This is a genomic window from Buttiauxella gaviniae ATCC 51604, assembly GCF_001654835.1.
In the GTDB taxonomy this organism is placed as follows: Bacteria; Pseudomonadota; Gammaproteobacteria; order Enterobacterales; family Enterobacteriaceae; genus Buttiauxella; species Buttiauxella gaviniae.
Window position 1 is genome coordinate 1 of sequence record NZ_LXEP01000005.1, and the last position, 57,671, is coordinate 57,671.

General features: G+C 47.2%; 54 protein-coding genes and 1 other annotated feature (1 of these 55 running past the window's edge). Of the genes, 12 read left to right on the forward strand and 42 right to left on the reverse strand.

The window, feature by feature from the left end; translation table 11 throughout:
- Positions 1-185: hypothetical protein (locus M977_RS25680; protein ID WP_209438596.1), on the forward strand; the 185-nt coding region annotated here is incomplete at its 5' end.
- A 28-nt stretch (positions 186-213) separates the two neighbouring features.
- On the opposite strand, the gene dacD is transcribed toward M977_RS25680, so the two are convergent.
- Positions 214-1,380 (reverse strand): serine-type D-Ala-D-Ala carboxypeptidase DacD, encoded by a 1,167-nt coding sequence (dacD, locus tag M977_RS03350; RefSeq protein WP_064512154.1) that lies wholly within the window; start codon positions 1,378-1,380, stop codon positions 214-216.
- Positions 1,381-1,644: 264 nt separating this feature from the next.
- Between dacD and sbcB the strand changes: the two genes are divergently transcribed.
- On the forward strand, positions 1,645-3,072 hold the full coding sequence (gene sbcB, locus M977_RS03355) for an exodeoxyribonuclease I (protein WP_064512156.1): 1,428 nt from the start codon (positions 1,645-1,647) through the stop codon (positions 3,070-3,072).
- Between the two features lie 46 nt (positions 3,073-3,118).
- Here the strand turns inward: sbcB and M977_RS03360 are convergent, their stop codons facing one another.
- The 5 genes from M977_RS03360 to M977_RS03375 all read right to left on the reverse strand — a co-directional run bounded on the left by M977_RS03360 (position 3,119) and on the right by M977_RS03375 (position 7,908).
- Positions 3,119-4,483, reverse strand: coding sequence for an APC family permease (locus M977_RS03360; protein WP_064512283.1), 1,365 nt, complete (start codon positions 4,481-4,483; stop codon positions 3,119-3,121).
- Complete coding sequence (yoeI, locus tag M977_RS26070; RefSeq protein WP_115631794.1) at positions 4,473-4,535, reverse strand: membrane protein YoeI; 63 nt, start codon at positions 4,533-4,535, stop codon at positions 4,473-4,475. The genes M977_RS03360 and yoeI overlap by 11 nt, the downstream gene beginning before the upstream one ends.
- 154 nt (positions 4,536-4,689) lie before the next feature.
- A complete protein-coding gene (gene gabT / locus M977_RS03365; protein ID WP_064512158.1) occupies positions 4,690-5,988 on the reverse strand; it encodes a 4-aminobutyrate--2-oxoglutarate transaminase in 1,299 nt (432 codons plus the stop codon).
- A gap of 139 nt (positions 5,989-6,127) precedes the next feature.
- On the reverse strand, positions 6,128-7,042 hold the full coding sequence (locus M977_RS03370; protein ID WP_064512160.1) for a LysR substrate-binding domain-containing protein: 915 nt from the start codon (positions 7,040-7,042) through the stop codon (positions 6,128-6,130).
- 38 nt (positions 7,043-7,080) lie between these two features.
- Positions 7,081-7,908, reverse strand: a complete 828-nt coding sequence (locus tag M977_RS03375; protein ID WP_064512162.1) for an SDR family oxidoreductase — start codon at positions 7,906-7,908, stop codon at positions 7,081-7,083.
- A gap of 197 nt (positions 7,909-8,105) precedes the next feature.
- Between M977_RS03375 and hisL the strand changes: the two genes are divergently transcribed.
- From hisL to hisIE, 9 genes are all read left to right on the forward strand, one after another.
- The gene (gene hisL / locus M977_RS25165) at positions 8,106-8,156 is read left to right on the forward strand and encodes a his operon leader peptide (protein WP_208326149.1); all 51 of its coding nucleotides are present in this window, start codon (positions 8,106-8,108) and stop codon (positions 8,154-8,156) included.
- Positions 8,132-8,254, forward strand: a sequence feature (His leader region). It overlaps the preceding gene by 25 nt.
- 36 nt (positions 8,255-8,290) lie before the next feature.
- Positions 8,291-9,190, forward strand: a complete 900-nt coding sequence (gene hisG, locus M977_RS03380; RefSeq protein ID WP_064512164.1) for an ATP phosphoribosyltransferase — start codon at positions 8,291-8,293, stop codon at positions 9,188-9,190.
- Positions 9,191-9,194: 4 nt separating this feature from the next.
- Positions 9,195-10,502: a histidinol dehydrogenase gene (hisD, locus tag M977_RS03385; RefSeq protein ID WP_064512166.1), complete on the forward strand. Its 1,308-nt coding sequence runs from the start codon at positions 9,195-9,197 to the stop codon at positions 10,500-10,502.
- Positions 10,499-11,581 carry a histidinol-phosphate transaminase gene (hisC, locus tag M977_RS03390; RefSeq protein WP_064512168.1) on the forward strand — a complete coding sequence of 361 codons (1,083 nt, stop codon included), beginning with the start codon at positions 10,499-10,501 and terminating at the stop codon, positions 11,579-11,581. Before hisD ends, hisC begins: the two co-directional genes overlap by 4 nt.
- A complete protein-coding gene (gene hisB, locus M977_RS03395) occupies positions 11,578-12,645 on the forward strand; it encodes a bifunctional histidinol-phosphatase/imidazoleglycerol-phosphate dehydratase HisB (protein WP_064512171.1) in 1,068 nt (355 codons plus the stop codon). Before hisC ends, hisB begins: the two co-directional genes overlap by 4 nt.
- Entirely contained in the window at positions 12,645-13,235 is a 591-nt protein-coding gene (gene hisH / locus M977_RS03400; RefSeq protein ID WP_064512173.1) for an imidazole glycerol phosphate synthase subunit HisH, read from the forward strand. The genes hisB and hisH overlap by 1 nt, the downstream gene beginning before the upstream one ends.
- Before the next feature lie 5 nt (positions 13,236-13,240).
- Entirely contained in the window at positions 13,241-13,978 is a 738-nt protein-coding gene (gene hisA, locus M977_RS03405) for a 1-(5-phosphoribosyl)-5-[(5-phosphoribosylamino)methylideneamino]imidazole-4-carboxamide isomerase (protein WP_064512175.1), read from the forward strand.
- Complete coding sequence (gene hisF, locus M977_RS03410; RefSeq protein ID WP_064512176.1) at positions 13,960-14,736, forward strand: imidazole glycerol phosphate synthase subunit HisF; 777 nt, start codon at positions 13,960-13,962, stop codon at positions 14,734-14,736. Before hisA ends, hisF begins: the two co-directional genes overlap by 19 nt.
- The gene (gene hisIE, locus M977_RS03415; protein ID WP_064512178.1) at positions 14,730-15,341 is read left to right on the forward strand and encodes a bifunctional phosphoribosyl-AMP cyclohydrolase/phosphoribosyl-ATP diphosphatase HisIE; all 612 of its coding nucleotides are present in this window, start codon (positions 14,730-14,732) and stop codon (positions 15,339-15,341) included. The genes hisF and hisIE overlap by 7 nt, the downstream gene beginning before the upstream one ends.
- Before the next feature lie 57 nt (positions 15,342-15,398).
- Here the strand turns inward: hisIE and wzzB are convergent, their stop codons facing one another.
- From wzzB to M977_RS03585, 34 genes are all read right to left on the reverse strand, one after another.
- Complete coding sequence (gene wzzB / locus M977_RS03420) at positions 15,399-16,394, reverse strand: LPS O-antigen chain length determinant protein WzzB (RefSeq protein WP_064512180.1); 996 nt, start codon at positions 16,392-16,394, stop codon at positions 15,399-15,401.
- A gap of 244 nt (positions 16,395-16,638) precedes the next feature.
- A complete protein-coding gene (gene gndA, locus M977_RS03425) occupies positions 16,639-18,048 on the reverse strand; it encodes an NADP-dependent phosphogluconate dehydrogenase (RefSeq protein WP_064512182.1) in 1,410 nt (469 codons plus the stop codon).
- A 75-nt stretch (positions 18,049-18,123) separates the two neighbouring features.
- A complete protein-coding gene (locus M977_RS03430) occupies positions 18,124-19,293 on the reverse strand; it encodes a hypothetical protein (protein WP_064512184.1) in 1,170 nt (389 codons plus the stop codon).
- Positions 19,265-20,491 (reverse strand): glycosyltransferase, encoded by a 1,227-nt coding sequence (locus M977_RS03435; RefSeq protein ID WP_064512186.1) that lies wholly within the window; start codon positions 20,489-20,491, stop codon positions 19,265-19,267. The genes M977_RS03430 and M977_RS03435 overlap by 29 nt, the downstream gene beginning before the upstream one ends.
- Entirely contained in the window at positions 20,488-22,014 is a 1,527-nt protein-coding gene (locus tag M977_RS03440) for a lipopolysaccharide biosynthesis protein (RefSeq protein ID WP_064512188.1), read from the reverse strand. Before M977_RS03440 ends, M977_RS03435 begins: the two co-directional genes overlap by 4 nt.
- Before the next feature lies 1 nt (position 22,015).
- The gene (locus tag M977_RS03445; RefSeq protein ID WP_245163480.1) at positions 22,016-22,930 is read right to left on the reverse strand and encodes a glycosyltransferase; all 915 of its coding nucleotides are present in this window, start codon (positions 22,928-22,930) and stop codon (positions 22,016-22,018) included.
- On the reverse strand, positions 22,927-23,733 hold the full coding sequence (locus M977_RS03450) for a glycosyltransferase (RefSeq protein ID WP_064512190.1): 807 nt from the start codon (positions 23,731-23,733) through the stop codon (positions 22,927-22,929). Before M977_RS03450 ends, M977_RS03445 begins: the two co-directional genes overlap by 4 nt.
- Positions 23,734-23,744: 11 nt before the next feature.
- Positions 23,745-24,314 (reverse strand): acyltransferase, encoded by a 570-nt coding sequence (locus M977_RS03455; protein WP_064512192.1) that lies wholly within the window; start codon positions 24,312-24,314, stop codon positions 23,745-23,747.
- Entirely contained in the window at positions 24,311-25,423 is a 1,113-nt protein-coding gene (vioA, locus tag M977_RS03460) for a dTDP-4-amino-4,6-dideoxy-D-glucose aminotransferase VioA (protein ID WP_064512193.1), read from the reverse strand. The genes M977_RS03455 and vioA overlap by 4 nt, the downstream gene beginning before the upstream one ends.
- 1 nt (position 25,424) lies before the next feature.
- Positions 25,425-25,967: a dTDP-4-dehydrorhamnose 3,5-epimerase gene (gene rfbC / locus M977_RS03465; RefSeq protein ID WP_064512195.1), complete on the reverse strand. Its 543-nt coding sequence runs from the start codon at positions 25,965-25,967 to the stop codon at positions 25,425-25,427.
- A gap of 1 nt (position 25,968) precedes the next feature.
- Positions 25,969-26,847, reverse strand: a complete 879-nt coding sequence (rfbA, locus tag M977_RS03470) for a glucose-1-phosphate thymidylyltransferase RfbA (protein ID WP_064512197.1) — start codon at positions 26,845-26,847, stop codon at positions 25,969-25,971.
- Positions 26,848-26,901: 54 nt separating this feature from the next.
- Positions 26,902-27,801 carry a dTDP-4-dehydrorhamnose reductase gene (gene rfbD, locus M977_RS03475; protein ID WP_064512198.1) on the reverse strand — a complete coding sequence of 300 codons (900 nt, stop codon included), beginning with the start codon at positions 27,799-27,801 and terminating at the stop codon, positions 26,902-26,904.
- Entirely contained in the window at positions 27,798-28,883 is a 1,086-nt protein-coding gene (gene rfbB / locus M977_RS03480; protein ID WP_064512200.1) for a dTDP-glucose 4,6-dehydratase, read from the reverse strand. The genes rfbD and rfbB overlap by 4 nt, the downstream gene beginning before the upstream one ends.
- Before the next feature lie 432 nt (positions 28,884-29,315).
- On the reverse strand, positions 29,316-30,212 hold the full coding sequence (galF, locus tag M977_RS03485; protein WP_064512202.1) for a UTP--glucose-1-phosphate uridylyltransferase GalF: 897 nt from the start codon (positions 30,210-30,212) through the stop codon (positions 29,316-29,318).
- A 176-nt stretch (positions 30,213-30,388) separates the two neighbouring features.
- Complete coding sequence (gene wcaM, locus M977_RS03490; RefSeq protein ID WP_064512204.1) at positions 30,389-31,816, reverse strand: colanic acid biosynthesis protein WcaM; 1,428 nt, start codon at positions 31,814-31,816, stop codon at positions 30,389-30,391.
- Between the two features lie 29 nt (positions 31,817-31,845).
- Positions 31,846-33,066, reverse strand: a complete 1,221-nt coding sequence (wcaL, locus tag M977_RS03495) for a colanic acid biosynthesis glycosyltransferase WcaL (protein ID WP_064512205.1) — start codon at positions 33,064-33,066, stop codon at positions 31,846-31,848.
- Positions 33,063-34,343 (reverse strand): colanic acid biosynthesis pyruvyl transferase WcaK, encoded by a 1,281-nt coding sequence (gene wcaK, locus M977_RS03500; protein ID WP_064512207.1) that lies wholly within the window; start codon positions 34,341-34,343, stop codon positions 33,063-33,065. The genes wcaL and wcaK overlap by 4 nt, the downstream gene beginning before the upstream one ends.
- Before the next feature lie 27 nt (positions 34,344-34,370).
- Positions 34,371-35,849: an MOP flippase family protein gene (locus M977_RS03505; RefSeq protein WP_064512209.1), complete on the reverse strand. Its 1,479-nt coding sequence runs from the start codon at positions 35,847-35,849 to the stop codon at positions 34,371-34,373.
- 11 nt (positions 35,850-35,860) lie between these two features.
- Positions 35,861-37,255: an undecaprenyl-phosphate glucose phosphotransferase gene (gene wcaJ / locus M977_RS03510; RefSeq protein WP_064512211.1), complete on the reverse strand. Its 1,395-nt coding sequence runs from the start codon at positions 37,253-37,255 to the stop codon at positions 35,861-35,863.
- Positions 37,256-37,322: 67 nt separating this feature from the next.
- Complete coding sequence (gene cpsG / locus M977_RS03515) at positions 37,323-38,693, reverse strand: colanic acid biosynthesis phosphomannomutase CpsG (protein WP_064512214.1); 1,371 nt, start codon at positions 38,691-38,693, stop codon at positions 37,323-37,325.
- A gap of 185 nt (positions 38,694-38,878) precedes the next feature.
- Positions 38,879-40,324, reverse strand: a complete 1,446-nt coding sequence (gene cpsB, locus M977_RS03520) for a mannose-1-phosphate guanyltransferase (RefSeq protein WP_064512216.1) — start codon at positions 40,322-40,324, stop codon at positions 38,879-38,881.
- Between the two features lie 2 nt (positions 40,325-40,326).
- A complete protein-coding gene (gene wcaI / locus M977_RS03525; protein ID WP_064512218.1) occupies positions 40,327-41,547 on the reverse strand; it encodes a colanic acid biosynthesis fucosyltransferase WcaI in 1,221 nt (406 codons plus the stop codon).
- Positions 41,544-42,023: a GDP-mannose mannosyl hydrolase gene (locus tag M977_RS03530; protein WP_064512219.1), complete on the reverse strand. Its 480-nt coding sequence runs from the start codon at positions 42,021-42,023 to the stop codon at positions 41,544-41,546. Before M977_RS03530 ends, wcaI begins: the two co-directional genes overlap by 4 nt.
- A 2-nt stretch (positions 42,024-42,025) precedes the next feature.
- The gene (gene fcl / locus M977_RS03535; protein ID WP_064512221.1) at positions 42,026-42,991 is read right to left on the reverse strand and encodes a GDP-L-fucose synthase; all 966 of its coding nucleotides are present in this window, start codon (positions 42,989-42,991) and stop codon (positions 42,026-42,028) included.
- A gap of 2 nt (positions 42,992-42,993) precedes the next feature.
- On the reverse strand, positions 42,994-44,115 hold the full coding sequence (gene gmd, locus M977_RS03540) for a GDP-mannose 4,6-dehydratase (protein ID WP_064512223.1): 1,122 nt from the start codon (positions 44,113-44,115) through the stop codon (positions 42,994-42,996).
- A gap of 53 nt (positions 44,116-44,168) precedes the next feature.
- Positions 44,169-44,708, reverse strand: a complete 540-nt coding sequence (wcaF, locus tag M977_RS03545; RefSeq protein ID WP_064512226.1) for a colanic acid biosynthesis acetyltransferase WcaF — start codon at positions 44,706-44,708, stop codon at positions 44,169-44,171.
- A gap of 53 nt (positions 44,709-44,761) precedes the next feature.
- Positions 44,762-45,514 (reverse strand): colanic acid biosynthesis glycosyltransferase WcaE, encoded by a 753-nt coding sequence (gene wcaE, locus M977_RS03550; protein ID WP_064512228.1) that lies wholly within the window; start codon positions 45,512-45,514, stop codon positions 44,762-44,764.
- A gap of 11 nt (positions 45,515-45,525) precedes the next feature.
- On the reverse strand, positions 45,526-46,746 hold the full coding sequence (wcaD, locus tag M977_RS03555; protein ID WP_064512230.1) for a colanic acid polymerase WcaD: 1,221 nt from the start codon (positions 46,744-46,746) through the stop codon (positions 45,526-45,528).
- Positions 46,721-47,938 (reverse strand): colanic acid biosynthesis glycosyltransferase WcaC, encoded by a 1,218-nt coding sequence (gene wcaC / locus M977_RS03560; RefSeq protein WP_064512232.1) that lies wholly within the window; start codon positions 47,936-47,938, stop codon positions 46,721-46,723. Before wcaC ends, wcaD begins: the two co-directional genes overlap by 26 nt.
- Complete coding sequence (wcaB, locus tag M977_RS03565; protein ID WP_074391976.1) at positions 47,935-48,420, reverse strand: colanic acid biosynthesis acetyltransferase WcaB; 486 nt, start codon at positions 48,418-48,420, stop codon at positions 47,935-47,937. Before wcaB ends, wcaC begins: the two co-directional genes overlap by 4 nt.
- 2 nt (positions 48,421-48,422) lie before the next feature.
- Positions 48,423-49,259 carry a colanic acid biosynthesis glycosyltransferase WcaA gene (wcaA, locus tag M977_RS03570; RefSeq protein WP_064512236.1) on the reverse strand — a complete coding sequence of 279 codons (837 nt, stop codon included), beginning with the start codon at positions 49,257-49,259 and terminating at the stop codon, positions 48,423-48,425.
- A 115-nt stretch (positions 49,260-49,374) separates the two neighbouring features.
- Positions 49,375-51,543 carry a tyrosine-protein kinase Wzc gene (gene wzc / locus M977_RS03575; RefSeq protein WP_064512239.1) on the reverse strand — a complete coding sequence of 723 codons (2,169 nt, stop codon included), beginning with the start codon at positions 51,541-51,543 and terminating at the stop codon, positions 49,375-49,377.
- 2 nt (positions 51,544-51,545) lie between these two features.
- Positions 51,546-51,989 (reverse strand): low molecular weight protein-tyrosine-phosphatase Wzb, encoded by a 444-nt coding sequence (gene wzb / locus M977_RS03580; protein WP_064512241.1) that lies wholly within the window; start codon positions 51,987-51,989, stop codon positions 51,546-51,548.
- A gap of 6 nt (positions 51,990-51,995) precedes the next feature.
- Positions 51,996-53,129 (reverse strand): polysaccharide export protein, encoded by a 1,134-nt coding sequence (locus tag M977_RS03585; protein WP_064512242.1) that lies wholly within the window; start codon positions 53,127-53,129, stop codon positions 51,996-51,998.
- Between the two features lie 734 nt (positions 53,130-53,863).
- Here M977_RS03585 and M977_RS03590 point away from each other — a divergent pair.
- Positions 53,864-55,444: a TerC family protein gene (locus M977_RS03590; protein WP_064512244.1), complete on the forward strand. Its 1,581-nt coding sequence runs from the start codon at positions 53,864-53,866 to the stop codon at positions 55,442-55,444.
- Positions 55,445-55,542: 98 nt separating this feature from the next.
- Here the strand turns inward: M977_RS03590 and asmA are convergent, their stop codons facing one another.
- Together asmA and dcd are read right to left on the reverse strand one after the other, a co-directional pair.
- Complete coding sequence (asmA, locus tag M977_RS03595) at positions 55,543-57,387, reverse strand: outer membrane assembly protein AsmA (protein WP_064512246.1); 1,845 nt, start codon at positions 57,385-57,387, stop codon at positions 55,543-55,545.
- 22 nt (positions 57,388-57,409) lie between these two features.
- Positions 57,410-57,671 carry the end of a dCTP deaminase gene (gene dcd / locus M977_RS03600; RefSeq protein WP_064512248.1) on the reverse strand. Its footprint extends 320 nt past the window's final position, so only the last 262 of its 582 coding nucleotides appear in the window; its start codon lies off the right edge, out of view; the stop codon is at positions 57,410-57,412.

Consider the following 57,671-nt stretch of genomic DNA (forward strand, 5'->3'; position numbering starts at 1 on the left):
AAATTCCATATGACCTCCTGACCCGATTAAAAGCACTGTATATAAATACACCACTCTATTGCTGGGAAGCAATCCTTTGGCAGGGTGATGTGGTTACTTTGCGAGCAAGATCGCTTTTGCCAATAGATCGTAGTACAGACGAGAAGCACAGGTTAGAACTAAAGGCGAAAAAAAGGCCGACATAAAGTCAGCCTGTTGAAAATTTTTAAGCAACTACAGCTTGTGGCTCAGATAATCACTAAATCGCGACCATGCACTGCCCTTTTTAACATCGGTTAGCGTCACCAGCGGCCAGTGTGCAATCAGCTTGTCGCGGTCAAACAGTTCAATTTCACCAACATGTTGGTTAGCGGCGACAGGCGCTTCCATCTCCGGGTTATCAAGGACATATTTGGCTTTAATATTTGGAACTTCCGATTTTGGCAGTGCCAGATAGACATCCTGATTGGTGCCGACTTCAACTTTCTTTTGGTCGCCATACCAGACAGTTTCGGTGCCAATTTTTTTGCCTTTATGCAGCACCTGCACAGTATCAAAATTATCCTGACCCCAATGCAGCAGTTTGCGCGCCTGGTCTTCGCGGCCTTTCGGGCTTTCAGCCCCCATCACCACCGCAATTAAGCGGCGCTCGCCATCAACACTTGAAGCGATAAGGTTAAAGCCTGCACTGGCAGTATGGCCGGTTTTCAAACCATCCACATTCAGCCCTTTATCCCACAATAGACCATTGCGGTTCTGCTGCGTGATACCATTCCACGTGAGGCTGCGCTCGCTATACATATGATAAAAATCAGGCTCGCCGTGGATAATGGCGCGAGAAAGTACCGCTAAATCGTATGCCGAACTATGCTGGCCTGGCGCATCAAGACCGTGAACAGTTTCAAAATGGGTATCTCGCAGTCGCAGTTGCTGCACGTATTTATTCATCATCGCCACAAATTGTGGCTGCCCGCCAGCGACGTAATCGGCTAACGCGACACAAGCGTCGTTCCCTGAATCAATAATCAGCCCGCGGCTTAAATCATGTACCGTTAGTCGGTCACCGGCTTTCAAAAACATCAGCGACGAACCGTCAAAAACCGGATTCCCTTTCGCCCAGGCATCTTTACCGACGGTGACCATATCGTTTGCCGAGATACGCCCGCTATCAATGGCGCGATCCACTACATAGCCGGTCATCAGTTTGGTCAGACTCGCCGGGTTGCGTCGCACATGTTCATTTTGCGCAGCCAGAATTTGCCCGGTGGTGTAATCCATCAATACCCATGAACCCGCCTGGATTTGTGGCGGAGGTGGCGCATTAACAAAGATATCGTCGGCAAAAGCGGTGTGAGCAGATAATGACAGCAGTGAACAGACAGCAAAAAGACGGATCTTCAACGATATACCCTCGGTAACAATAAATTCAGCCGCTTCTTTTACTGGAGTTTGCGATAATTTTCGCAATTAAATTGCAAAAAGTTATGAATAATCAAATTTGCTCGCCGGATTGGATACTTCTCCCGGTGGTGCAGGCGGCGGGTTAATGGTTTACCATGGCGTTATGCAGCACCAGCAAATAATGATGAATACATGGAGAGAGTTTTAGTGGGATTTCAGTTTAATAACAGTATGTTAAACATCACTCAAGGGCGGGGATAAACCGTGGAAAATTCAACGAATCAACCGACCTTCCTCTTTCATGATTATGAAACTTTCGGCAAAAGCCCATCCCTTGACCGCCCGGCGCAATTTGCGGCTATTCGTACCGATGAACAATTCAATGTCATCGGTGAGCCAGAAGTCTTTTACTGCAAGCCTGCGGATGACTACCTCCCACAGCCAGAAGCTGTGATGATTACCGGCATAACGCCGCAACAAGCCCTGGCGCGCGGTGTTAATGAAGCCGATTTTGCAAAGCGCATTCACAGCATCTTCACTGTGCCGAAAACCTGCGTGATCGGTTACAACAACGTGCGATTCGATGATGAAGTTACGCGTAATATTTTTTACCGTAATTTCTACGATCCTTATGGCTGGAGCTGGCAGAACGATAATTCTCGTTGGGATTTACTCGATGTGATGCGCGCCTGTTACGCGCTGCGCCCGGAAGGAATTATCTGGCCTGAAAACGAAGAGGGGCTGCCGAGTTTTCGCCTCGAGCACCTGACCAAAGCCAATGGCATTGAACATGCGAATGCGCACGATGCGATGTCAGATGTATACGCCACTATCGCCATGGCGCAATTAGTCAAAACACGCCAGCCGCGCTTGTTTGAGTACCTCTACAGCCATCGTTCTAAGCACAAGCTCAACACGCTGATTGATATTCCGCAGATGAAACCACTGGTGCATGTTTCCGGGATGTTCGGCGCATGGCGTGGCAACACCAGTTGGATTGCGCCGCTGGCCTGGCACCCGGATAACAAAAATGCGGTGATAATGGTCGATTTAGCAGGTGATATTTCACCACTACTGGAACTTGACGCCGATACGTTACGCGAACGCTTATATACCCCGAAAGCCTCACTGGGCGATACCGCAGCCGTACCAATCAAACTGGTTCATCTGAATAAATGTCCGGTACTGGCGGTGGCAAATACGTTGCGCCCGGAAGATGCCGAACGGTTAGGAATCGATCGTAAGCGTTGCCTGGATAACCTGAAGTTACTGCGCGAGCACCCTGTGGTGCGTGAAAAAGCTGTGGCTATCTTTGCTGAAGCCGAGCCTTTTGTACCGTCTGATAATGTTGATGCGCAGCTTTATAACGGCTTTTTCAGCGATGCTGACCGCGCGGCGATGCGCATTGTGCTGCAAACCGATCCGCAAAATCTACCGGCTTTGGATATTACGTTCGCTGATAAGCGCATTGAAAAACTGCTGTTTAACTACCGTGCCCGTAATTTCCCAGGAACACTGGATGAAGCAGAACAACAGCGTTGGTTAGAACACCGCCGTGATGTGTTGTCTCAGGAATCGTTGCAAGCCTACGCGCAAGAACTGGAGGCGCTGTATAACCTGCATGAAGCGGACAAGGAAAAGACGGCGTTGCTTAAGGAGCTGTTTGAGTACGCTCAGTTTTTGGTAGGGTAATAGATAGCAAAAAGGCCGCTTTCGCGGCCTTTTTCGTATTTAGCTGTTACGCTAAATCTTCGTTGAATTGTGGAACCGGGTTACGGAAGCGACGAGTCACGAAGGCCAGATAGGTCAAGCCGATGGCTGCCCAAATCAGACCCAGAATCATCGAGCTTTCTTCCAGGTTAATCCACAACGCACCCACTGTCAGCGCGCCACAAATTGGCAGCACCAAATAGTTGATGTGATCTTTGATGGACTTGTTGCGCCCTTCACGAATCCAGAACTGGGAAATCACTGACAGGTTAACGAAGGTAAACGCCACCAGCGCACCAAAGTTAATCAGCGCGGTTGCTGTTACCAGGTCAAACTTAATCGCAAACAGCGCGATGATACCGACCAGTACCACGTTCAGTGCCGGGGTACGCCATTTCGGGTGGATGTAGCCGAAGAAGCGCTCAGGGAACACACCGTCTCGACCCATCACATACATCAGGCGAGAAACGCCCGCATGTGCCGCCATACCTGATGCCAGAACGGTAACACAGGAGAAAATCAGGATGCCAAACTGGAAGGTTTTACCTGCCACGAAGAGCATGATTTCTGGCTGTGACGCGTCCGGATCGTGGAAGCGGGAGATATCCGGGAAGTACAGTTGCAGGAAGTAGGACACCACAACGAAGATCACGCCGCCAATCAGGGCAGTCAGGAAAATCGCTTTCGGGATGACACGTCCTGCATCTTTGGTTTCTTCAGACAACGAGCTAATGCCGTCAAAACCGAGGAATGAGAAGCACAGAATGGTCGCACCGGTAATCATCGGCACCACATTCGCGTGTTCCGACCAGAACGGACGAGTACTGGTTAATGTGCCCGCACCTTCACCATTTGCCACACCGTAAATAACCAGACCGGTGATGACCACCATGACGATCATTTGCAGCACAACAATAAGGCTGTTGAAGTTAGCCACGGTTTTGATGCCGCGCAGGTTGGAGATAGTCATAAAGCCAACCAGCAGCACCACGAAAATCCACGAAGGAATCGACGGTACCAGGGCTTCAAAATAGATTTTCGCCAACAGGATGTTGATCATCGGCATAAACAGATAATCAAGCAAGGCAGACCAACCCACCATAAAGCCAACCACTGGGTGGATTGCTTTTTGAGCGTAGGTATAGGCGGAACCCGCTGATGGGAAGCGGCGTACTAGCTTTCCATAACTTAACGCGGTGAACAAAATTGCCACAAGGGCAAACGCGTAAGCCGTAGCGACATGTCCGTCGGTAAGGCCAGATACAATCCCAAATGTATCGAACAAGGTCATAGGCTGCATATAAGCAAGGCCCATCATAACAACCGGAATGAGCGTCAGGCTCTTACGGAGTTCAACACGAGATTTTGCACCTGCGGTGACGTTAAGCGACATGGTCATTCCCCCAAACGGCGAATACCTGCGCAAAAGCAAAAAGCTGCCCCATCTGAATTTCCTCGGCGACACGACTGTCGTTTTTTAAAAGCTAGTATCTATCCGGTACGAAGCCCGGCCTCTTGGTTTTTTTGGCGGATGCCTGTTTGACTACTAGAACTTAATGCAAAAAAATAACCGACGCGTTTAACGTCGGTTTTTTGTTCTCATTTAGTGAGGCGCGTATTTTGCACCAATTCGAGGCAGGATGACAAGATATTGAGGCCTTCATTAACAATTTCTTTTTCAGCCGTTAACGGGACGAGAAAACGAATGACATTCGCTCTCACTCCACATGACAGCAATACCAAACCTTTTTTGCCTGCTTCTTTCACAAGTTCCTGTGTTAACTCTTTATTTGGGCGGTGGCTATCGCGTGCTTCCACCAGCTCCATTGCAATCATGGCGCCATAACCACGCACATCACCAATGCAATCAAATTGCTCCGCCATCTCATGCAAACGATGGGTAATGAGCTCACCAATTTCCTGTGCTTTTTGATTGAGGTTTTCTTGCTCAATAACATCAGTGACCGCCAGTGCCGCCGCAATGGCCACAGGCGAGCCCGCATAGGTGCCACCAAGACCACCTGGCATCGCCTTATCGAACAGCGATTTTTTGCCAACAAGCGCTGAAAGTGGGAAGCCGCCTGCAAGGCTTTTTGCCATGGTGATGAGATCCGGCTCCACCTCGCTATGTTCAATTGCGAAGGTTTTACCAGTGCGGCAGAAACCACTTTGGATTTCATCTGCAATCAGAACGATGCCGTGCTTATCGCACAACGCCCGCAGTTGCTTCATAAAGGAAGGTGACGCGGCATAGAAACCGCCCTCACCTTGCACCGGCTCAATAATGATGGCGGCGACTTCGTCTGGCGAAACATCAGCAGCAAAAATACCCGCCAATGACGCCAGCGCCTGAGTGTCACTCACGCCAAGATAGGCCGCCGGATAAGGAGCGTGATAAATGCCTGCCGGGAATGGACCATAGCCCTTTTTATACGGCTGCACTTTACCCGTTAAGGCCATACCGAGTAAGGTCCGGCCGTGGAAGGCCCCACGAAATGCGATGATGGCCGAACGCCCCGTCGCAATACGTGCCACTTTAATGGCATTTTCGACCGCCTCGGCACCCGTGGTAAGGAACAGCGTCTGGCATGGTTCGCTTATCGGCACCAATTTGTTTAGCCGTTCGGCAAGCTCAATATAGTTGCCGTAGGGGGTCACCTGGAAACAAGGATGGGTAAATTTTTCAAGTTGTTGACGCACCGCATCAATGACTGCGGGGTGATTATGCCCGGTATTTAGCACCGCAATACCCGAGGCAAAATCGATATAGCGTTTGCCTTCAACATCCCATAATTCGGCATTTTTCGCTTTTTCGATGTATACCGGCAGTGCATTGCCGACCCCATGAGGAACCGCCTGTTCACGCCGCGACTGCCATTGCTGATTGGTTTGCTTCATACAGACTCCTTGCGTGCAAAAAAACTCCGCAAAACAACGCAGAGAAGAAAATTTAAACGCGAAGACATATTCAGAAGAAATAACGAGCCACTTTAAACAATAGATGTGAGCCAGGCGCTCTGCCACTCACCCAAAAGCATTATTTTTGCGCAGTTCCGTATACCAGCGCGATTTCGGGACTGTTGACGATTTGCTCTCGCCACCATTCACTGGCAAGCCCGGCAGTCTGTTCATTCCAGCCAATCCATACCGGAACAAAAGGCACATGGGAAACAACCTGCTTTTCCACCAGCACGCCACTTTCGATAAAACGCTGCGCCATGTAACGGGGAACGTAACCACAGCCAATGCCGCTGATTTGCAGCTCAAGTTTGGTTTTGAAATCAAAAACGGTGATGGCATCTTGTTCTTCGAGTAAATGCATCGAACGTGACGGCTCAAGACGCGATGTGTCGCCAACTACAACTGCACGACTGCGTTTGATAACCCGGCGAGTGAGTGGTTCTTCAGCTTCAGCAAGTGGGTGATGAGGTGCAATAACAAAGATACTTTCAAGCTGACCAAGCAGCGTAAAACCAAAACCACTCAGCGACGGTGGGTCACTCATGGCGCCGACAATAATATCCGCCCGCCCTTCGGTAAGGGCTTCCCAAGAGCCACCCAGCACGCCGTTGATGAATTTCAGCCGCGTCACGCTATAACTTTTGTAGAAAGCTTCAATAAGTGGTGTCAGTAAGGAGAATGGGAAAGAGTCATCAACGCCAATCACCAGTTCGTTTTCCCATCCCTGATGAAGTTTGATGGCCTGCTGTTCCAGTTCGCGCACCGTATGCAGAACTTCGCGCCCTTTTTCCAGCAGAAGCTGACCCGTTCGCGTAAAACGCGCGCGATGCCCTGAACGGTCGAGGATTTGAATGTTGAGATCGTTTTCGAGTTTTTGAACGGTGTAACTGAGTGCGGAAGGCGTTTTAAAGAGCTTTGTTGCCGCCGCAGCAAAGCTCCCTTCTTTATCGAGGGTATCGAGAATGATCAGTACATCCAGCAGTGGTTTCATACTCGTTCCTGAAAGTCACGAGCAACACCCCACAGCGGTTACTGCATGGGCATTACCAGCGGGTTTGGATACTGATATTCAAACCCAAGTTCATTGCAAATACGGTTGCCATCCACCAGCTTACCGTGGCCATTTTGCGTTTCAGTGCGAAAAAGGGGTGCGTCTAAATTCATCTGTCGTGCCATCAAAGAGTAGAACTCGGCACGAGTTGGGTGAGCTGGCGCACATAAATTATAGATGTGCCCGCCTTTCGGAGCCTGTAGCAACAGCGTAATTGCTGAAATAACATCTTCAAGGTGTACCAGATTGACTCCATGAGCGCCATTTGCGACATCGGTTTTTCCTGCAAGAAAACGACCAGGATGGCGTTCCGGCCCAACCAAACCCGCAAGACGCAGAATATCTACCGAAGTACCCGGCAAGTCATGCAGCCAGGTTTCCAGCTCTTTTAGCACCCGCCCACTGGCGGTAACGGGCTCAAGCGACGAAGTTTCTTTAACGCTGCCTTCAGCTTCACCATACACAGACGTGGAGCTGGTAAAAATAATACGCGGAATATTATGAGCCAGAGCGCTATCAACAATTTCCTGCACCGCCTGCAGGTAAAAATCGTCGCCTTCACCAGTACGACGAGCGGGCAGCGTTATCACTAATGCATCCGCATCCAGCAGTGCATCCAGATCGTCGCTGTCACAAACCAGTTCAGGAGTCAGTTGCAACTGATAACTGTCAATTCCACTCATTCTTGCGGCGTCGACACCATCAAGGGTGGTTTTACTTCCTGTCACTTGCCAGCCACGCGCTGACAATGACATCGCCAGTGGCATTCCCAGCCACCCTAACCCGACAATCGCAACCTTTTTCATGCCTTCTCTCCTGGATTACAGCATATCTCTCTGCTGTGCTTTTTAGCCCTTCATTAAGGCTACGCCACGTTACGACAACTGACAATCAATGGCACTAAACAGAATATTAATTGGCGGGGTAAAAAGCCCTTGCACAAGGCACTGCATATGGTTTACGTTAAAAGCACATCATGAATAAACATTCATACGAGAATTTTATGACACGCGTTCAAACTGCTATCCACCATCATCACCATCATCCTGACTAGTCTTTCAGGCGATGTGTGCTGGGAGACAGAAAAATCTTCCAGTGGTGCATGAACGAGTCAATAAGCCCCCGGAAGATTTCTTCCGGGGGCTTTTTTTTGGACGTCAGACAAGAATTAATTAGGGGAAACCATCAATGTTAGACAACACACGTTTACGCATAGCTATTCAGAAATCAGGCCGTTTAAGCGATGATTCACGCGAATTGCTCGCGCGCTGTGGCATAAAAATTAACCTGCATACTCAGCGCCTGATTGCGTTAGCAGAAAACATGCCTATCGATATTCTGCGTGTTCGTGATGACGATATTCCTGGGCTGATTATGGACGGTGTGGTGGATCTGGGCATTATCGGCGAGAACGTGCTGGAAGAAGAGTTGCTAACGCGCCGCGCTCAGGGCGAGGACCCACGTTATTTCACGCTGCGTCGTCTGGATTTCGGTGGTTGCCGCTTCTCTCTGGCGATTTCTGTTGATGAACCCTGGGATGGCCCAGCCAGCCTGAACAATAAGCGTATCGCGACTTCTTACCCTCACCTGTTGAAGCGATACCTTGATGGCAAAGGTGTGCAGTTTAAATCCTGCCTGTTAAACGGTTCTGTTGAAGTGGCTCCACGTGCGGGTCTGGCAGATGCCATTTGTGACCTCGTTTCCACTGGCGCAACTCTTGAAGCCAACGGCCTGCGTGAAGTTGAAGTGATTTACCGCTCCAAAGCCTGCCTTATTCAACGCGACGGTGAAATGCCTGAAGCCAAGCAACAGCTCATCGACAAACTGATGACCCGTATTCAGGGCGTGATTCAGGCGCGTGAATCGAAATACATTATGTTGCATGCACCAAGCGAGCGCCTGGATGAGATTATTTCTCTACTGCCAGGCGCTGAACGCCCAACCATTCTGCCGCTGGCAGGGGACCAACAGCGTGTAGCAATGCACATGGTGAGCAGCGAAACGCTGTTCTGGGAAACCATGGAGAAACTGAAAGCGCTGGGTGCCAGTTCAATTCTGGTGTTACCAATTGAGAAGATGATGGAGTAACACCATGGCAAACTTCAATACGTTGATTAACTGGAATGAGTGCGATGAAGCCGCACAGCAGGCTTTGCTGACCCGTCCGGCGATTTCCGCATCGGAAAGCATCACCCGCACGGTCGCTGACATCCTGAATAATGTGAAAGCTAAAGGTGATGCTGCATTGCGCGAATACAGCGCAAAGTTCGATAAAACCGATGTGCAGCAACTGAAGGTCAGCGAGCAGGAAATTACCGCTGCCGTCGCGCGCCTGGGGCCAGAGATAAAAGAGGCGATGGCCGTTGCTGTTGCGAATATCGAAAAATTCCACGTTGCTCAGCAACTGCCAACTGTTGATATCGAAACGATGCCAGGCGTGCGCTGCCAGCAAGTTACGCGCCCGGTTGCCTCTGTTGGCCTTTATATTCCTGGCGGTTCCGCACCGCTGTTTTCAACCGTATTGATGCTTGCCACGCCTGCCCGTATCGCAGGCTGCAAAAAAGTGGTGCTGTGCTCACCGCCACCGATTGCCGATGAAATTCTGTATGCCGCGCAACTGTGTGGCGTGCAGGAAGTGTTTCAGGTCGGCGGTGCGCAGGCCATTGCTGCACTGGCGCTGGGCACCGAAAGCATCCCGAAAGTGGATAAGATCTTCGGGCCAGGCAACGCGTTTGTTACCGAAGCCAAACGCCAGGTCAGCCAACGCCTTGATGGTGCGGCCATCGACATGCCAGCTGGCCCTTCAGAAGTTTTAGTCATCGCTGATAGCGGTGCAACGCCTGACTTTGTGGCATCGGACCTGCTTTCACAGGCCGAACACGGCCCGGACTCACAAGTGATTCTGTTAACGCCGGATGCAGATATGGCGCAAGCCGTCGCCGAAGCTGTTGAGCGCCAGTTAGCCGCTCTGCCGCGTGCTGAAACCGCTCGCAAAGCGCTGGAAAGCAGCCGCCTGATTATTGCTCGCGACCTCGAGCAATGCATTGAAATCTCCAACCAGTACGGCCCGGAACACCTGATTATTCAGACCCGTAACGCCCGTGAGCTGGTCGATAGCATCACCAGTGCAGGTTCAGTCTTCCTCGGTGACTGGTCACCAGAATCGGCTGGCGACTACGCTTCCGGGACTAACCACGTGCTGCCGACGTACGGTTATACCTCAACCTGTTCAAGCCTTGGACTGGCTGATTTCCAGAAACGCATGACGGTTCAGGAACTCTCACCACAAGGTTTCGCAAGCCTTGCGAAAACGATTGAAACTCTGGCCGCCGCTGAGTTGCTGGATGCCCACAAAAACGCCGTTACCCTGCGTGTTGCAGCACTGAAGGAGCAAGCATGAGCATTGAAGAGTTAGCCCGCGAAAATGTCCGCGCCCTGACCCCTTACCAGTCGGCTCGCCGCCTGGGTGGCAATGGAGATGTGTGGCTGAACGCGAATGAATATCCAACTGCGGTTGAGTACGAACTGACACAACAGACGCTGAACCGTTACCCGGAATGCCAGCCAAAACTGGTCATCGAACGTTACGCCGAATACGCGGGAGTGAAACCTGAGCAAGTGCTGGTCAGCCGTGGCGCAGACGAAGGTATTGAACTGTTGATCCGCGCATTCTGCGAGCCGGGCAAAGATGCCGTTCTCTACTGCCCGCCCACTTACGGTATGTACAGCGTAAGCTGCGAAGCCTTCAACGTGGAATGCCGCGTCGTACCCACACTGGCAGACTGGCAGCTCGATTTACCGGCAATTGCGGAGAACATTGAAGGCGTAAAAGTCATTTACGTTTGCAGCCCGAATAACCCAACGGGGCAGTTAATCAATCCGCAAGATTTGCGCGTATTGCTGGAAATGGCTCGCGGTAAAGCCTTAGTGGTGGCGGATGAAGCCTATATCGAGTTTTGCCCGCAGGCGACGCTCGCTGGCTGGTTAAATGAATATCCACACCTCGTGGTACTGCGCACACTTTCCAAAGCCTTTGCGCTGGCGGGCCTGCGTTGTGGTTTCACGCTCGCCAATGAAGAAGTGATTAACTTGCTGATGAAGGTCATCGCCCCTTACCCGCTTTCGACCCCGGTCGCGGATATTGCCGCTCAAGCGTTAAGCACGCAGGGTATTAACGCAATGCGCGAGCGCGTGGCGCAAGTTCTGTTGAATCGCCAGTACCTGGTCACAGCACTTCAGGAAGTGGGTTGCGTAGAGCAAGTTTTCGACTCAGAAACCAACTATGTTCTGGCTCGCATCACCGCTTCAAGTGCAGTGTTTAAATCTTTGTGGGATCAAGGCATTATCCTACGAGACCAAAATAAACAACCATCATTGAGCGGCTGCCTGCGGATTACCGTCGGCACCCGTTTAGAATGCGAGCGCACTATTGCAGCGCTGCGTGAACAACCAGGCCTGACGGCCACGGAGGGCGTGTGAGCCAGAAAATTCTTTTTATCGACCGTGACGGCACTTTAATTTCTGAACCACCTTCAGATTACCAGGTGGATCGCATGGACAAACTGGCTTTTGAGCCTGCGGTGATCCCTGCCCTGCTGCAATTGCAAAAAGCAGGCTACAAGCTGGTGATGATAACTAATCAGGACGGTTTAGGCACCGAGAGCTTCCCGCAAGCGGATTTCGACGGCCCGCACAACCTGATGATGCAAGTGTTTACCTCGCAGGGCGTCAACTTTGATGATGTGCTGATATGCCCGCACTTGCCGACTGACAACTGTGAATGCCGTAAACCAAAAATTGCCATGGTGAACGGTTATCTGGAAGAAGGCGTTCTGGATAAACCCAATAGCTATGTGATTGGCGACCGTGCGACAGATATTGAACTGGCTGAAAATATGGGTATTCAGGGTTTACGCTACCACGGCGAAACGCTGAACTGGCCGACCATCAGTGAACAACTGACTAAACGTGACCGTTATGCCCATGTTGAACGCGCCACCAAAGAGACGCAAATCGACGTGCAAGTCTGGCTCGACCGTGAAGGTGGCAGCAAAATTAACACTGGCGTGGGTTTCTTCGACCATATGCTGGACCAGATTGCTACCCACGGCGGTTTCCGAATGGACATCAGCGTGAAAGGCGACCTCTACATCGACGACCACCACACGGTTGAAGACACGGGTCTGGCGCTGGGTGAAGCGTTGAAAATCGCGCTGGGTGATAAACGTGGGATTACACGTTTCGGCTTCACTTTGCCGATGGACGAATGCCTGGCCCGTTGTGCGCTGGATATTTCTGGCCGCCCGCACCTGGAATATAAAGCCGAGTATAACTTCCAGCGTGTCGGCGATTTAAGCACCGAGATGGTTGAACACTTCTTCCGTTCGCTTTCTTACACCATGGGCGTGACGCTGCACCTGAAAACCAAAGGCAAAAATGACCACCACCGTGTCGAAAGCCTGTTTAAAGTCTTTGGTCGCACGTTGCGCCAGGCTATCAAAGTTGAAGGCGACACGCTGCCCTCCTCAAAAGGAGTGTTGTAATGAACGTGGTGATTCTGGACACCGGATGCGCCAACCTGCACTCGGTGAGGTCAGCAATCCAGCGCCACGGCTACGAGCCACTGGTTAGCCGCGATCCTGATGTGGTGCTACGCGCCGATAAACTCTTTTTACCGGGTGTAGGAACAGCACAAGCGGCGATGGATCAGATTCGTGAGCGCGACCTTATCGTTCTGATCAAAGCTTGTACACAACCCGTGCTGGGTATTTGCCTCGGTATGCAGTTGCTGGGTTCGCGCAGCGACGAAAGCAACGGTATAGAGATGCTCGGTATTATTGAGCAGCCGGTGCTAAAAATGGTCGATCATGGTTTGCCTTTGCCGCATATGGGCTGGAACCGCGTCTATCCCAAAGCCGGTGACCGCTTGTTCCGTGGCATTGACGATGGTGATTATTTTTACTTCGTGCACAGCTACGCGATGCCGGTATGTGCAAACACCATTGCGCAGGCAAGCTACGGTGAAGCCTTCACCGCTGCCGTGCAAAAAGATAATTTCTTTGGCGTGCAGTTCCACCCGGAGCGCTCGGGTGCCGCTGGCGCGAAATTACTGAAAAACTTCCTGGAGATGTAAGCACCATGATTATTCCTGCTCTCGATTTAATTGACGGCACAGTGGTGCGCCTTCATCAGGGGGACTATGGCCAGCAACGCGATTACGGCAACGACCCGTTGCCGCGCCTTCAAGAGTACGAAGCGCAAGGTGCGCAAGTGCTGCATCTGGTCGATTTAACCGGCGCAAAAGACCCTGCCAAACGCCAGCTCTCACTGATTAAAACGCTGGTTGCAGGCGTGAAAGTTCCCGTGCAAGTGGGTGGTGGTGTACGTACAGAAGAAGATGTTGCCGCACTACTTGAAGCAGGTGTCGCGCGTGTTGTCGTCGGATCAACAGCGGTGAAATCACCCGAGGTTGTCAAAGGCTGGTTTACCCGCTTTGGTGCTGATGCACTGGTGTTAGCACTTGATGTGCGCATTGACAAACAAGGCAATAAACACGTCGCGGTCAGCGGCTGGCAAGAGAACTCTGGCGTAACGCTTGAAGAACTGGTGGAAACATACCTGCCCGTCGGGCTCAAACATGTGTTGTGCACCGATATTTCACGTGACGGTACGCTGGCAGGCTCTAACGTGTCGCTGTATGAAGAAGTTTGCGCACGTTTCCCACAGGTGGCGTTCCAGTCCTCCGGCGGCATTGGTGATATCGATGATATCGCCGCTTTACGTGGAACAGGCGTTCAGGGCGTGATTGTTGGGCGTGCACTGCTGGAAGGGAAATTCAACGTAACGGAGGCAATCTCATGCTGGCAAAACGGATAATTCCTTGCCTGGATGTACGAGACGGGCAAGTAGTCAAAGGTGTGCAATTCCGCAACCATGAAATCATCGGCGATATCGTCCCGCTGGCGCAACGTTACGCTGCCGAAGGTGCCGATGAACTGGTGTTTTACGATATCACCGCCTCGAGCGATGGCCGTGTGGTCGATAAAAGCTGGGTGTCACGCGTGGCGGAAGTTATTGATATTCCATTCTGTGTGGCGGGTGGCATCAAGTCGATTGAAGACGCAGCGCAGATTCTCTCTTTCGGTGCAGACAAAATCTCCATCAACTCCCCTGCTCTGGCTGACCCTGAACTGATTACCCGCCTGGCTGAACGTTTTGGCGTGCAGTGCATTGTGGTCGGAATCGATACCTGGAATGATTGCGAAACCGGGAAATATCACGTCAATCAATATACCGGCGATGAAAGCCGCACGCGTGTCACCAAGTGGGAAACTGGGGATTGGGTGAAGGAAGTACAAAAACGTGGGGCCGGGGAAATCGTTCTGAATATGATGAACCAGGATGGCGTGCGTAACGGTTACGACCTGGAGCAATTGAAGAAAGTACGTGAAGTTTGCCACGTGCCGCTGATTGCCTCGGGTGGAGCAGGAACCATGGAACACTTCCTCGAAGCTTTCCGTGATGCAGATGTTGATGGTGCGCTGGCAGCCTCAGTGTTCCACAAGCAAATTATTAATATTGGTGAGCTGAAACTTTATCTGGCTCAACAAGGCGTGGAGATAAGAGTGTGCTAACACAAGAGCAGCAAAACCAACTGGACTGGGAAAAAACCGACGGATTGATGCCGGTGATTGTTCAACACGCGAAATCTGGTGAAGTGCTGATGCTGGGATATATGAACCCAGAAGCTCTGGCGCAAACCATTGAAAGCGGAAAAGTCACCTTCTTCTCACGCACGAAACAGCGCTTATGGACCAAAGGCGAAACCTCCGGCAATTACCTCAACGTGGTAAATATTGCCCAGGACTGTGATAACGACACGCTTCTGATTCTGGTCAACCCGATTGGCCCAACCTGCCATTTAGGTACCTCAAGCTGCTTTGGTGAAACCCACCACGACTGGCACTTCCTGTATCAACTCGAGCAACTGCTGGCATCACGCAAAACTGCCGACCCTGAGAGTTCGTATACCGCGAAGTTGTATGCGAGTGGGACCAAGCGTATTGCACAGAAAGTCGGTGAAGAAGGCGTGGAAACTGCGCTGGCGGCAACAGTTAATGACCGTTTTGAGCTGAAGAATGAGGCGTCAGATTTGGTGTATCACTTACTGGTATTATTGCAGGATCAGGATTTGGATTTGAGCGCGGTGATTGAGAATTTGCGGGAAAGGCATAAGTAGGTTTACGTTGATGTGAAAAAGGCCGCGAAAGCGGCCTTTTTCACATTTAGATAAGTCTTACACAATTGGCTTGTAGTTACGCAGTGCGTTACGTCCAAGGACAACACCAGCCCCTAGAATCAGACCAACCAGAGCACCCAAGACTAATGTCAGACCCTTTTTCGGGCTATCACGGCGAATTGGCAAACTTGGTTTCATTACATAGCGGAAGGCGTAAGTAGTATCTGGTTTAGACTTCAACGCATTGATCGCTAACAAAGTTTGACGAGCGCTGAAGTAAGACTCATCCAGAGGCAGTGGACGCGTCGCTTCATTCTTAATGATGGATGAAAGCGCATCACTACCTAATACAAACAATGTGTCTTCAGACAGCGTTTCAGCCTGCTGAACCAGGGTGTTTTTGATGTTGGATTGCTGCGCAACTATCAATGCCTGATTCAGGATCTCCAGACGCTTGTCTTTCTTCTCTTGAGCAATTTTCTCTTTGGTTGCCAAATCGACTTTCAGATCTTCAACTTTAGAATTGATACTGGTCTGCAAGTCATCATCAAGCTCGGTAACAATGCGTTTATTAATTTGCTGAATATAATTGGTGAGCGTTTTTTGTGCCTCACCTGCGGTAGTTGCAACATAGCTCACTTTCAGTGGAACAGGCTGCCCTTTTACCGATTCTTCTATCGTCAATTTTTCAGGCTTTTCTTGATTGTCTAACTGTTCGGACAAAGCAGACAACGCTGAGTTAAACCGGCCAAAGAAACGCTGCTGTATCTCTCCAATACTCGGAATACTTGACGGATTTTGGCTATACAGAATATTCATTGAGTTATTGTAGTTCGCAATTTGCCCTGAATCCGGCAACGTAATGATAGCCTCCGAGGTCCATTTCTCTTTAGCAACGAACAGATAGATAACAGCAAGGATTATAGCTGCGACAGCAAAAGCGATTATGGTAACTTTACCCTTCCATAACTGCATTAAAATATCAATTAAATCAATAGATTCCATCGACTCAGCAATGTGGTTTTTGCCCGCATTATTGTTATCTTGGTTCATGTTTACCCTAGAGAAAGTAGTCACATTCAGTTATTTAAGTGCACGAGATAATTGTAGATGAAATATTTAATTGAAAAATAAGAATTTTGTTCAAAAATATTATATCTCATCACATGTGTTAATTTAGTGTTAACACTTATTCACTAACTGTATCATGTTCAATCGAGAAAACTAGTCGGTTAATCCGAAAAAAAGCGGCCCTAAAAAGGACCGCTTAAGTAACCACTTTACTGTAGGCAAATGACTATTCAAGCCATTCAGTATGGAATACACCTTCTTTGTCAGTGCGCTTATAGGTATGCGCACCAAAGTAGTCGCGCTGCGCCTGAATCAGGTTAGCAGGCAGAACCGCTGAGCGATAGCTATCGTAGTAAGAGATAGCTGCGGAGAAAGTCGGTGTTGGAATACCATTTTGTACCGCGTAAGAAACGACATCACGCAGTGCCTGTTGATATTCGTCAGCAATCTGTTTGAAGTATGGTGCCAACAACAAGTTTGCAATCGCTGGGTTCTCAGCGTAAGCATCAGTGATTTTCTGCAAGAACTGGGCGCGAATAATACACCCTGCACGGAAAATCTTAGCAATCTCGCCGTAGTTGAGATCCCAGTTATTCTCTTCAGAAGCGGCACGCAGTTGTGAGAAGCCCTGTGCGTAAGAGACGATCTTGCCCAGATACAATGCACGACGCACTTTCTCGGAGAACTCAGCTTTATCACCGGCGAATGGTTTAGCTTGCGGGCCGCTCAGTACTTTAGATGCGGCAACACGTTGCTCTTTCAATGAAGAGATATAACGCGCAAACACAGATTCAGTGATAAGCGACAGTGGCTCACCGAGATCCAGCGAGCTTTGGCTAGTCCACTTACCAGTACCTTTATTCGCTGCTTCGTCAAGAATCACATCAACCAGATAGTTACCGTCTTCATCTTTTTTAGTGAAGATGTCTTTAGTGATGTCAATCAGATAGCTACTCAACTCACCTTTGTTCCAGTCGGTAAAGGTGGTTGCCAACTCTTCATTGGACAGATTCAGGCCATTTTTAAGCAGCGAATATGCTTCAGCGATAAGTTGCATGTCGCCGTATTCAATGCCGTTGTGAACCATTTTGACATAGTGACCAGCACCATCAGCACCGATATAAGCAACACATGGCTCGCCATCTTCTGCTACTGCGGCAATCTGCTTAAGAATTGGTGCAACCAGTTCGTAAGCTTCTTTCTGACCGCCAGGCATGATAGATGGGCCTTTCAGGGCGCCTTCTTCACCACCAGAAACACCGGTACCAATGAAGTTAAAACCTTCTGCAGACAGTTCACGGTTACGGCGGATAGTGTCGTGATAGAAGGTATTGCCACCATCGATAAGAATGTCACCCTTATCAAGATAAGGCTTCAAAGAATCAATGGTTTTGTCCGTGGCTTCGCCTGCCTTAACCATTAATAAAATACGACGAGGAGTTTCAAGAGATTCAACAAATTCTTGCACTGTGTAATAAGGAACCAGCTTCTTGCCCGGGTTCTCAGCGATAACTTCTTCAGTTTTATCGCCTGAACGGTTGAACACGGAAACGGTATAGCCACGGCTTTCGATATTGAGCGCCAGGTTGCGCCCCATCACTGCCATGCCAACGACGCCGATCTGTTGCTTGGACATTACATGCTCCTGTCAGGTAATATATGTAATTTATAACTTAACATCTTATGAATACATCGTCAGTTAAACTCTATCTCAATAAATTCTTCTTTCATAATTATTTTTTTTGTTGAAATCCACTATCATAATAAGGGATAAAATAAAAAACCAATAGCTAGCATAAATCATGACATTTATTTTTAACAAGCACAACATTATAATTAATATTTTCTGAAATGAAAAATTCCTTATCAAAAAAAACAAAAATAAAATATTTATTACTAAGCCACCAAAAACACCAAATATTGTAATATTTGCACCCCAAAAAGTAAGATCATATAGACCTTGAAAAAATAGTGGCATTTTAAATAAATCATACCCCATGAGACCTGCTCCACCATATAAATATTTGGGATTCTGAAGGAAATAATTAATAGTGTCGATTTTAGTGTTATTACTACCATCACCGCCCATAATAAACAATTGATATCTTTGTAATAGATAATCATTAAAACAGGCGACTAATAACAACAAACAACCTATCATCACAAATATAAACATTGGCTGTCTAAAGATTTTTTTTATATTCACTAAAAATAAAAAACAAAAAACCTGTATAATACCAACAATTGAGAATGACATTGCCACTGTGACCAATGACAAATACCCCCGTTTGTTAATATAACCACCAAGTAAATACCGAATACTAATAAGACAAATAATTGCAGAAGAATATTCAGCAGGTTCATTAAATATCCCTGACGCACGAAAAAGTGTATCATGAAAATTTCTTGCACCAAACCCACCTGACAATCGACTATAATCTAGGTAAAAATTTAATACATAATAAGAGATAAATTGAATTAAAAAAAACAATACATTAATTGACAATGTTAAATCAATAGCTCGTTTTAATTTATCAATCGTGAAAGAACTAGAAAAAAAACACACGCAAAAGTAAAAACATCCAACTAGAGATAATATCAAATTAATATTTATACGTTCTTTATAATCAACATATTGAACAACTATAATATAGTTGATGCATAGCACAATGAAAAATAGAAAAAAAAGGACCAACCCTTTTGTATAAATAACCCTAGAATTTAACAATGTAAAAGTTATAGCTACTAGAGGTAATACTCCCCAGGCAATAGTTACTCCGATACTACTTCCTAGAGGGAAGAAAGCGGCTAAGACACAAAAAAATATATTTTGATCTTGGATCTTTTTTTTGTTAGAAGTCATACATATTTGTGCGTTCATGATTGACCCCTATTTTATTTGATAGAACCCACAGAATAAGTGAAAATTTATAACCCAATGGTACATTATAATCTTTATTTTTTTCATCCATGTTGTAATAATAATCTTTCAAAACTGACTTCATTTTCTTTAACGAAAAAACCTCTGCCCTGTTTCGATGATTTTCACTTAATAAATTATAATCAATATTGTTTAGGGATAATAAATACTTCATAAGTTCAGAAAAGTTTCGATTTGAAGCATTCAGACCTTTTTCCTGGAAAGAAAGCCCCTGCGTATGTGTTAGGAACCCTGGAGTTAAGCCTTGTCGTTCTGACTCCACACCAATAATAGCTGGGACACCTGCGGCCGCAGCTTCAACAATTGCCGTACCACAGCCAACAAATGCAAAGGCGCCATCAAGTATACTAGGTAATTTACTATATTCCACATCACCAAAAAAAATAGTTTCAACTCTCTTTTCCAGAGCGTATTTCTTTATCTTTTCCTTTTCAGGTCCATCTCCATAGATTTCAAAAACAAATCGATCGTTAAGATTTAATTTATTTAATGCATCAATCATATTATAATTATAAGTTTTAAAATCCACCAAACGACCAATAGATATTATTCTTTGACTATGTTTGTCTGGGTTACACATTGCATAAAGCTCGGTATTAACCCCAATGGGCAACTTATTAACATAAGGCTTATGAAAAATATTTCCATAAAGATTGCAAGTATAATCATTCATAAAAATAACATTTTTTGAGTCTATTTCATGAAAATTACACAACTGCATTCTTCTCATTTTGTTGTGTGTATCGCCCCATTGAAATTCACGAGAATGATACACTCCAACTGATTCTATCTTTCTTTGTGGTAGAATCTCATTTATTCTTTTCATTAACATTAGAGAGAAAGAGCAACTTGCATGAATTATATCAACATTATTAAAAAGCGTTTTTATGATTTTTTTGTTAAGTGGAAATATTGTTCTTAATGTGGCAAATTTAGGATCAAAGGTTTTCATTATATCCTTTAGAAAAATAACTTCTCCATGTTTTTTAAATTTTGTTAACAATTCATTATTAAATGAGTCGCTCATAATAAGCAGTTTATAATAGAACTCACCATCTAATTGTTCTGCAGCTCTAACTAAAAACGTTTCGATTCCGCCTAGGTTAAATCCACTATTAATAAACAAAATTGTCTTCATACTCTTCTCCTTTTAAGATAACTATTAATTTCCATCCAAAAAGAGAAAATTAAACATGTTATTGCTGCAAAAGATACAATCATTCCAATCATGAGAAAAAATAACACCCTTGAACTATAATCCACATTATCGATATACAATCTCGACATACAAAATATTACGGAAAAAGATATCACAAGAGGAAGTGTTATATCTCTTAACACCCATTGCATATGATGTTTTGGAGCATAAACATGATGCACAAAACCAGACCATATAAATAAAGTAAATATATTCAAACAAAGCCAAATCCAGCCAGTACCGTATGCACCATAAGTTCGCGAAAAAAAGTATATCAAAGGAATTAATAAGATAAAAGCAACAGTATTATATACTATATGCAATTTTAATTTGCCATGTGCATATTGTAAAAAATATTGAAAACTAATCAATGCAAGTAAACCATTTCCTAAAGCATAGAGTGGTAAAATTTCTCTTCCCCAGTGAGAAGCTTCAGTATTTTTTGTCCATGCATATAAAATTTTTTCTGCATTCAAGCATAACATAAACACAATTGGGAAAATAACACTTGAAATAAATCTTGTGGCTTTATGATATAAACCAAGCATTTCATCTTTTTTGTTTAAATTTAATAGATATGCCATTCGTGGCAAAATAGCATTATTAACTGGGGTAGCAAGCATCGTAATCCCATTAACCAATGTAATTACAAGCATAAAGTAACCAAAATCACTTAATTTTAGAAAAGAGGAGAGAAGAAGCTTGTCTAATTGTGTAAGAAAAAGCCAAATACTTGTTGTATAGGCTGTTCCGATCATAAAGGGAAATGTTTTTTTTAAACAAGAAGGTGATAATAGCGGAATTTTTATAAAATAAGAAAGTCGGCCAAGATATAAATTAGAATAAAATTTAATACCGTATAATAAAACTTCAACAATAGTAAGTAAAATTTGGTATATGAAATAACCAGTAATTGTCATATTGAAATGCATAAATAGCAATATCGGGAATGGTAACCTCAGGGTAATAATAATAACGTTGATAACATTGACCCAAACTTGCTGTTCAAAACCATTAATACCACTTTTGTATAAACTAACAAACCAGCGTAAACCAAGCATCCCCCCCATTAAAAGCAGACAATTAGCAACCTCTGTAACATTTAAGTTATTTAGCTTTAACCAATGAATTGCAATATAATGACTTAAAAATAAAGACGTCATTATCATTACGACTGCTATAATAAAAAAGATCGTTTCCAAACTACGTGCAAGTTTAAGTATATAGGTTTTACTCGCATTTGTACCATTATTATTAATAGCGACTTCTCTCCCCAAAGTAGGAGACATCCCTAAATCAAATAAAAGCATCCAAGATTGAAGTAATGTAAAAAATGCAATTAAACCATAGGATTCTGCATCTAAGAGTTTTAAATAAAAAGGTAATATAACGATACCAATAACGGCTAAGTATATCTGTCCTATATAATTAAATATTACATTTGTTTTAAGTCTATTTTTCATTTTAAAAAACTCTGAACACAAATATTGCAAATAAAAAAAGACGGTCTCTAAATCGTCTTCTAAGTTTATTTACCTTACATGCTAATAAAAATCTATCAATGAATTTATTAGACTTTATTAATGGTAAAATCTCTTTGTTATCATGATCAAAAATTTCGAATATTTTCAAGACTTCTTTAATATACCATCCATTTCTGATCAATATTATTCTTTTCCAAAAAGCACGAAAGCTATTATTTGCACCAACTTGATTATTTTGATGTTGTCTATATAGCATAGTAGGTTCAGGATCAATAAACCAGCTGTAATTATTAGCACGACAAAATGCATATATTAGCCAATCGTGCAAAGCTATATCAAGAATGATACTTTTATTTAATGTACAGAAACGTTTAAACTCCTTGGCTACATTCTCTCTTAATACATAAGTACAACCAGGCCCGGCAGCTTCAAAAAAGTAATCAAATTCGACCTGTGGTTGTGATTTACTGATCAAACATCTTCGATGATCATCCCAAAATGCAACTACATTACTCGAATAAACATGTTTATGTTGTAAATTTTTAATTGCCCTTTCCAATTTATTTTCATACCATAAATCATCCTGATCAGCTAAAGATACATAATCAAAACTAGATAAATCTGTATCTAGTAAAAGTCTATAGAAATTTCGTGCGGCTCCACCAAACCGCTCTCCATAGGGCAATATTACTATATTTGTATATTGCTTGCTTAATTCATTACATAGATTAAGTGTATTATCAATTGATAAATCAATGCTGATGAATATTGTAACACTTACATTTTTTTGCGTAATAATTGTTTTAATTTGCTCTTCAATATATTGTTCACCATTATAAGCTGCTAATAATACTGCGACGGTATATAATTTATGTTGTGACTCGTGTATATTCAACTACGTAACCTCCTGATAAAATTGATAATTTTTCTAAGCGGAGGAAATACTACTATAATTCCTAACAAACATTTAAATTGTTTATCGCGAAATGAGCACATAAATAAAAATGAACTTATCTCGTAGAAATTTTTCCATGCGTTATCGAAACTGGTTATTTGACCATCGTGACGACGATAGTAAAAGAGATTATCATCTAAATTTGCAAACTTCATTCCTTTATGAATCATTCTCAAAAAAAGCTCGTGATCTTCCGACATAAAACCAAATTTATATCCACCAACGTCTAAAAGTGAACTTTTTCTAAACATTAGTGCAGGATGACATAAAACATTTCTTATAGGTAAGATATTAGTTATCTCTTGAGATGTTTCATAAAAAGGAAATTTTTTTTCTAAATTTTCTCCATGTTCATCTATGAGTTGTATTCGACATCCAATTACATCATATTCGCTATTATTTTCTAAAAACTCAATTTGTTTAATGAAACGATCCCTATGACTTATGTCGTCTGCATCCATACGAGCGATATATTTTCCTCTTGCAAAAGAAATGCCTAAATTTAACGAAAAGACAAGACCTTTTATATTGGTAATGAGTAATTTAATTCTTTTGTCAGATTCAAGAAAAGGTATTATATCTTTAATATCATAATCGGTCATGCCGTTCATAATAATTATTAATTCAAAATCATCAAAACTCTGAGTTAATATACTATTTACTGCATCTGTGAAATATGGGTCAATTCTATTACATGGTAATACGACGCTAATGAATGGGCAATCTTCTAATTTTTTGGTCATATATAAATACGCTATTTCTTCTTAAGATTGAGGAGGTCGTTTTCCAATTCTAGCAAATGCTGCTTTCTTTTTATTACTTTTTTGGCTGGAACACCTAGGTACGTCCAAAATGTTTCACAATTTTTATTAACGAGCGATAGAGCTCCTATTGCAACTCCTTCTTGTAGCGTCACATTGGGTAAAATAATTGAACCACTACCTACAATAACGTGTTTTTCAAGAATAACCTCACCAGATTTTACATTCGTGAATTGACTAGGTAACGTTGGATTTGTTAAGAAATTCCCACTATAATCATCGGTACTTGAGTAGACTGATACTCTAGATGATAGACCACAATAATCAAATAACTTAATAAGTCCGTTACCTATAAGTAGACAGAAAACTGCTATATGTACATTATTACCTATTTCGATTCCATCATTACCAGCGGAAATAACACAGAAATCATCGATGCGAACATTATTACCAATCATTATACGCTCAGCACCGTATATAGAACATTTCTTGGATATTAATACGTTACAACCAATATTCTTAAAGCCAATTTCTTTTAACTCTGCGTCGCAGTAATAACTCATAGAAAATACTCCTTCACTTTTTCAATTACATACATCTGTTCTTCATCTGTTAGTGAAGCATGAATTGGTAAACAAAGAACTCTCTGAGATTTATCTTTGGCATTAGTAAGTTTTTGGGGGTTAGAACTTGATAATCCTTTATACATAGGCATATCACTAATTAGTGGATAAAAATATCGTCTAGACATAACCTTGTTAATTTTTAAAAAATCATATAAGCCATCTCTACTGATATTATTTTTGCTTTTTATGAGTATTGGGAAATAAGAATAATTCTGAGAAGCAGTTTCTTGCTCATCAATTATTTCAATGCCACTTATAATCCCCAATTCATTTTTATAACGATAATGAATTTCTTTACGATATTCAATGGCAGTACGTATATATTTTAATTGTAACAGACCAAATGCTGCATTAACTTCACTCATTTTCCCGTTAATGCCTGGTGCTGTTACTGTTAATTCATCTACAAAACCAAAGTTTTTTAATCTATCTATGCGTTCTTTTGTTTTAGCGTCTGGGCATACAATGGCCCCACCTTCAAAAGTATTAAACACTTTTGTTGCATGGAAACTTAATATTGATAGATCACCATAGGTTAATAGACTTTTGTCTTTAAATTCTATTCCAAATGCATGAGCTGCATCATATATAATTTTCAATCCATAATTATCAGCTATTCTTTGTATTTCTTCTACATCGCATGGATGCCCATAGCAATGAACTGGCATGATTGCTGTAGTATTGGGTGTTATAGCTTCTTCGATTTTCCTAGGATCAATATTGAAACCATTAATTTCTGTATCTACAAATACTGGTGTCAGATTATTCCACATAATGGAATGCGAGGTTGCTACAAATGAATATGGTGTTGTTATTACTTCTCCTTTTATTCTCAATGCTTGCAATGCAGTAACAAGAGCTATTGTTGCATTTGTAAACAAACAAATATGTTTAACATTTAAAAATTCACATAATTCCTTTTCTAAGCGCTGATGAAATGGGCCGTTATTTGTCAGCCATTTATTATCCCATATTTCTCTCAAATATGGGATAAACTCATCAAGCTCAGGTAAATGTGGTTGTGTTACAAAAATATTTTTTCTCATATCAGCACCCTTGAAAGTCCTTGAATGAAATACCATTATTATCTTTTTCCGATAAAATAAAAGGCGCACATGGCCACTTTATATCTATAATAGGATCATTCCAGAGGATAGTACTCTCAGCATCAGATCTATAATAGCCTGTAGTTTTATATAATAAATCTGCTTCGGCACTTATCACTAAAAAACCATGTGCAAAGCCTTCTGGTATCCATAATTGCCTTTTATTTTCACCTGATAAATAAACTCCTTCCCATTTGCCAAATGTAGGGGACTCAGGACGAATATCCACAGCAACATCAAATACTTCACCTGTTATACATCTGACCAATTTACCCTGTGCGTGTGGCTTCTTTTGAAAGTGTAAACCTCTTAATACGCCATTGGTGGATTTTGAATGATTATCCTGTACAAATTCAACCTTCCGCCCTACTGCCTCTTCAAATACTTTCTGATTAAAACTTTCCATAAAGAAACCGCGTTCATCACCAAAAACTTTAGGCTCAAAGATTAATACATCTGGAATAGCTGTTTTTATTACATTCATTTTAGAGGCCTTTAACCATTTTCAGTAAATACTTACCATAATCATTTTTCACTAACGGTGCAGCCAGTTTCTTGACCTGCTCAGCATTTATGAACCCTTTACGGAATGCTATCTCTTCTGGGCAAGCTACTTTTAACCCCTGACGCAATTCAATAGTCTGAATGAAGTTGCTAGCTTCAATTAAGCTTTGATGCGTTCCAGTGTCCAACCAAGCATACCCACGCCCCATCATGGCAACTGACATTCGGCCTTGCTCCATATAGATGCGGTTAATATCTGTAATTTCTAATTCACCACGAAGGGAAGGCTGCAGACTTTTCGCCATTTCCACTACGCTATTATCGTAGAAATAAAGACCGGTTACTGCATAATTGCTTTTTGGCTCAAGAGGTTTTTCTTCTAGTGAAATAGCTTTACCTTCTTTATCAAATTCAACTACACCATAACGCTCAGGATCGTGTACATGATATGCAAATACTGTAGCGCCTGACTCTTGGGCTACTGCATGTTCAAGTTGTTTTTGAAGATCGTGACCATAGAAAATATTATCGCCTAGAACCAATGCACAATCATCATCACCTATAAATTCTTCACCGATAATAAATGCCTGCGCAAGGCCGTCAGGACTTTCCTGCACTTTATATTGCAGATTCAGTCCCCACTGAGACCCGTCTCCAAGCAACTGCTCAAAACGGGGAGTATCCTGCGGAGTGCTGATAATCAAGATATCGCGAATACCGGCGAGCATTAAGGTGCTCAGCGGGTAATAAATCATTGGCTTGTCATAGATTGGTAGCAGTTGTTTACTCACTGCCATTGTCACTGGATATAAACGAGTGCCAGAACCACCAGCAAGAATAATACCTTTACGTGAAGTCATATTAATTTTCCATTTTGAAAGCGGCCTTTGATAAAACCACTTATTAATTTATTGCTATGCTTTCGTCGCCGCGAAAATTTCAACTAACATGCGCTTAACACCCACATCCCACGTAGGAAGTGTCAACCCAAACGTCTTTTGGAGTTTCTGAGTATTGAGACGTGAATTTTGAGGGCGGCGAGCAGGTGTTGGGTAAGCGCTAGTAGGAACCGGATGCGTCTTGCTTACAGCAAGTTCCATGCCTGCTTTTTTCGCTTCAGCAAACACCAGGTTGGCGTAATCAAACCAAGTTGTCGTCCCGGATGCAACCAAGTGATATAAACCAGCAACTTCAGGTTTGCCGATTGCCATTTTTATTGCATGAGCCGTACAGTCAGCAAGCAATTCCGCGCCTGTAGGTGCACCAAACTGATCGTTAATGATGGAAAGCTCTTCACGTTCTTTTGCGAGTCGTAGCATTGTCTTAGCAAAGTTATTGCCTTTACCAGCAAACACCCAACTAGTACGGAAAATGAGATGCTTAGAGCAATATTTTTGCACCGCAATTTCTCCGGCAAGCTTTGTTTCACCGTAAGTATTTAACGGTGCTGTCGCATCCGTCTCCACCCACGGTTTTTCGCCATCACCGGGGAAAACATAATCGGTTGAATAATGAATGATCCAGGCATTAATTTTTTCTGCTTCTTTTGCAATGGCTTCGACACTTGTGGCGTTGAGCAATTGGGCAAAATCACGTTCACTTTCTGCTTTATCTACCGCTGTATGGGCAGCAGCATTGACAATAACATCAGGCTTCACGCGACGAACAGTTTCAGCAACGCCTTCTGGATTACTGAAATCACCGCAGAATTCAGTCGAATGAACATCAACCGCAATAATGTTTCCTAAAGGCGCCAGGGAGCGTTGTAATTCCCAGCCTACCTGTCCCGTTTTACCGAATAACAGAATATTCATTTACGCTCACCATAATTCTGTTCAATCCACGATTTATAGGCACCACTTTTAATATTATCTACCCACTGTTGATTGGTTAAATACCATTCAACCGTTTTGCGAATACCACTTTCAAACGTTTCTTGCGGTTTCCAGTTCAAATCGTGACTAATTTTGCTGGCATCAATAGCGTAACGGCGATCATGGCCTGGACGGTCCGCAACATAGGTAATTTGTTCACGGTATGAAGTGTTTTTAGGAACCATTTCATCGAGCAGGTCACAAATAGCCAGTACCACATCGAGATTTTTCTTCTCATTATGACCACCAATGTTGTAAGTCTCGCCGAGAGACCCTTGAGTCACAACGGTATAAAGTGCGCGAGCGTGATCTTCAACATATAGCCAGTCACGGATCTGATCACCTTTGCCATATACAGGCAAGTTCTTACCTTCAAGCGCATTAAGAATAACCAATGGGATTAGTTTTTCTGGGAAGTGATATGGGCCGTAGTTATTTGAACAGTTGGTTACGATACAAGGCAGACCGTAGGTCCGCTGCCAGGCACGAACTAAATGGTCGCTGGACGCTTTCGATGCAGAATAAGGGCTGCTTGGTGCATATGAAGTTGTTTCGGTAAATAGCGGAAGATCCGTTCCTGCCGCACATTCATCAGGATGCGGCAAATCACCATAGACTTCATCGGTAGAAATATGGTGGAAACGGAAACTTGCTTTACGTTCTTCGTTTAATTTCGACCAATATGCTCGGGCTGCTTCAAGCAATGTATAAGTGCCAACAATATTGGTTTCGATAAATTCCGCAGGCCCGGTGATCGAACGATCAACGTGACTTTCCGCTGCCAAGTGCATCACTGAATCCGGCTGGTGCTCGGCAAAAATTTCGTCCAGTGCATTTCTGTCGCAAATATCTGCTTGCACAAAAGCATAGCGATCATTACCAGAAACTTCTGCTAACGATTCAAGATTACCTGCATAGGTTAATTTATCGACGTTAACGACGCTGTCTTGAGTATTATTTATGATATGACGAACGACCGCTGAGCCTATAAAACCGGCACCACCAGTAACAAGAATTTTCACGGATGCAATCTCTCTTTAATCTTGTAGTAATTTTCTTCGATAAATGAATATCGGACGTTTCAATTAATTTAATTCAGGTAATAATGGCTAATACAAAAGGGGGAATAATTTACATCAGCCATGCTACCGCCCCTGGCTTAACAGCTACCAGAACACTAAACACTTATGTATAGAACGAATTCCCTGCTCTATATCGGCTACATTTTATGAAACATTCGAATGAACAAGAGCTTACAGCATCAGTAGCTTCTAAGATGATTACCCTATTTTGTTCATTCGAATGTCTTGCCATCACCGGCAAACACACTTTGTAACATGCAACTCAAAAAAAACGGCAATCAGTCTTGGCAAGGCTTCAAACAAACAACCTCACCGCCACTATTGACTGCCGCTCTTTGCATCAAATACGTACCATCACTGTTATCAAAACTCTCAGCGCGCCAGCAACTTCTGAATGCTGTCCCTGAACTTCTGGCCTTCTTTATGGTTACGCAGACCATATTGCACAAATGCCTGCATATAACCCATTTTCTTGCCGCAGTCGTAGCTTTCGCCAGTCATTAATGCAACTTCTACCGCTTGTTTTTTATTAAGTGCAGCAATGGCATCGGTTAACTGGATACGTCCCCAGGCACCCGGCTCGGTTTTCTCGAGTTCAGCCCAGATATCAGCTGACAGAACATAGCGCCCTACTGCTGCCAGATCGGAATCCAGTGTTTGTGGTTCATCCGGTTTCTCTACAAACTCGACAATGCGGCCAATCTGCCCATCATTATCTAGCGGTTCTTCCGTTGTGATAACTGAGTAGTCAGACAAATCAACGTTAGGCATGTGTTTTGCCAGAACCTGGCTGCGCCCTGTCTCTCTGAAACGCTCAACAATAGCCGCTAAATTATAACGCAATGGGTCCGCACTTGCGCCATCAAGGATAACGTCAGGCAATACCACAACAAATGGGTTGTCGCCAACAATCGGGCGGGCGCACAAAATGGAGTGACCAAGGCCTAGCGGTTGAGCCTGACGTACGTTCATAATCGTCACGCCCGGAGGGCAGATTGACTGAACCTCAGCGAGCAACTGGCGCTTAACACGCTGCTCAAGCAGAGCTTCAAGTTCATAAGATGTATCGAAGTGGTTTTCAACAGCATTCTTGGATGAATGTGTTACCAGAACGATTTCCTTGATACCAGCAGCTACGATCTCGTCGACGATATATTGGATCATCGGCTTATCGACGATCGGTAACATCTCTTTTGGGATAGCTTTTGTTGCGGGCAACATATGCATGCCCAAGCCTGCTACCGGAATAACTGCTTTCAAATTAATCATATTCAAGCCCACCTCAAAATGGTTGGGGGATTATAGTCTTTTCGTGCGCTGATGCCAGCATGAATTGATCCCCAGAATTAGTACTTCATCTTAACGTTCTCAATAAAGTACGCAAAACCAAAACCTTGATTTATGCATTGCAAAAGCTCGGATTAATCGCAATGTGATTTGACAATCTACTTAGTCGCTACTGGTAGCACAAAATTCAACCCGCTCGTGTTCACATGCTGATGGTCAATCCGATCGATATCCACCGAACTCTGCCCCTTCTCATTCACGGCTCGCACATTAGCCAGCGAGAGGAGCGTATCCCCCTTAGCCATAAAGCGGCCTCGCACGTCTTTGCGCAGGTCGAAGTTAAGCTTCAGCGCTGGTCCAGTTTCAGCGTACTGCATGACGTCAACGTTGCGCAGAAACAAGTGTTGCGGTTTGTTATGCAACTCAAGCGTTGCGCGCTTTAGCGCCGCATTGGTGATGGCAACAAACGACGTCGCGTTACCCGAAGAAATCTGTATTCCACGGCTTTTGTACTGCATATGAGTATTATCAAGCGATATATTGTTTAGTTTAAAATTTTGCGGAATAGATAAATACTTACCCTTGATCGCACCATAACCAATAAGAAAACCCGCACTCTCTTTCATGTCGATATTATCAATCACGAAATTATCACAGCCATAAATTGCTATTGTAGCGTTATCAATTCCCGCTTTCTGGCTGAAAGTATGATTAATGTTGCGGGCCTTAATATTACGAATAACAAAGTGTTTACCATTTTCAACATGTATTAACTGCCTACAATTGCTGCCAGTAATATTCGCCACCACAAAATTCTTCACCGCCTGGTCTTCCGGGTAGTCGTTGTCGTAAGTACTGCCCGCAAGCCCAATCCCAATGCCCCAGTTGATCTTCCCATTGGTACAATCAATGTTTTCAATTACATGGTCTGAGATAAGCAGGTTGTGGTCATTGATAGCAACATTCCATTCTATAGCATCACCCTGCAAGTGGCTAAAATGCCCGTTGGTGATCTTCACGTTCTCCATACGATTATGGAACCCCTGGCGCAATATCGCGTAGTTCGCATCGTGCACCGTAATCTGGTCGATCACCAGGTTACGCATGGTGCGCTGCTCTTTTCCGCCAATGTAGATCTGCGTGACAGGCACAAAACCGCTCATATCAATGCCTTTGATAGTGCAGTCAGAGCCACGCACATCGAGGGTGATATTGTTAAACCGCCCGCCCTTCTCCCCTAACACCTGGCAGCCATCCTGCAGCACAAAACGCCCTTTGCCATTGCCCTTTAAGCCACCAGCGACGTGCAAAGTTTTGCCTTCCGGCATAAAAATGGCGGTATTGATGTTGTCGCAAACCAAATCGGCTGGAACGGATACGATATCAGCCGCTGAGAAAGCCTGTTTGAAAGCGGCAATCCAGTCACCGCTATAGAACTTTTGCACGTTGGCCTCACTTTTAAGGCCTGTGGCAAACACGCTACGAGGTAAGATGAATGGCACCGCGGCCAGCACTGAGCTGGCTTTGAGCAATTTGCGGCGGGAGGAGGAAAACGAAGGGTGAGTCGATTCAAATCTTTTGCGCATACATCCTCGTGAGGTTTCACTCGGTGGGTTTACAGCGTTTGTAGCTGACGGGCTAATTCTCGGTAGATAACTTGCTGGTTAAATTCAGTTTCGACTTTCGCACGGGCCAAGCTGAGCATTGGTTTAAGATCATTGGCTTCGATTCTGCCGAAGGCCTGCAACGTGTCTGCAAGCGCCATTGCATCTTTTTCAGGCACCAGCCAACCGGTGCGACCCGCGTCAATGAGTTCAGGAATACCGCTATGTACGGTGGAGATAACCGGAATACCCACCGCCATCGCCTCCATTAGCGCCACCGGAATACCTTCCATATCGCCATCTTCACCGGTTATCGACGGCAGCAAGAACACATCGGCTTCATCGAGCATCGCTTTCACTTCATGGTTCGGTTTAAAGCCAGGCATAAACACCACGTCATCAAGCTGATTTTGTTCAATAAGTGTGCGCAGGCGCGTTTCCCACGGACCAATACCGAGAATGTTGTAACGGAACTTCACGCCGCGTTCTTTGAGCCGCAGGCAGGCTTCAATCGCGATATGCAGACCTTTCTTCTCGGTCAATCGTGCTACCGAAATAATCTCCAACGTTTTGGCCGGAGCTTTCACGCTACGCTGCGAGAACCGCTCCATATCCACGCCCATACGCGAAACGGTAATCTTGTTGGCCGGGCAACCCATTTTTTGCAAACGCCCCGCCCATAAATTGCTTATCGGCAGCATCAAATCGCCACGGGTAAAGAGTTTTTGATATTCCGGTGTGTAGTGCGCAAGCGCCTCGCGCCCTGAAATATCAATGCCGTGGAACACCGTGGCAATTTTCCCTTTAAGCAGGCCTAATTCACGCAGCTTTGCTGCCGTGACACCTGCCGGGCCGAAGTGGGCGATAAATACATCAGCCTGTACGGTTTGCGGGTTACGGCCACAAATAGAGGAAAGGATCAGGTTGCGCGCCTCCTCGCCATAGCGTTTGGAATTAAGCGCGCGCCAGGTCTGCGGGCGAAGGGCACCACGCAGAGTGTTCAAGGCTCGAGATTGCAGTTTTGCTGCCTTCCCCGAAGGCTCGTCCATCAGCCAGGTGGTTTTCGCAGCCAGATCGTACTCTTTGAATGCCGAGTGGGTATTGGTCAAATCCCCTTTCTGGATGGCGACAATTTCCACCTCAAAACCCATATCGATAAATGCCGTTATCTGATTGAGCACAAAGGTCTCGGAAGCCACAGGAAATTTGAGCAGGAAGAAACCAACTTTCATTTTTCCCCCTTAACACGCTTTAATACCGATTCCACCATGCGCAAACCATCTTCACGTTCGGCGCGCACCGCATGAGCCAGGCGTTCTTTAATTGCTGGTAATTGCCCCAGCACATCCGCCACCACGCTCTGTAACGAGCCGTTCAGCAGTTGGCGAATTTCAATCGCCATTTCCGGCATGCCGAGCTGCTTCATGATGCCCGCAGATTTGTGTTCGTAATTGATAGCAATCGCAGGTGTGCCGAAGTTCATGGAAATAATGGCGGAGTGCAGGCGTGTGCCAACCGTCAGTTCGCATTCGCCGAGAATCTTGCCCATCTCCAGATCGTTAAGCTCATCCATCACCACATGGTATTGCTCAGGGTCATTCACATACTGGCGCAGGTTGAGCGCCACCATGCGGTCATCTTTGTTGTAGCTGTCGATACCCGTACAGGTCGACAACGCCAGCACCTGGTAACCCTGGTCAATGACACGATTCACCACCGAGGCGAATGCCTGCTCATAGGCCTGTTGCGTGGTGCCAAGGCGTTTGTCGAACGGTGCCAGTTCACGCAGCGTAATAGCGACGGTCTTCTTGCGCTTGATGGTTTCCAGCCAATGCTGCACCGCGTAGCTCGGCACAAAGCTGTCATTGTGATGATCGACAAGCCAGGCGGTGTCGACGCCCTGCTCCACTTTGCTGCTATCAATATTGCTTTGCTTCATCAAGTCGAGACTGACGGACTCACGCAAAATCAGCGACTCGGCATTACCGAAAACATAACTCGCCAGGTGATTAAACTGCGGGTCCTGGAATGGCCCAACGCTATGGCCAATCATGTACACCGGCTTTTTGGCCATAAAGCTACACAGCGCGTGCTCAAACTGAGAAACGCCGTATAGATCGACAAAAAATGAGCCGCCGACCTGAATAATCGCGTCATATTTTTGCAGCGATTTCACAAAATCAATAAAGCCCTGCGGGATGGAGATATTGCGCAGGCGCCCGTTGTCCGTGGCTTTCGCCAGCAAAACCTGGTGTTGATACTTGCGGCGCAGCACTTTTTTTACCCGCCCCATCAGCCCAACCGCATTGTTGTGCTGTTTCATCTGCTTATACAAGCCGTCACCCATTACCGGGCGGCCCAGCAGCCATGCAGAACTCACCGGATAACGGCTCATCACATCAACCTGCACGGTGTCATCAATGGTGGTAATCGCATCGATCAGTCCGCGCAGAATGGCGCTGTCACCACGGTTGCCGCAAGTGTGGTTGCCAAGAATCAATAATTTCATATAAATCAGACCTCTTATTAAGGGGTTTTAGCTTGCGCGAAGCAGTGTTTTTAAACGGTCGTTACGGCAGAAGTGTCGCTTCATCTCAACCACCAGCGCATTACGTGAGAGCACCAGCATGACGATAAAGGCCAATGCGCCAGCCGCGATTTGTACGCCCACCAGCAAACCGAGCGAAAGGTGCCCTTTCAGGGCAATTCCCAGCGCACTACTCACCACAATGGTTGGAATCGAAAGGTAAAACGGTAGCCAGATGCTCTGAATGTACTGGCGGTAACTGGACCCAAGCACCGGTTTAATCATGATGAAATAGCTCAGAACGGTGTTCACCACCTGCACGAACAGGAAGCCAAGCGTCACGCCCAGTGCGCCAGCAAGGTGCCCGCCGACAATAATCGCCGGGATAAACAGGCAGGTTTTGAAAACGTTGAATTTAAAGCTGATATCCACTCGCGCTTTTGCCATCAGTAATGACCCAATCGGGTTACCGATAGAACGCAGCAGCCCCACCACGCACAGCAGTTGCAGAATTGGCGTAATAAACTGCCACTTTTCACCAAACACCAGCGGCACAAAGTTGTTCGATACCACCAGCAGGCCGAGCAGCGCCGGGAAGTTGATAATCCCGACAATCGACAGCAACTTGTAGAAATTGAGGCGTAACTTGTCGGTATCATCCTGAATCTTGGCAAATGCCGGGAATAATACGCGAGTGATGATCGGGTTGAGCTTCATTGGTGGCACCACCGCCACGTTATAAGCGAGGTTATAGCCACCAGCGATACTTGCGCCAAGGATGCGCGCTAGCACCAGCGTTGAAAGGTTGGTATTCACGTAATTGATGATGCTGTCCGCAGTCAGCCACGCGCCAAACTTGAGGTTCGAGCCGACGGACTTGAGTGAAAAATGCAGGCCCGGGCGATAAATCTTACGGCCAAAGAAGCCAAACAGAGAGGTGCGCACCACGGTGTTCACCAGGTAACCGACGATCGCGGTCATGGCGAACGGGTAATACATCGCCGCCCCCACGGTGACAGTAAAGCCCGCCATCACCGAAACAGTTTCAATTGAGCCGATTTTTGAAAACTCGAGCTCCTTTTGCATGAGCGCACGGAACTGTTGGCCGTGGGGAATGACAATAAAAGCAAACGACAGGGTTTTGATAAGCGGTGCAAGCTTAGGTGCGTGCAGTACCGAGGCGATAAAATCGCTCAGCAAAAACACCAGCGCAAACACCACTAGCCCCAGGCCGACGTTCAGCCAGTAGAGCGTGGTTAATTCAAGATGGCTGATTTCTTTGCGCTGAATAATCGAGTTGGCAATACCAAAATCCGACAGCGTATCGGCCAGCGCGATAATCACCAGTGAAATGGTCAGCAAGCCAAACTCGTGGTTGTCGACAATGCGCGCCAGCACCGTCATCTGCACCAGGCCCAGGCTAATAATAATCACCGTGGCGATGGCGGACCATTTCGCGCCGCTGATGGTTTTTTCTCTCAGGCTCATTAAAGACTCACTTAATACGCAGCTTTATTAACAAAGCCTTTGAAGATGGTCAGAAAGACAATTTTGATGTCAAACCACAGGCTCCATTCGCGGATGTATTCCAGGTCAAACTCAACGCGCTTTTCCATTTTCTCAAGCGTGTCGGTTTCACCGCGCCAGCCGTTGATTTGCGCCCAGCCGGTAATGCCGGGCTTCACTTTGTGGCGCAGCATGTAGCCTTCAATCAGCAAACGATATTGTTCGTTATGTGCAACCGCATGGGGGCGAGGACCGACAATCGACATCTCACCCATCAGCACATTAATAAACTGCGGCAGCTCATCGAGCGACGTGCGGCGCAGGAAATTCCCCACCGGCGTAATACGCTTGTCGCCTTTGGTGGCCTGAGTCACGACAGCATCGTTTTCCATCACTTTCATGGAGCGGAATTTCCATACTTTGATTGGCTTGCCATCCATGCCGTAACGCGTCTGGCGGAAGATAACCGGGCCTGGGGAGGTCAGTTTTACCGCAGCACTAATGCACAGCAGTACCGGGGAAATAAACAGCAAGATCATCGCCGACAACACGATATCTTCGAGGCGTTTCAGAATCCGGTTGATACCGTTTAGCGGGGTAGCAAACAGCGGCACAACCGGCACACCGTTAACTTCTTCAGTGCGGGAGTTAAGAATATTGAAGGTGAAGACATCGGGGATTAGCATCACCGAACAGGTGGTATCCGTGAGTTCGCGGACCAGAGTTTTAATCTGCGCTTCTTCACTCATCGCCATGGCGATGTAGATATTGTCGATTTGCCCTGCGCGCGCCTGTTCAACAAGGTCGGCAAAAGAGCCGGCATAATCACCGTGTGGGGATTCAGGCTGCTGGTCGTCATAAACCCCGGTGACATCAAAGCCTAACCACGGTTCGTTACGGAAACTTTCGGCCAGTGTGTAACCCACCGGCAGTGAACCCGCGATGGCAATACGACGCGTGTTGTAGCCCATATTGCGCAACCAACCAGCACCGAAGCGAATAAACGAACGGCACATCACCATGCCGAAACTGGTCAGCACATACCAGGCCAGATACACCCAGAATGAGCCATCAAAGTCAGGGTTAAACGCCAGTAATCCGGCACTAAAAATCAGACTTAGCGTCCAGTTTTGCAGCAGCAGCATCAGTTCGCTGGAAATTCTCACTCCGCGCCAGGAGCGATAAAAATCGGTCATTCCACCAATCATCTGGAAGACCACGAGGGCGAGTAACGCCATCAGCAAATGCATATACAAAAACGGTAACGCGTTAACCTGACACACTACCCATAACCCAACAAACATGATGGTTATGTCAGAAAAACGTTGCACCATAGAGATTAACGATGCGTTCGTTTTTGGCAGCTCGCGCTTTTTTAGGTTTGTCATCGTTTTACCTTTATTAAAAGGGTGACGGATCCCCTTTCCTGCCTCAGGAGATTTCCGTCCCCACAGATCACTGATTCAACAGTTCCATAATTTCCTGCGTTCGCGCCTGCATCAGTTGTTCATTACTGCGCGATTCCACATTCAGGCGCACCACCGGCTCGGTATTTGAACTGCGCAGGTTAAAACGCCAGTCGGCAAACGCCATGCTCACGCCGTCGGTGTGGTCCACTTCCTGCGCGTGCGGCGCAAAGTGCTGCTGCACACGCGCAATCGCGACTTTCGGGTCCGCCAGCTTGCTGTTGATTTCCCCGCTCGCCGGCCACGCCGCCATACGGTCACGCACCAGCTCACCAAGGGTTTTCCCTTTCAGGCACAGCAACTCGGTCACCAGCAGCCACGGGATCATCCCGCTGTCGCAGTAAGCAAAATCACGGAAATAGTGGTGGGCGCTCATTTCACCGCCGTAAATGGCGTCTTCCTGGCGCATACGCTCTTTGATAAACGCATGACCGGTTTTCGACATCACCGGCGTGCCGCCTGCGCGCTCAACGATATCTACCGTGTTCCACGACAGGCGCGGGTCATGAATAATCTTCGCCCCCGGCTGTTTTTCAAGGAATGCCGCCGCCAGCAGACCGACGATGTAATAACCTTCGATAAACTGCCCTTTCTCATCGAACAGGAAGCAGCGGTCGAAATCGCCGTCAAAAGCGATACCCATATCCGCGCCATGTTCAATCACCGCGTTGCGGGTATCGTCGCGGCACTCCGGTAGCAGCGGGTTCGGGATACCGTTAGGGAAATTACCGTCAGGCTGGTTATGTACTTTTATGAACGTCAGCGGCACGTTGAGTGCCTTAAAGCGTGCTTCGATGGCATCAACAATCGGGCCCGCCGCGCCATTACCGGAGTTAATCACCAGTTTCAGCGGCTTGATGTTTTTGACGTTGATGTACGAGAACAGGTGGTCGATGTACGCCTCAACCACCGAAACTTTCTGGTAGCTGCCGCGTTTTGCCGCGTCCACCGGCGGGAAGTCGTTGGCTTCCGCCAGGCGCTGCACATCACGCAGGCCGGTATCGCCGCTAATAGGGCGAGCCCCTTCGCGCACCAGCTTCATGCCGTTGTAGTCCATCGGGTTATGGCTGGCGGTGACTTCAATGCCGCCGTCCACATTCAGATACCAGGTGGCAAAATAGATTTCCTCGGTGCCGGACAGGCCGATATCCAGCACGTCCACACCCGCATCCTGCAACCCTTTTGCCAGCGCCAGCTTGAGCGCTTCGCTGGTCAGTCGCACGTCGCCGCCCAGCACAATGGTTTTCGGTTTCAGGTACTCGCCATAGGCGCGGCCAATGCGTTCGGCAATCTCTTCATTCAGCTCTTCGCCCAGCTTGCCGCGAATGTCATAGGCTTTAAAACAGGTTAATTCAGTCATGTTTTACCTCTTTTCAGGCAACAGTCAGCCCTCTCCAGTACGGAGATAACTTTTTCTAAAATGTATAACCATTAGATTTCGCGTTGCAGGAAGGCGGCAAATGCGTGCATCGCCGGGAGCTTAGTTAACTAAGTGACCGGTGTGCGCAAAGGAAGCCAACGCATCTGCAGCGTGAAATATGATGGTTAGATGCGTCCGTAGCGATCCTGAAAACGCACAATGTCGTCTTCTTCGAGGTAGGTGCCGGAACGCACTTCAATCAGATCGAGCGGTATTTTCCCCGGGTTTTCCAGGCAGTGGGTGACACCCAGCGGAATGTAGATGGACTCGTTTTCACCGAGCAGTTTCACTTCCTCACCCAGGGTCACTTTCGCGGTGCCGGCTACCACAATCCAGTGCTCGGCGCGGTGATGGTGCATCTGCAAAGACAGGCCCTCGCCTGGTTTCACGGTGATGCGTTTCACCTGGTAGCGTTCACCTTCGTCAATAGAGTCGTACTTGCCCCACGGGCGGTACACTTCGCGGTGGTTGTGGTGTTCGTGGCGGCCATCGAATTTAATCTGCTCAACCACTTTCTTCACGCTTTGCACGTGGTCGCGATCGGCAATCAGCACCGCATCTTTGGTCTGCACAACAATCAGGTCTTTCACGCCAACGGTGGTAACCAAGCCGGATTCGGCGTAGATGTAACTGTTCTCAGTAGAGTGACTTATCACATCGCCATGATGCACATTACCCTGCTGGTTTTTGGTGCTGATTTCCCACAGCGAAGACCATGAACCGACGTCGCTCCAGCCGGCATCCATCGGCACAACTACCGCATCAGCAGTTTTTTCCATCACCGCGTAGTCAATAGACTCGTCAGGACATGCCAGGAATGCGGCTTCATCGACACGCACAAAATCGAGATCCGGGTCGATGTTCGCCATTGCTTTTTCGCAGGCGCTGAGAATATCCGGGCGGAATTTTTTTAACTCTTCGAGGTAGCGCCCGGCGCGGAACAGGAACATACCGCTGTTCCAGTAATATTCGCCACTGGCGACGTATGCCTGCGCGGTGGCGATATCCGGTTTTTCGACAAACTGCGCCACACCAAACGCAATCGCATCCGCATCAGGTGCATTCGGGTTTATCACTTCGCCACGGCGAATGTAGCCATAGCCCGTTTCTGGCAGATCCGGGACGATGCCGAAAGTCACCAGTTTGCCCGCTTCGGCATACGGCAGCGCATTACGCACCGCGCTTCGGAATGCATCTTCGTCCTGGATAACGTGGTCAGCGGCCAGTATCAGCATCAGCGGGTCATTTTCTGGCTGATTGCGTATTGCCGCCAGCGCTGCCAGCGCGATGGCTGGAGCGGTGTTGCGCCCGGCAGGCTCCAGCACAATATTTTCCGTCAGCTTGTTCAGCTCGCGCAGCTGTTCGGCGACGATAAAACGGTGTTCTTCATTGCAAATTACCACCGGGCTTTCGCAATCGACGCCGTTTAAACGGCTAACGGTGGTTTGCAACATCGTCAGTTCGCCTTTCAGGCACAGGAACTGTTTCGGGTAAAGCACGCGGGACAACGGCCACAAGCGGCTACCGTTTCCTCCAGCCATGATGACCGGATAGAGTCTGGAATTAGTCATAATTAACCCTGAATGTCCGCAATAAATTGATTCAACACGCTGTTTTTCTCGAGCGTGCGCTCGGCATATTCACATGCCACGATGTTATGTTCCGGCAGTTGCAGGCAGCGCTGAATGCCATCGGCCAGGGCATCAACCGATTCCGGCTCAACACACACCGCGATACCGGAAAACGCATCGCAAAGTTGGCCGAGTTCGGTGTCTGGTTCTGCGGTAATCACCGCATTGCCGCCCACCGCAAGAATGTTGGTCAGTTTTGATGGCAGAACCGCGTCCGCCGCACCTCGGCGCTGAATGACCAAATGACAATCGGCAAGCTTAAGTAACGCTGGCAGCGCGTCGTAAGGCTGCAACGGATGGAACACCACGTTGTGCAGCCCTTTATCCTGCGCCAGTTTTTGCAGGCGAGCCTTGCCGCCGCCCTGCCCGACAATCACGAATAAATACGGCTGGTTAGCAAAACGTTCAGCCACTTCAATGACCGTTTCCAGCCCCTGTTTTTCGCCGATGTTGCCGGAATAGAGGATGATTTTTTTATCAGCAGGCAATTGCAGGCTGTCACGAACCGCCAGAATTTCTTCACGGGAAATACCGCGAAAACGCTCTACTTCGGACCAGTTAGGGAAGAAGATCACTTTCTTCGGATCCACACCCTTTTCAGCCGCTTTGTTCATCATCGAACGCGAAATGGTCGAAACGTTGTCAACGTTATGCAGGCCGCTTTGTTCAAAACGGCTGGCCAGGCGGGCCACTTTCCCCTGTTTTTTGCCCGCCATTCCGAGGCCGAGCATGGCGTCGACTTCGTAATCCTGAATATGTAGCAAGGTGCGTGCACCGCTGAGTTTTGCGAGCAGGCGCATGCCCGGTACACAAAATAGCGTCGGCACCACACCGATAATGCGGTCCGGCTTCCAGCGGCGTTGCGCCAGCAGCGGGAATAAAGAACTCAGTGCAAAGCTGCCCAAATGAATCAGGCGCTTTATCGTTGAAGGCTGCTTTGGTACATACAGCGGGCAACGCCAGACAGTGGCGGCCCCCACTTCCTTCTTGTACTTCCAGGCGGAATAATCGGGATGGACTTCCCAAACAGGATAGTAAGGCGGTGCGGTGATAACACGCACCTCGTGGCCCTGGCGCGTCATCCATTCAACCATTTCGCCGGTATATTTGCCGATGCCAGTCAATTCCGGGGAGTAATTAATGCCGTAGACCAGAATCTTCATAATCCGATGACCTTATTTGCCTGAGCGCCCTCAAAATAAGCGCGACTGTTGTCATGCACATCGTCACGAGCCAACAATTCTTCAGGCGTTAACCAGCAATAAGCACAGTGTTGCGCATCCGGCAGTTGCAATGCACTGGCATCAACACGCAGGCGGAATCCCAGCACGATGTAGTGCGTGGAGAAATCCGTGCCGGAGAAGTTGTCGTCATAGAAGTGCTGCCACACGCCGTAAAACTCGCCGTCCTGCAACGTGAACGGCGTGCCTAATTCAGCTTCGGTTAAGCGTGCAAAAGCCCGCTCCAGCGTTTCGTCTTTCTGTACCCGGCCTCCCGGCACGAACCAAAAGTTCTGCGCCGGGCGCTGAGTGCGTTGCCCCAGCAGGAATTCTCCTGCCTGATTTTCAACGATCAGATCGATTGAGATCAGCGGTGTGGAGCGGACAACGGTTGAGAAGTCTTCAGCACTCAGAAACATATTTACCCCCGGAACCGTTGCTGGTTTTCGAGGAACCACTGGTAGGTGCTGGCAAGGCCAGGCTCCAGGGTGATTTCCGGATACCATCCCAGGCGGCGCAGGCGGGTAACGTCCAGCAGTTTGCGCGGTGTGCCATCAGGTTTAGTGGCATCAAACACCACGCGCCCACGGTAGCCCGTGACTTTGGCGATGGTTTGCGCCAGCTCGCGGATGGTGCAATCCACACCGGTGCCGACGTTAATGTGCGACAGCATCGGCTGGGTATTTTCCTGCCACACTTCGCTGGCCATTTCCATAATGTGAATGCTGGCTGCCGCCATATCATCGACATGCAGGAATTCGCGCATTGGCGTGCCGCTACCCCACACCACCACATCCGGCGAATTTTGCTGCGTCGCTTCGTGGAAACGGCGCAGTAACGCAGGGATCACGTGCGAGTTACTTGGGTGGAAGTTATCGTTCGGCCCATACAAATTAGTTGGCATCACCGAACGATAATCACGACCGTACTGGCGGTTATACGACTCGCACAGTTTGATCCCGGCGATTTTGGCAATCGCATACGGCTCGTTAGTCGCTTCAAGCGTGCCTTGCAGCAGCTCGCTTTCCGCCATTGGCTGGTGAGCTATTTTCGGGTAAATGCACGATGAACCGAGGAACAACAGCTTATTAACATTGTGCGTATGCGCGCTGTGAATAATGTTGCTCTCAATAATCAGATTTTCGTAGATGAAGTCGGCCGGATAAGTGTTGTTAGCAACAATTCCGCCCACTTTTGCCGCGGCCAGGTAAACCTGGTCAATACGCTCCTCGGCAAAGAAGGCATTCACCGCTGCACCATCTAACAGGTTCAATTCATCGCGATTACGCAGCACCAGTTCGACATCAGCGCGTTGTTCAAGCTGACGGACGATGGCCGAACCGACCATCCCCCGATGGCCGGCAACAAAGATACGGTGTTTATTCATGCTCAGGACTCCAGCGCGATGGCAACCTCGTAACCGTGGGACTTAAGCAACGAGTGTTTTTTCGCCGCTTCCAGATCTTTAGCGACCATTTCGCCAACCATCTCTTTAAGCGTGATTTCTGGTTTCCAGCCCAGTTTTTCGTGTGCTTTAGTTGGGTCACCCAGCAGGGTTTCCACTTCAGCAGGACGGAAGTAACGTGGGTCAACAGAGACAATCACATCACCTGGTTTCACACCCGGCGCATCGTGGCCCGTGACAGAAACAACAATGCCTTTCTCTTCCACACCCGTACCTTCAAAGCGCAGTTTGATACCCAGCTGTGCCGCTGACATTTCCACGAACTGACGCACGGAGTACTGCACACCGGTGGCAATCACGAAATCCTCTGGCGTCTCTTGTTGCAGCATCATCCACTGCATTTTGACGTAGTCTTTGGCATGGCCCCAGTCACGCAGAGAATCCATGTTGCCCAGATACAGGCATTTTTCCAGGCCCTGAGAAATGTTGGCGATAGCGCGGGTGATTTTACGGGTGACGAAGGTTTCGCCACGGCGTGGGGATTCGTGGTTAAACAAAATCCCGTTACAGGCGTACATGCCGTAGGATTCGCGGTAGTTGACGGTGATCCAGTAGGCGTAAAGTTTGGCAACGGCATACGGAGAGCGCGGATAGAAAGGTGTGGTTTCTTTCTGCGGGGTTTCTTGTACCAGGCCGTAGAGCTCGGAAGTGGATGCCTGGTAGAAACGGGTTTTCTTCTCAAGGCCTAAGAAACGAATCGCTTCCAGAAGGCGCAGCGTACCCATGGCATCAACGTCTGCAGTGTATTCCGGGGATTCAAAAGAAACCGCTACATGGCTCATCGCGCCCAGGTTATACACTTCATCCGGCTGCACTTCGGAAAGAATACGGGTCAGGTTTGAGCTGTCCGTCAGATCACCGTAGTGCAGATGGAATTTTGGATTGCTGGTGTGTGGATCCTGGTAAATATGATCAACACGTTCGGTGTTGAAGGAAGATGCACGGCGCTTAATACCATGAACTTCATAACCTTTTTCCAGCAGCAGTTCCGCCAGATAGGAGCCGTCTTGCCCGGTTACACCCGTGATGAGAGCTACTTTAGTCATAATAATTCCTATGATTGAAGATTAAATTAAGAGCTTTGCTTTAAATAAAGCGCTCACGCTCGATCGCGTATTTTTACTGCTGGGTTACCCCGGCAAACGGCATTCGCCGGTAATGATTTATAAATGCTGCTACGCGCACCCACGACGGTGCCATTTCCAATCGTGACGCCAGGTGAAACAAATACATCGGTTGCCAGCCAGCATTTTTCACCAATGACAATTGGCGAGGCGGTAATATCAAAATGCTTACTCATATAATCGTGACTACCGGTACACAAATAACACTTTTGTGACACCACAGAATTTTCGCCTATCGTGATATCGCCCAGCGTATATAACACGGCGTCATCGCCTACCCAGGCATAATCACCCAGCGTTAATTTCCACGGATAAGTAATTTTTACTGACGGACGAATCACAACACCTTTACCAATCCGTGCGCCAAACAGGCGTAATAAAAAGGCACGCCAGCGATAAAATATTTGTGGCGACCAGGCAAATAATGTTGCTTGTACCGCCCACCACAGTTGAACCTTAATAGGATGCCCACCCCGGAAACCTTTCGGCACCGAGAAGCCATTTAATTCCTGCATAATATTTCCTACGTTTTTGTCGGATGTCGCTGACGCTAATCCGACCTACAGAATCAGGCTTTGTTATAAAGTTCTTTTGCTTTTCCGGTAGTACGCAGACGGATCTTATAAGATAATTCTGCAATAAATCCCGGCACGCCTAATATCTTGCGCTGAACATTTTTTGCATCCCGACACAATTCAATATTATTTGATGTCGACACGCCGCCCATGGAAAATTCAGATACCAACCCCTTGACGCGTTTGAATGAATAACCTTTTTTATACATACGTGCGGCAAGCGCATAATCCGATGAGACTTTATATTGCAGATCGTAAGGGTATTTACGCAGCCCTGATACTGGGAAAAATATCGCCTGATGGCTGGCAGGTAAACTGTGGTAGATATACCAGCCCTGCTTTGCGCGGCGTTCTATTTTTGTACCGTCGCCGAAATCTAATAACGCATCGCCAATCACCATCGCATTATCAGTCGAGGGCATAGCAGCCAGTTGATGCGCGACGGTGGCAATATCCTGGTGGAAAATGTCACCGGAATTGAGGAACAAAGCAAAGCGGCCCCGGGCCATCTCAATACCTTTGTTCATTGCATCATAAATGCCGTTATCTTTCTCACTAACATAACGTAACTGGTACTGACCATTGAGGTTTTCCAGAAACTCTGCGGTGCCGTCATTTGAGGCGCCATCCACAACAATCCACTCAAATGTGATGCCTGGTGCCTTCGCTAAGTGAGCCAGCGAATGCCAGGTTTTTTCTATTCCGGCGAGATTTTTATAAGCAACCGTGATGACACTTAGCAGCATTGTTATTGACCTCAGGTGTTCGTAATTTTGAGCGCCTTACGTAAAATAAATGGGCACACAATCAAGAACGCATATTCAGGGCTAAAAATTGAACCGGTAAAAAATAATGACACGGGTGTAAAAAGCCATAATTGAACGCGGTAATTTTCATTATTACCAAAAGCTGTGCGCATCATTTTAATGACTTTCCACATATACCAAATGGTCAGTAATACCGCGAACCATGAAAAATAAATAATTAACAGATACAAACCATTGTCTACTGTTTTACCGACATCCGCACCGTTAAAGATTCCGAATGATGCGACATATTCATATAAAGATCCAAAACGCACTACCCCGTCGATATTGGTTAATGAATACCCAACCATCGCTAACGGGCCAATAATTCGATAATAAGATGAAGAACCTTCGGTTCCCAAATCGCCAAGGCGGGTCGCGATATAAGGGAATGCGAATATTAACCCTACTAAAAACACGGAAAGAGAAATAATTGCTAATGGCAACTTCTTCTTTATGGCATTTTTATTAAGGTACTGGAATGCCCATTCAAGAAGATAGAACAGGATAAAAGTCATTACCCCTGAAAATGAACCTGAAAGCACTATCCCTAAAAGAATCATACCATCTGTTTTCGGTGTTTTGATACCAAACTGTTTGATACTGAGCCAAATTGAGATTAATGCCAGAGCGAAGAACGCCGGTTCAAAATAGAGTGCGGTGGTGCGCTTGCCGCCGAAGCTAATAAAGTTCAGAACATAGCTATTACTGTATATAAGAAACTTCGAAATTTTCTCAATCAGGCTACTTCCACCGGTCAGAATAATCTGAGCCATTTCCGCCGCCGCAAGCATCACAATAATGCCCACCACACCATAAAATAACCGCAGAATTTTATGGTGATTACGCTGTGAAATAGTTTTGAAACGGCAACTCCATGTCATTGCCATAATCAGCACAATATAGACGAACAATAATGTCGAGGTGACGTATTTGCTGGCATCAAGCGATTGGCCAAAAATGTAGTTAAATGCAGTCAGTCCGGCACCGATACCCAGCGCAATCATCAATTTTTTGACGCTGATTCGTTCAATGTACAAAAAGAGGATTGCAGGTAAGAAGGTGACTATCGTTATTGGGAAGCTTTCCCCCAATGAGGCCAACTTGACGTTGACCACCAGATAGATAAACGGTAACAGCAGATAACTACAGATTCTGATAGAACGAGACATACTCCTCCAGCATCTGTTGCCCACTAAACGCCTGGCGGCTTGCAGCTTTAAATACCTGCAACTCTTTGCCAAACACCTGCTGCGCTAACTGCTCTTTTGGCATTTTCACCAGTTCGAGCACCCGAGCATCACTAAAGGTTTTGCCGCCAACTTTACGCAATACTTCGTCAGCAGCATCACTTTGCGTGGCGATAACCGGCACGCCAATGGATAACGCTTCACACAGAATCAGCGGGTAGTTATCTACCTGCGAGCTGAACACCAGCGAGTCCATTTCGTTAAGCTCGCTCATCAGTGCTTTTTTATCGGTCATATAACCGTGGTTCACCACGTTCGGGCCATTAAACGGCGAGAACTTACCGAAAGTGTGCAACTCGATTTCGTCGCCCAGCGCCATAATGGCCTGCACCAGTTGCTGATTAGTTTTGCCGTCGTAACGCAAATCATGGGCTACCACAGCTACTTTTGGCTTAACGCCCGCGGCTTGCGTGAGCGGTAATTCAGCCAGAATCGCTTCGGTTGCCACATCAATACCGTTATTGATGATTTTGCAGCGCCCTGCTCCGTAAATCAGGTTAAAGGCATCGGCCACATGCTGGCTTGGCGAAATAAACTTGCAGCCTAGCGCGAGCATTTCGCGGAACAACTGGCGTTTGGTGTGCACCAAAAGATGTGCACGATCCATTTTCACGGGCGGGTAGTTGTTTAGTGTCGGGCATTTCTGGCAGCCAGTTTTCCAACCATCGCAACCATCCAGAAACGCACAGCGTCCGGTGATGCTCCAGTGGTCGTGGAGCGTCCAGACAAAAGTGACATCCGGTTTATGCGCTTTTACACGCTGGCAAAACGTCACCATCTCTTCGAGATTCAACCAATAACTGTGTACCACATGAAAATGCAGCACTACCGGGCCTTGGGCACGAGTCACTTTGCGATACAGGTTATTCAGGTTGCCGAATGGGTCGCGGTTGAAAAAGCGAAACAGAATAATGTTGGCGATAGACGTCAGGCGTGGGGTGTGTTTTTCCACCCCCTGGAACTTGTCATGGCTGGCACTTTTCTTGCCGCCTTTACCGTAGCCGTAAATAAATCGCGAGCTTAAACCTGCAGCATTAGCACGCTGATGAAGATCCAGCGCCACGCCCGCTGCGCCGCCTTCAGCGAGGCGCACGTTAAATTGCATGATATTCATTTGATTATTTTTACCTGTGCTTTTTCGCCAACCACCAGCGCATTGTCTGGCACGCTATCGAGTACCACGCTCCCAGCACCAACAATGACGTTATTCCCAAGCGTGATATCGCCAATAATCACCACGTTGGCACCCAGTTCGACACCGTTGCCAATCACCGGGCAGGCGTTGCTTTTGCCGCGATTACCGATGGTGACGCCGTGGCGAATGGTGAAGTCATCACCGGCGACCACGAATTTATTAATCACAACGGCATAACCGTGGTGAATGGTAAAACGACGCCCGATGGTTGCACCCGCCTGGATTTCATAGCCAAACAGGCATTCGGTCACAAAGCGATAAAGCAGGATTATCGGAGCTGCCCAAAGATTGTTGATGACGTTTTTTTTGCGCCATACCGAGCAAAAGTGGGCAATACGGTAAGCCATCACCATGCAGCAAGGGCGAAGGCTCCAGGAGTTTGCGCGCAGGTCTTCAAGCACCGTTATTTCCCCCGCAATCCGTCAGCCAGACGCTTAGTATTGCGCACGCTCAAGAGCGCTAATAATGTGCGTAACGACATACGCTTGTTGCGAATCTGGTAGAGGGTAAACAGCTGATACTTCTTGCTGGCACGGTCGAATTTATCTTTGTGCTTTTGATAGAAATGGAAGTAACCGGCAAACTTTTTCGGTGATTTTGTGATCTGCATTTCACCGTGATTGATATGCAAAATTTGCGTAGCTTCTTCCACTTTCCACGGCTGACCATACTCCACCACCATACGCAGGAAAATATCGTAGTCCTGAGCCGCCGCGAGAGTGGTATCGAACAGGCAAGCTTTGAAGCGGTCAGCATAAGTAAACACCTGATTACCTATGATATTGCGCTTGTAAAACAGCTTTAATGAGAATGGAGATTTAGGGTAGAGCGGCAAGCTTGCGGGCTGCGAATAGACCTGGCCTTCGCAGACATAGTCATTGGCGTAGAGAAATGCATGAGTCACCAATTGGTGTTTTTGCTCCAGGAATACCGACAAGCGGTTTGGCGTCCACTCATCATCGTCATCAATACCCGTAATTAATTCACCCGTGGCATTACAGATGGCCTGGTTGCGCACTGAGCAGGCACCCGAGTTGAAATCATTGCGGGTATAACGCACGCGTGGGTCACCCAGCTCATCAACAAAGCGCTGAAGCTGCTCGAAAGAGGAAGAGCAGTCATCAACGATTAACATTTCCCAGTGTTCATAATCCTGGCGCAGCACCGATTTGATGGCGCGGATAGCCAACTGCTGGCGGTTCCATGTCGGCATATAAATAGAGATAAGTGGGCGTTTCATGGCGCTCCCCCGGAAATCGTTTTTATTTATTGGTAGATGGCGCTATCGCTTATCCACCCTACGGCGAGATTTGTAGGGCGAATAAGCAAAACGTCATCGGCCAGTTGATGCCTGATTACTTAGCATCAGATTTATATTCGTACTCGTAGTAACCGTAATCTTCGTACCCTGCCGCACGGCGGAAGATGGAGTTGAGGATCACACCACGCACGGTGACGCCATTTTGTTCAAAGCGGCTGAGGCTGGTTTCGACCTCTTTGAGCGTATTTACCGCGTAGCGCGCCACCATCAGCGTGGTGCCCGCATGGCGACCCACAACAGCGGCGTCGGTAACGGCGAGAATCGGCGGGGTATCAATCAACACCAGGTCATAGCTTTTGCTTGCCCATGCGATAAGTTCCGCAAAGCGTTCGCTCATCAATAACTCAGAAGGGTTGGACGGCACTACACCGCGCGGCACTAGGTCAAAATTGGGTACGGAGGTTTTTTGCGCACAGCGGGTAATTTCTGCCTGGCCTGAGAGCACTTCTGCCAGACCGTTGTTGTTGGTGGTGCCTAGTAGTTCGTGGGTATAACCTTTGCGCATATCGCAGTCGATTAGCAGAACACGCTTATTGGTCTGGCTAATCACGGCAGCCAGGTTGGCACAAACAAACGTTTTACCAATCGACGGGCTAACACCTGTCAGCATCAGGACGTTATTGGATGCCTGCATCATGGCGAAATGAAGGCTGGTACGCAGGCTGCGAATCGCTTCAATGGCCAGATCCGTCGGATTCCCCACCGCCAGTAGTTGGCTTTGCTTATTGCGCTTCGCCGCTTTAACACTGCGCACCGTGGCGTTGTCGCGGGATTTCTGCCATTCAGAAAGTGGGATGCTGGCGTACACACCAATCCCGGCCTCTTCAAGTACCGCAGGACTTTCGATGCCACGGTTAAACAAGGAGCGTAATAGCACGCCCATGATGGACGACATTAGGCCAAGAATAATGCTGCCGAGAATAATCAGGGCACGCTGCGGTTTCACCATGCCTGGTTGAGCAATGGCCGCATCGACGATACGCACATCACCCACGGTACTGGCTTCGGTGATTTTCAACTCTTGCTGCTTGTTCAACAGCTGCATGTATACCTGTTGACCAGACTCGACATCACGCGTTAAACGCACGATTTCTTGCTGCGTTTTCGGCATCGCGGTAACACGCCCGTTCAGCCGCGCTTTTTCATCGAGCAACGTCTGACGTTTTTCCAGCAGCGTGCGATAAGCCGGGTGAACCTTGGTATAGAGTTTGGAAATCTCCGCCTCTTTGAAGGTCAATTCATTGAGCTGCGCATCAATGTTCACCATGGTGTCGAGCACGGATTTGGCTTCCAGTGACAGGTCAACCGAGTCTTGCTGTTGGCGATAGGCATTCAGTTTATTTTCGGCAGCATCGAGGCGGCTGCGGACTTCCGGCAACTGCTGCGCTAAGAATTGCAGGCTTTTGGCCGCTTCTTCCGATTTACGCTGCACGTTCTGCGCCAGGTAGTTACGCGTAATGCTGTCGAGGATAGTGCGGATTTGGTCTTTGTCTTCGCCGGTATAAGAGAGGCTTAACACGCCGGTATCTTTGCCGTTTTCAGCCACCGTTAGGTTGCCCTGAAGCTGATTGATCATGCCAAGCGTTGAGTATTTATTAACGGTAAAGGTATCGCCAACTTGCGCTTTAATGGCGCTCACTAACATGGTGATGCCGCCCTGACTCAGTGGCTGACCCACCTGCCCTTTGGCGCTAAAACCGTTGTCGTTAGTCAGCAAATACTGTGTTGGACTAACCACTTCCACGGTAAATACATTTTTGGCCTGCCCTGCCGGGAGGTTAAAAGTATCAACAACAACGGTATCGTTCTGGCGGCCTTGCAGCCTGTCCCAGCCCGCGCCTAATAACCAGAAGCTGTTTTTATCGACTGAAATATCCAGGTTAAGATCGTCGACCGTTTTACCCAATACCAGGCGCGACTGAATCAGCTGCATCTCGGCAGCGGAAGCAGGCGGCTTGTTAGATAGCGCGGAACTGATGTCGTTGACCAGAGAATTACCGGCGTTTTGTTCGATTTGCACCAGTGCATCGGCTTTATAAATTGGCGTGGCAAACATGGCATATATGGTGGCAAGTATCGCAAAGATGGCGGTGATCCCCAGAACCCACCAACGGGCTTCAAGGACCGTTCCGAACAATCGGCCAATATCGATTTCGTCATTGCCCTCAGTCGGGGCGCTCGAACGGCGTGCTTTTTCTGTCATTGTTATCCCTGATGAGCGTTGAGTGCGTTAGCCCATTTTTGGGCGTTCTGGTCCAGAAGACCGTAAACCGCTTCAAAAGCGTCGTGGCTTTTGCGATACGGATCGGGAATTTCCCGTTCCGCATCCCAGTGACCAAACAGCATCACTTTGCCGCGCATCTCTGGAGCCATTTCGCAAAGTGCGGAGATATGGCGTTTTTCCATGGCGAGGATCAGGTCGTATTCGCGGCACATTTTGCCGGAAACCTGTTTTGCGCAGTGCCCCTCAAGGGAGAGGTTATGCTGTTCGGCAACACGAATGGCACCAGCATCAGCCCCCTTCCCGACCAAAGCCCCCAGCCCCGCCGAAGTCACAGTCAGCTCCGGGTGATAGCTTTTGAGTAACCGCTCAGCGGTTGGGGAACGGCAAATATTCCCCACACAGACAACCAAAATTTTGTTGAACATAGCGCGTTACCAGGTATGGATATCTTTGGCGGTGTCCGTCATATAACGAACGCCACTGATCGTCGGCAGCAGTTGGTTGATCAGACGATTCCAACGCGTGACAGGTGCTGTGGTCACATACACCACATCGTAAGGTTGCAACTGGAATTCGGTGCCCATCACCAGCGACGTCGCATCCGACATATCGAGCTGATAAATGTTGGCGATTTTGCCGCCCTGCTTCTCTTTGATTGGGCGAATCACGAAGATGCCGCTGGCATTGGAAGCCGTCATATCCAGACCTTCGGCCTGACCCAGCGCTTCGGTCAGCGTCATTCCGCTAAAGTCCATTTTCAGGGTGGTTTGTTTCTTCACTTCACCCATCACGAACACTTTCAGATCGTCATTGCGCGGCACGAATAAAATGTCACCGGGATAAAGCAGATGGTTCTGGCTCAGGTCGCCGTTTTGCATCAGCGCTTGCAGGGAAATCCGTTTTTCCTGGCCGTTGTGCGTCAGCACCACATTGCGCCAGTCAGCGGCATCAGTCAGACCGCCTGCGGCATTGATAGCATCGAGAATAGTGAGCGGTACGTTGGTAATGGCCTGCTGGCCAGATTTATTCACCTGACCTGAGACATAGGCTTTTTGCGAGCGGAAGCCAGCGATATTAACGTCCACCTGCGGGTCAGCGATGTACGTCGCAAGGCGGCCGGTAATATCACTGCGGATTTCAGACAAGGTTTTACCCGCGACTTTTACTTTGCCGACATACGGATAAAACATGGTGCCATCTGACTGTACCCAGTTACCCGCATCGCTTGAGCTACGGTATTGGCCTGCTGGAGTGGTAAGTTCTGGGTGATCCCAGACCGTGACATTAAGAACATCTCCTGGCCCCACACGGTATTGGTAGGCGGAGATCTCCTGGTCGAGAGACATATTTGGCTGTGCGACCGCCGGACGTACACGTAATTGCTCAACCAGACGCGGCGTTAACGGATACACGTTGACCATGCGGTCCAGATCAAAATCTGAATCCTGTTGCTTGATAACGTCTTTCCCCATCGTAGACATATTGCTACCGGGGAGTACTGTGCAACCACTCACAAGGGCTACTGACACCAATAAAGGCATCAATTTAAGTTTGTATTTAATCATTGAGTATTTATCACTATGGCAGAGTAATTATCCTGATCGAATAAAATAAGTGGCTCGTTAGGCTTATCAGTGAGATATAAAATTGGCCCCAAATGTAGATCTAACTAAATGGCATAATTCCTAAAAAGCACTTATTTAGACATCATGATGGCGACAGAATAACCGAGGCTTATTCTCTTGCCTTCGGGCATGCTACCGCCCCTGGCTTACAGTCACCAACCTACTGAAAAAAGACAATTTATAAGAAGTAACGATTCCAGAAAGTAAAACCAAAGAATAATTCTCTGGAGATAAGCCCTATGGCACCAGGTTAAATATCACAGCTTCAGCGAATATAAAAAATACATCTAATATCAGACACCGATATCGATTGTTACAGCTAACCCTATATCAGGCAAGGTTCCACCGAACCAGACAGGGACTTTTAAGAATAATATTAACGGCACATTTACACACGTTTAGGAATTTCTTTATATTGACAGAATATTAATAAGTGATAAGTCACAATGTGATATACAGATATATCTCATGTGAATTTCATTATAATAAGAACCACTGAACCATTATTAAAAAATAATTAATAATTTACCTTAGTGATTAAATGGAATTAACAGGCAATATTTAACATTTAAAGGGCAACATGATTTATCCCACCCTGCGGCATTGCAATTTCCCGCGCGGTTAACCATCCTTTAAGTGTGACGTTTGTCATCTAACAAGAGGTGCATTAAGGCATGGAATGGATTGCCGACCCCTCAATCTGGGCCGGATTGATAACGTTAGTCGTTATTGAACTGGTCCTCGGTATCGATAACCTGGTGTTTATCGCTATCCTTGCCGAAAAGCTCCCCCCTTCTCAACGCGACAAAGCACGCGTTACCGGGCTCATTCTTGCCATGTTGATGCGCTTACTGTTGCTGGCCTCCATTTCATGGCTGGTCACGTTGACACGGCCACTATTCAGCGTGGGCGAACTCGGGTTCAGCGCCCGTGATCTGATCATGCTCTTTGGTGGGTTATTCCTTTTATTTAAGGCGACCGTTGAGCTCAATGAGCGGCTTGAGGGTAAAGATAGCGAAAACCACACGCAGCGGCGCGGTGCACGGTTCTGGCCCGTGGTCGCACAAATCGTCATTCTGGATGCGGTGTTTTCTCTCGACTCGGTGATTACCGCCGTGGGTATGGTCGACCATCTGCCCGTGATGATGGCGGCGGTGATTATAGCAATTTGCCTGATGTTGCTTGCCAGTAAAGCACTCACGCGCTTCGTGAATAACCATCCTACTATTGTGATTCTGTGCCTGAGTTTCCTGCTGATGATAGGTTTTAGCCTGGTCGCAGATGGCTTTGGCTACCATATCCCGAAAGGCTATTTATACGCTGCTATCGGGTTCTCGGTGATGATTGAAAGTTTAAACCAGCTGGCAATATTCAACCGCCGCCGCTTTCTATCTGCCGATCAATCGTTGCGCCAACGCACCGCCGAAGCCGTGCTGCGTTTGTTGAATGGTAAGAAGGAAGAGGCTGAACTGGATGCTCAAACTGCATCGCTGATTGCTGACCACGCCCGGCAAGATGAGATATTTGAGCCACAAGAGCGGCTGATGATTGAACGAGTGCTTAATCTCAACCAGCGCACGGTGAGCAGCATCATGACATCACGTCACGATGTCGAACACATTAAACTGGCCGACCCGGAAGAACAAATACGAGCCTTGCTTGATAAGAACCAGCATACACGCGTGGTAATAACTGGTGAGAGCGATGAGATTCTGGGCGTAGTACACGTCATTGATTTGCTCCAGCAGTCACTCAAAGGCGAACCGCTCAACCTCGAAGTGTTAATTCGCCAACCACTTGTCTTCCCTGAGACACTGCCTTTATTGGCCGCACTCGAGCAGTTCCGCAACGCCAGAACCCACTTTGCCTTTGTGGTAGATGAATTTGGCTCGGTCGAAGGTGTGGTGACATTGAGTGATGTGATGGAAACCATTGCCGGTAACTTGCCAAATGAAGCTGAAGAGATAGACGCACGCCATGATATTCAGAAAAATCCTGATGGGACGTGGACCGCAAACGGTCATATGCCGCTCGAAGACTTAGTGCAGTATGTGCCAATACCACTGGATGACAAACGTAACTATCACACGATTGCTGGGCTGCTGATGGAGGCGTTACAACATATTCCGGTAACTGGAGAAGCTGTTCAGGTAGGGGATTTTCTGTTGCGGACATTGCAGGTGGAAAGCCATCGCGTACAGAAGGTGCAAATTGTGCCGAAGACCCGCGACGATGAGATGGATTTTGAGGTGTGATTTAAATAAAAAAGTCGGATGTCGCTGCGCTAATCCAACCTACGAAATACAGTATTTGTAGGAGAGATTAGCGCAGCAACATCCGACGATTAAAATGACTAAAGCTTATCTAGCAAATCTTTAACGTCTTTCGCTTTGCTGCTGTCTTTATGCTTGCCCAGCCAGTCATTCAGGCGACGTTTTGCTTCACTCTGCAACTGCTTACGCAGTACCTGGTCCACTTGCAAAGAGTAATTCAACTTCTGCCATGGCCCATAAACTCGCAGCGGGATTGGGGTGGTTTTCAGCACCTCAATCAACTTGCTATCCCCTTTCCAACCGTCAACTACGGTGACATCAAAGCGGGTATCGCACTGCTGCTTAACAAGATCAAGAGTCCCCGCGCCTGTCAGCGCCAACATGGAGGATGCGCCAACCATTTTCTTGAGGGATAACTCGCCATTATCGAGACTTGCCTGCGCTGAAAAATTATCCAACATGGTGACATTGTCATAATTTTCCTGGGCCTGAACATCATCATTGCTGCGGGTTACTGCTTGCTGTATTAGCTGTTGGAAGTTCATACCCTGCATTGTGGTATGTAGCATCGTTATGCTCGCATCCCCTTGCCAGCTACGACGGAAAGATTCGGCATTGAGTCTGTCACCGCTGAACTCCCCTTCCATTGATAGCAATCCAGACAACGCGATTGGATAGTTAAACGCAGTCAGAATCGGCCCAATTTCTATATCTTCAACTTTTGGGCTAAATGATAGTTGCGGCTGACTCTGGCGTGCATCAAGCTCGCCCGGGAATGACATACTCCCTTTGCCAAATTTCCCCATCAGTTCAGAAACCGTTAGCAAGCCATAATTGTTGGTTATTGCCGCTTGAACATCGGTGAAATCCAGCCCTCGCCACACCACACTCGACGCGGCAATATTAACCTGGGCAGTAAAATCGCGCAGACTCTGATAGTTGGTCTCTTCGACCCCGGAAGCAATGATCGGACGTGGTAGCGCACTTTGCTGCTGTGCCTGTTGCTGCACGTTGACATTCGTCACTGAGTTGCCAGCAACCAGGCCATCCAGATTCAATTTACTTGAGCGTAAATCGATTACCCACTGAGTTTTGTCTTCCAGCACAGCACTGGCATTACCTTGCAAGTCGCTATCATTGGCAGTCAGTTGCAGCTGATTAAGTTCAAGACGGCGCTGTGGTTCAAGCCAACGTCCAGCAAAGGTTCCACTGCCCGTAACCCCTTTAGCAGGAAGGTCTGCACCTTGAAGTTGGTAATCGAGTTTGGAGATATTGGCACTGAGTTGCTGCGGATAATTGCTGGCATCAAGATCAGCCACCAATGACAAGGTCAAATCACGTTGGTCACGATTAATACGGCTGCTCAGTTCAATGTGCGCTTGTTTCCGCTCATTCTGCTCCATTTGCAGATTGATATTGCGCACCGTAATTTGTTCGTCATCAGCATGCTGGAAAACCAGCACGCTGTCGGCAACTTTTAGTTTAGCTATGTCAAAAGACCAACCGCTGTCTTCATCAGGTGGAGGCGTGGGGGATGACGGCCCGACAGGGGCATCTTTGGCACGGCGCTCTTCTGTCTGGGGAGTGAGTTGAATTACTGCACCTTTCAACATCACCTGGTGAACCTTAAGCTGATGAGAAAGCAGAGGTAATAAGGCAACATCCAGGCGCATATTGTCGGCTCGTACCAAGGGCTGACTAGCACCTGGTGCGGTCAATGACATACGTCCTGATAAAATACTAAGTTGTGGCCAGACGTGCCAACGCAGCGGCCCGTCTAAATCCAGTTGATAGCCACTGCGAGCTTCAACCTGGCCTACCATATATGCACGAAAATCATTGGGGTTAACCAATAACACCAACGCAGAAAGGCCGGCAACCAGCACAACCAGCAAAATCATCAGCGTGGTAAGTAATCGTCTCATACAATCCCCATAGAGATGCAACTCAGTCCTTATCAATACGACTCGCCACAGCCCCTTGCTGATCGCGATATTTCGCGTCCTGGCGACTGTTGTAAGGGCGTGCGGCAGGGCCTGAAAGCGGTTCAAAACTCAAAGCGCCAATCATCATACCAGGGCGCAGGGCTAAAGGCAGCTTACCGGAATTATAGAACTCCAGAACAATGCAGCCATGCCAGCCTGGATCGATACGGTGTGCGGTTACATGGACCATCAGACCCAAACGCGCCAAAGATGAACGACCGTCT

Coding starts and splice junctions, on each gene's coding strand:
- wcaA (WP_064512236.1), bottom strand. CDS start 49,259: ATGAAACGCCCACTTATCTCTATTTATATGCCGACATGGAACCGCCAG.
- wcaE (WP_064512228.1), bottom strand. CDS start 45,514: ATGCTGCTAAGTGTCATCACGGTTGCTTATAAAAATCTCGCCGGAATA.
- gabT (WP_064512158.1), bottom strand. CDS start 5,988: ATGAAGCAAACCAATCAGCAATGGCAGTCGCGGCGTGAACAGGCGGTT.
- hisA (WP_064512175.1), top strand. CDS start 13,241: ATGATTATTCCTGCTCTCGATTTAATTGACGGCACAGTGGTGCGCCTT.
- wcaC (WP_064512232.1), bottom strand. CDS start 47,938: ATGAATATCATGCAATTTAACGTGCGCCTCGCTGAAGGCGGCGCAGCG.
- M977_RS03455 (WP_064512192.1), bottom strand. CDS start 24,314: ATGAGTTATTACTGCGACGCAGAGTTAAAAGAAATTGGCTTTAAGAAT.
- hisF (WP_064512176.1), top strand. CDS start 13,960: ATGCTGGCAAAACGGATAATTCCTTGCCTGGATGTACGAGACGGGCAA.
- wcaM (WP_064512204.1), bottom strand. CDS start 31,816: ATGCGCAAAAGATTTGAATCGACTCACCCTTCGTTTTCCTCCTCCCGC.
- wcaD (WP_064512230.1), bottom strand. CDS start 46,746: ATGTCTCGTTCTATCAGAATCTGTAGTTATCTGCTGTTACCGTTTATC.
- wzzB (WP_064512180.1), bottom strand. CDS start 16,394: ATGAACCAAGATAACAATAATGCGGGCAAAAACCACATTGCTGAGTCG.
- M977_RS03590 (WP_064512244.1), top strand. CDS start 53,864: ATGGAATGGATTGCCGACCCCTCAATCTGGGCCGGATTGATAACGTTA.
- hisG (WP_064512164.1), top strand. CDS start 8,291: ATGTTAGACAACACACGTTTACGCATAGCTATTCAGAAATCAGGCCGT.
- M977_RS03375 (WP_064512162.1), bottom strand. CDS start 7,908: ATGAAAAAGGTTGCGATTGTCGGGTTAGGGTGGCTGGGAATGCCACTG.
- hisD (WP_064512166.1), top strand. CDS start 9,195: ATGGCAAACTTCAATACGTTGATTAACTGGAATGAGTGCGATGAAGCC.
- M977_RS03440 (WP_064512188.1), bottom strand. CDS start 22,014: ATGAAAAATAGACTTAAAACAAATGTAATATTTAATTATATAGGACAG.
- asmA (WP_064512246.1), bottom strand. CDS start 57,387: ATGAGACGATTACTTACCACGCTGATGATTTTGCTGGTTGTGCTGGTT.
- M977_RS03435 (WP_064512186.1), bottom strand. CDS start 20,491: ATGAAGACAATTTTGTTTATTAATAGTGGATTTAACCTAGGCGGAATC.
- cpsB (WP_064512216.1), bottom strand. CDS start 40,324: ATGACTAATTCCAGACTCTATCCGGTCATCATGGCTGGAGGAAACGGT.
- galF (WP_064512202.1), bottom strand. CDS start 30,212: ATGATTAATTTGAAAGCAGTTATTCCGGTAGCAGGCTTGGGCATGCAT.
- hisC (WP_064512168.1), top strand. CDS start 10,499: ATGAGCATTGAAGAGTTAGCCCGCGAAAATGTCCGCGCCCTGACCCCT.
- gmd (WP_064512223.1), bottom strand. CDS start 44,115: ATGACTAAAGTAGCTCTCATCACGGGTGTAACCGGGCAAGACGGCTCC.
- hisH (WP_064512173.1), top strand. CDS start 12,645: ATGAACGTGGTGATTCTGGACACCGGATGCGCCAACCTGCACTCGGTG.
- M977_RS03430 (WP_064512184.1), bottom strand. CDS start 19,293: ATGAACGCACAAATATGTATGACTTCTAACAAAAAAAAGATCCAAGAT.
- M977_RS03450 (WP_064512190.1), bottom strand. CDS start 23,733: ATGACCAAAAAATTAGAAGATTGCCCATTCATTAGCGTCGTATTACCA.
- cpsG (WP_064512214.1), bottom strand. CDS start 38,693: ATGACTGAATTAACCTGTTTTAAAGCCTATGACATTCGCGGCAAGCTG.
- M977_RS03505 (WP_064512209.1), bottom strand. CDS start 35,849: ATGAGCCTGAGAGAAAAAACCATCAGCGGCGCGAAATGGTCCGCCATC.
- gndA (WP_064512182.1), bottom strand. CDS start 18,048: ATGTCCAAGCAACAGATCGGCGTCGTTGGCATGGCAGTGATGGGGCGC.
- wcaL (WP_064512205.1), bottom strand. CDS start 33,066: ATGAAAGTTGGTTTCTTCCTGCTCAAATTTCCTGTGGCTTCCGAGACC.
- wcaF (WP_064512226.1), bottom strand. CDS start 44,708: ATGCAGGAATTAAATGGCTTCTCGGTGCCGAAAGGTTTCCGGGGTGGG.
- wcaJ (WP_064512211.1), bottom strand. CDS start 37,255: ATGACAAACCTAAAAAAGCGCGAGCTGCCAAAAACGAACGCATCGTTA.
- fcl (WP_064512221.1), bottom strand. CDS start 42,991: ATGAATAAACACCGTATCTTTGTTGCCGGCCATCGGGGGATGGTCGGT.
- wzc (WP_064512239.1), bottom strand. CDS start 51,543: ATGACAGAAAAAGCACGCCGTTCGAGCGCCCCGACTGAGGGCAATGAC.
- rfbD (WP_064512198.1), bottom strand. CDS start 27,801: ATGAATATTCTGTTATTCGGTAAAACGGGACAGGTAGGCTGGGAATTA.
- M977_RS03360 (WP_064512283.1), bottom strand. CDS start 4,483: ATGTCGCTTAACGTCACCGCAGGTGCAAAATCTCGTGTTGAACTCCGT.
- vioA (WP_064512193.1), bottom strand. CDS start 25,423: ATGAGAAAAAATATTTTTGTAACACAACCACATTTACCTGAGCTTGAT.
- wzb (WP_064512241.1), bottom strand. CDS start 51,989: ATGTTCAACAAAATTTTGGTTGTCTGTGTGGGGAATATTTGCCGTTCC.
- rfbA (WP_064512197.1), bottom strand. CDS start 26,847: ATGACTTCACGTAAAGGTATTATTCTTGCTGGTGGTTCTGGCACTCGT.
- rfbC (WP_064512195.1), bottom strand. CDS start 25,967: ATGAATGTAATAAAAACAGCTATTCCAGATGTATTAATCTTTGAGCCT.
- M977_RS03530 (WP_064512219.1), bottom strand. CDS start 42,023: ATGTTTCTGAGTGCTGAAGACTTCTCAACCGTTGTCCGCTCCACACCG.
- wcaK (WP_064512207.1), bottom strand. CDS start 34,343: ATGAAATTATTGATTCTTGGCAACCACACTTGCGGCAACCGTGGTGAC.
- M977_RS03585 (WP_064512242.1), bottom strand. CDS start 53,129: ATGATTAAATACAAACTTAAATTGATGCCTTTATTGGTGTCAGTAGCC.
- wcaI (WP_064512218.1), bottom strand. CDS start 41,547: ATGAAGATTCTGGTCTACGGCATTAATTACTCCCCGGAATTGACTGGC.
- M977_RS03370 (WP_064512160.1), bottom strand. CDS start 7,042: ATGAAACCACTGCTGGATGTACTGATCATTCTCGATACCCTCGATAAA.